Source organism: Lachnoclostridium sp. An181 (assembly GCF_002160325.1).
Classification (GTDB): Bacteria; Bacillota; Clostridia; order Lachnospirales; family Lachnospiraceae; genus An181.
This window is the reverse complement of sequence record NZ_NFKJ01000012.1, coordinates 57,672-100,699: the sequence shown is the minus strand read 5'-3', so window position 1 is coordinate 100,699 and position 43,028 is coordinate 57,672. Positions and strand designations below refer to the sequence as shown.

The following is a 43,028-nucleotide window of genomic DNA, read 5'->3' as shown; positions in this document are numbered from 1 at the left end:
TCTGCTGGACAAAGGCCAACTCTACTCTCCGGAAAAGAGTAGGTAATCCATATCGAATTCCTAACTTACGCCTTTTTTGAAAAATACGTCGTAGGTCTATTAAGGTTACTCTTTTGTATGAAAATCTTTTTAAAATAACTCTTGACTATTTACCAAATTGCTTTCCAAATGTCTTTATTTCAAAAAAGGAACTGTAAAATCTGTTTCAAATTTTACAGCTCCCGTCCTCCTTGTTATAAAAGTCCTACCAGATCAAGGCTTGGTTTCAATGTCTTTTCACCAGGTTTCCATTTTGCCGGGCACACTTCGTCGCCATGTTCTGCCACGAACTGGGATGCCTGGACTCTTCTGAAAATCTCATCCGCATTTCTCCCTACATTTCCGGCAGTCACTTCATAGGCCACAATCTCACCTTCTGGATTGACAATAAAATCTCCCCTCTCAGCAAGGCCGTCTTCCTCTATCATGACGTCAAAATCTCTGGCCAGCTTTCCTGTAGGATCTGCAAGCATAGCGTACTGAATTTTTTGGATTCTTTCCGATGCATCATGCCATGCTTTATGTACAAAATGGGTGTCGCAGGAAACAGAGTAGATATCGCAGCCTATCTTCTGGAAATTTTCATACTTATCTGCAAGATCTTCCAGTTCTGTCGGGCACACAAAGGTAAAGTCCGCAGGATAAAAGAAAAATAAACTCCATCTTCCTTTGATATCCTCCAGTGTCACCTCTTTAAAACCACCGTTTACATATGCCTGCACTTTAAAATCACTTACTTTTTTTCCAATCAATGACATAGATCTCCCTCCTTATTCTTTTCTGTTAAATGCCTGGAACCCAGGGTAGCATGCTCCCTCCCCAAGCTCTTCCTCGATTCTCAAAAGCTGATTATATTTTGCAACACGCTCACTTCTGCTTGGCGCCCCTGTCTTGATCTGGCATGTATTTAAGGCCACGGCCAAATCTGCAATCGTGGTATCCTCTGTCTCTCCTGAACGGTGGGAGGAAATGGCTGTGTATCCTGCTTTGTGCGCCATCTTGATCGCTTCCAACGTCTCGGATACAGAGCCAATCTGGTTCAGTTTGATGAGAATGGAGTTTCCGCATCCATTTGCAATCCCTTTTGAAAGACGCTCTGTGTTTGTCACAAACAGATCATCGCCCACAAGCTGCACCTTGTCTCCCAACTCTTGTGTCATCATCTTCCATCCTTCCCAGTCTTCTTCATCCAGCCCATCCTCGATAGAGTAGATCGGATATTTCTCGCAGAGTGCCTTCCAGTGCTGTACTAATTCTTCAGAAGTAAATTTCTTTTTGCATTTCGGAAGGACATATTCTCCTTTCTTCTGCCCTTTCCACTCGCTGGATGCCGCATCCATGGCAAGTACAAAGTCTTTTCCAGGTTCATATCCCGCTTTGCGTACTGCCTCCAAAATATACTCAATGGCCTCCTCATCGCTGTCCAGATCAGGTGCAAATCCACCTTCATCTCCCACGGATGTGGCAAGTCCTTTTTCCTTTAAAAGCGCCTGCAGTGCATGGAATACTTCCGTGCACCAACGAAGGCCTTCCTTAAAACTTGGCGCTCCTGCCGGCATGATCATGAACTCCTGCACATCCACAGTGTTTGCCGCATGTGCTCCGCCATTCAAAATATTCATCATTGGAACCGGAAGTTTGTTTCCGGAAATTCCTCCCAGAAACCGATAGAGAGGCACCTGAAGTGCCACAGACGCTGCCCTTGCACACGCGATGGAAACAGCAAGAATGGCATTTGCTCCAAGTTTGGACTTATCCTTTGTACCATCTGCCTTTATCATGGCATTGTCCACTGCATAGATGTCGGATGCATCCATTCCACAAAGGACATCATTGATTATCGTATTGATGTTTGCAACTGCTTTTTGCACGCCTTTTCCAAGGTATCTTTCTTTCTCTCCATCTCTTAGTTCCAGCGCCTCAAATTCACCTGTGGATGCTCCGCTTGGAGCTGTCCCTCTTGCCATTGTTCCGTCTGCAAGATAAACTTCTGCCTCCACAGTCGGATTCCCTCTGGAATCAATAATCTCCCTTCCGATCACTTTTTCGATTCTTAAATGTTTCATTTCTTTTACCATCCCTTTCTATTTTTTTCTCTGATCTTTATCAGCAATTTCCTGTTCTTTCGGAGGCCGTTATCAGAAAGCTCAAACTATGCTTTCTGATTTTTGGAGCCTCCATGATTCATTCACACTAGTTAGTTATTTCTAACTTGTATTTAAAATACCACTGTTTCACACCCAATGTCAACGATAATAATTATCGTTTTTATTTTATTAGCCAAAACTAACTTTTGCGCACTAAAAAGGATGCCGGATTTTTTGTATTCCGCGCATCCTTTGTTTTACTTTCAATGAGGCTTAAATCCTTCACCAAGCACTTCATTGGATTCCATGATAATAACAAAAGCCTTGTCATCGATCTCTTTGACTGCGTTTCGGATCGTAAACATCTGCTTATTGTTGCAGGCACATAAAACTACTTTCTTCTCGTCCTGGGAAAAACTTCCCTGAGCTTTCAGAAACGTGGCTCCTCTACCGGTGAGAGCATCGATCTGCTCGGCAACTCTTTCCGGATATTCTGTCACGATCAGCGTCAGTTTTCCGGAGTCCACACCGTACATAACTTTGTCCACCACAATAGACAAAAGATACGTCACAATGACTCCATAAATCAGACTGTCCACATTTTTGGATACTATCAAGGTACCTATCAAAACGATAATGAAATCTGTCGTAAATGTAATTTTCCCAAGGGAAATGTGCGGATTTTTAGCTTTGATAGAAAGCATGATAAAATCCGCTCCCCCTGTGGAGGAATCCCTCATGTAAATAAGCGCATATCCAAGCCCCGCAAGCACTCCTGTGCAAATGGCTGCCAAAAGCCGGTCCCCTTCATATACCGGAAACAGCGGTGCAATGTAGTCCATAATGACCGATGTGATGATGATGGTCCGAACTGAGCGCACAAAGAATCCACGACCTAAAATACGGAAACAGAAAATCGCGATCGGAATATTTAAAAGCATGGCAACAAGACCGATCTGTGTGCCAAACAACTGGTAAAAGATAAGTGCGATCCCATTTAAGCCAACCATCGGAAAATTGGCGAATGCAGCAAAATTGTATGTTCCCACAGCAATCAGGGTCCCTCCGATGATATCCATGATCACGTCAAGGATAAATTTTTTTGTCTTTTTCTTTATAGTCATCTTTTCTGCCATTCTATCTCTCCTTTCTATCAATTCCACACTTGAATGATTCCAGATTATTCTAAAATAAAAGCACAAAAAGAGCATTTACAATTATAGATAATATAATCACAAATGCTCTTTTCTATGAAAAGTATAACTATTTGGAACCTCCCTGTCAATATTTGTCTTTAGGAAGATTCCATAAATATCCTGTCACTGCCTGTCTCTTGTCTCCTGTGCACCCATGGCCTGCTCTGCCTGATCAAGAGAGCGGTATCCGTAAAAGAAGGTCATGAATGTAAGTTTCATTTCTGTAAGATTTTTTCCCTCTCTTTCGTATCCGGCGATCATATCCTTGTACCTCGACAATGTTTCATCCGAGTATGTCCCTAGTTCCCCGCGAAGATAGGTTTCCATGGATGTATCCCACGGTGTATCTTCCGCCGTGTGAATGGATCTGCCGCTTCCTCCAAGGTGCGGATATTTCATGGAAAACCTCTCAGCCCATGAGATTTCTGTACGGATGATCTCCTCCTCAAGCTCTCTCCTTTTCTCACTTCTTTTTGGGAGAATATCCTTCCATTTCTCGTATTCTTCCGGCGCAGTGCTCTCCATCATCCTTGCATACTTCTCTGTCAGAAGATTCCATCCTTGTTTTTTTGCCCGCACTAGGTCTTTGTAATAACTTTTGAGCCCATCTTGCCTCCATGTGTAAAACTGGCTCTTCCTCATAATCTCAAAAGTCTCCCAGTCATCCTGGCAAGAAGCTCTTCCTCCTTCATTTTGTACGTTTTGGAATTGTTCCCACTCTTCCTTGACAATGTCAAGCACAAGGGCCCTCTCCTCCACCTGCCTTTTGTGTGTCTCCAGAAAATTGTCAAATGATGTGCTAAGTTTCTGTCTTCTCATCTCCCCTGAAATCATTCCGCAGATTTCTTCTATTTTCGTTTCCATGCCCTCCATATCACAAGGAAGGCTTTGGATTCTTTCAAGCTTTTCTTTTATTTCTTTGAGCGTATGGAAATTTTTCATTCCCTTCATCTTCCACTTGTAGATTGGCGTGTACATACGATTGAGAAGATATGCTGTATCCACCGCTGCATCCAAAAATTGCGCCAGGCAAAAATACATGCCCCCAATGTCTTTTCTGCGCCTCATCCTCTCATAATTATACTGCCCTGCCTGTGCCATTCTTCCAAGAGATACAGACAATTTTTCAAGAAATATTTCCTCCGGATAAAAGGAAAATGCTTCCCTCTCCTTTGAAAATGTTCCGGATGGATCATCAAAAATTTCGCCGCTCATCACACAACTAAGCCCTTCCGGCTGCATCCCTCTCCATGCTTCCTTGTCTTTTTGACAAAGCTTGTCCCCGTTTTTGCCAAGCTTTGGAGCATTAGAAAAACCTGTCAGCTGTTTGAAAAAATCTTCTCTTTGGAAAACACCGATCCTTCTTTCCCCTGTTTTTTGTGTATTTCTTGCCGGGAATCCCAGGCATTCTTTTGGAAGGCTGTCATAATCTTTTTGTAGTTGTTTTCCAATCTCTTCAAAATCTTCTTTGGAAAGCCAGAGACAAAATCCGGCCCCATAATCATGATCCACAGACTGTAAATCGTCAAAGCCCATACATTCGGAGCCCTGACCTATCAGCCCGGCCGCAATACGAGGTTTATATTTTGCGTACTTTTCTTCCAACAGCGGTTTCCCGTATGTTTCATAGTACATTTTGGAAAGTGCAAGCCCTTTGATCCCACCTTTTTCCATTCGCTCTGTTCTGTTTAAAAGATCTTCTGCTGTCTGCAGATTTTTCTTGGTGATCCGGTAGTATTCATTTTCCCCGTAACACTCTTCGATTTCTCCCAGCGCCTTTTTATAAAAGGAAACAGCATCTTTGTAACACCCCTCGCGGAATCTTGATTCCGCAAGTCCGGCTAACGCTGAAGCATAATGTGAGTCTTTGCTGTCCGGATTTTTTTCAAACAGCTGCACAGCCTTCTCCATATGTGCTCTGCCCTCTTCGTCCTGTTTCATCTGAAAGCACAAATATCCAAGATTGGTGTGCGTGATCGCAATCTCCACATCCGGACTTCCAAGTGTCTTCATGATTTTCATGGCAGACTCAAGTTCTTGTTTCGCCAAGCCCATTCTTCCGGTTTCACTGTACAGAAGACTGATATTATTGTGCAGAGCCGCCATTCTATAGTCTTCACCTTTCAGTGTTTTCTCGTAGATTTCCTTTGTCTTTTCATAATAATCCAGGGCTTTCTCAAATTTTCCGGCTGCCCGGTATGCGGTGGCTGCATTCAAAAGCGTTGTCCCATAGTTTAAACTTCCTTCCAGCCCCATTTTCTTTGCAAGCGAAACCGCCTCTTCCGTACACAGCAGACACTCCTCGTATCTTCCGGCCGCCCGGTAATATCCCATCAGTTCATTTAGGATGACAAGAATAGCTGCATCGTTTCCAGCCTTTGCAGCGCTTTTCAACCCCTGTTTCAAATAATCTTCTGCTTCTTTTGCCCTTCTGTCAGCATACAGGCCATCCAGACCTTGCAAAAAATGTTCCAATACAAACATGCTTTTCACCTCCTAAACGATTCCTTCTTTAAATACCGCCATCATTTCTTTTGTCAGGCTGACTTCATCTCCCTCATCCGGGATATCCTCCCGCTCCATCCATTGTGCAAGCGCAAGCTCCTCCTCATCCAGACTGATCATGCCGTCTCCGTCCAGATCACAGAAAAATCCAAGCAGCAGCGTGTCTGTAAATCCCCATGGCTGGCTCTTATAGTAGCGGATATTCTTTACTTTCAGTCCCACTTCTTCCATCACTTCCCGTTTTACCGTCTCCTCAATAGTCTCCCCAATTTCAGCAAATCCTGCGATCAATGCGTATTTTTTGTACTCTCTTCCCGCATATTTTGACACCAGAATCCGGTTTCCGTCGATAATCCCCACAATGACAGCAGGACAGATTTTCGGATACTCCATAGTACCGCACACCGGACAATAAAGCATCCTCTCTTTTTTATCCATCTCCAGCCGATTTCCACACGCCCCGCAAAATTTCCTCGTACAATACCATCTGGAAAGCTGAATACCGGTCACTCCGGCAAATGCCAGATGCCTCGGTCTCAACGTGCGCAGTTTCTGTACATTTTCCCAGGAATACCCTTGTTTCTCAAAAGAAAGCTCTTCCTCTCCCAGAAAAAAAGCAGTGCTGTCCACAGTGAAAAGATAAACAAACTCTCTTTCCTGTTCTTTTTCATCCAGTTCTCGAAAGGACGGAAATATGACGGTTCCTTCCTCTTCTTTTATCAGAATTTTTCTACCCCTGGCGCAGATAAAAAGACTGTCCTCGGTCGGTATCTGGGGTCTGTATTCATTGTGCAGCCTGTGCGGCGCGATATCCTGTATCATGAAATTTCCTCTTTTCTTGTATAGCATTCCACTCCGATTATAGAACACCCACCTCTTTTCCGCAAGAAAAGCATTTCCTTTCTTCTCCATTTATCGTATAATAAATGCAGTTGATAACCAGACAGGAGGTACTTATGAAACTTGTATTTTTAGACGCAAAAACAATCGGAGAGGACATCGACTTGTCCCCATACGATCAGTTCGGGGAAGTTGTAAAGTATGATTTTTCTACAAGCGAGCAGGTCCCTGAACGTGTTGCTGATGCCGACGTGATCATTTTAAATAAGGTCGAGGTCAACGAAAAGACCATTGGAGGGGCCAAACATCTAAGGCTTGTCTGTGTCACAGCCACCGGAACCAATAATCTGGACAAGGAGTATCTGGACAAACGAAACATTGCCTGGAGAAATGTTGCCGGCTATTCAACGGAAAGTGTTGCACAACATACATTTGCCATGCTTTTCTATCTTCTTGAAAAACTGCGCTATTACGATGAATATGTAAAAAGCGGAAAATATGTAAACGATACAATTTTTACTCACTTTGCCGAACATTTCCACCAGTTAAGCGGAATGACTTGGGGAATCATCGGTCTTGGCAACATCGGGCGGAGAGTTGCCGACATCGCTACTCTTTTTGGCGCCAATGTTATCTATTATTCCGCATCCGGTGCACCAAAACAGGAGGGGTATGAACAAGTAGATTTTGACACTCTTCTGAAGACATCTGACATTATCTCCGTGCACGCACCGCTCAATGCACACACGAAAAATCTGCTGGACGCATCCGCCTTTTTAAGAATGAAAAAAAGCTGTATCTTTTTGAACCTTGGCAGAGGGCCGATCGTGGTGGAACAGGATCTGGCAGATGCGCTGAATGACGGACAGATCGCAGCGGCAGGGCTTGACGTTCTCTGCTCAGAGCCGATGAAAGAGGACAATCCTCTTTTACATATCCAGGACAGCCGGAAACTTTTTATCACCCCGCATATTGCGTGGGCAAGCGTGGAGGCAAGGACAAAGCTTATGCAGATCATCCACGGACAAATTTCTGAATTCTTTCATCTGTAGAGAACTGCCACAAAAGAAATTAAGAAAGGACAAAAGACATGTACCAACTATTCACTGATTTTATACCGGCCAATCAGATTATTCTGGTCGGGATCATTTTAACATTTCTCATCACATTCCTGGCGTTGAAATACCCATTTTCATTTCTTCCAAAAGACCAGGGACGCGATTTTGCGGTAAACGGAAAGCTTTCCAAAGGAAAACTGCGCGGCGTAGGCCTTACCTTTGTCAGTTGTTTTATCCTCGGAAGTGTCGCTTTTCTTCCTCTTGACCGGGAGTATATCATCTACATAATACTGCTCGTTGCGATAATGCTGAGCGGTTTTCTGGACGATACCTCCAGCACACCATGGAATGAATACAAAAAAGGCGCCATTGATCTTGTTTTGTCCATTGTGACCATGATCACGTTCGCTAACTTTAATTCCACAGCGATTCATCTTGGAAATATGGAAATCCTGATTCCAAAAGTAGTTTACATTATTCTTGGAATCATCCTTATCTGGGTATCCATCAATGTCACCAACTGCTCCGACGGTGTGGATGGACTGTGCGCCAGTCTTTGCATTGTATCCATGCTTTCCTACAGCGTAATCTTTCACGGGGAGCTCGGAAAATACAGCCAGGCAAATTTTCTCTTCATCGCTGTGCTGTTGGCTTATCTGTATTTTAACTCTTCTCCGAGCAGCATGCTCATGGGGGATGCCGGTTCCAGGGCTCTTGGATTTTACCTTGCCATCATTACCATGAAGAGCGGACATCCATTTATCTTTATTTTGCTGGCAGGTATTCTGATCATCGACGGCGGCCTTGGGCTGATCAAAGTCTCCCTGAAACGTTTCTTAAAGATTTCCATCTTAAAGAACACGCGCACACCGATCCATGACCATGTCAGAAAAAATCACGGATGGTCCGACGCGCAGGTTGTAATGCGTTTTGTCATTCTTCAGGTGATTTTGGGCATTCTTGCTTATATTATTATTTCAGCTTAACAAAAGCCGGGAATTCGAAAGCTCTCCTAATGATAGAACAATATATCCAAGAGTGCTCCCGGTAGAATAAAAAAATTGCGGTATGGGTTTCCAGTACCGCAATTTTTTCTAAATCTATTTACACACATCCACCCACGCTCTTGCATGGGAATATCTCTCCAATTCCCCACAGCTTAATTCTACCGCAGATCGATCACTCCCTGCTGCCGGAAATACGCTCTCAAAACGCCTCAACGATTCATCCAGATACACCTCCACGCCATCCGGATTTGCGAATGGGCATACCCCGCCATCCGGATGTCCTGTCATCTTTTCCACATTCTCAAAGGACACCATTCTTGCACGCATTCCAAAACTCTCTTTGAATTTTCGGTTGTCTATCTTTTTATCCCCGGCAACAACTACGATAAACGCTCCCTCCTTGTCCTCAGTATAAAAGGACAAGGTCTTCGCTATCCTTGCCGGATCAACGCCAACCGTTTCTGCTGCCAATTCCACCGTTGCACTGGAGTGTGTAAACATTAAAATTTCTCTGTTCCATCCTTGTTTTTGCAGATATATTTTTACATTTTCGACTGCCATACCACTTCCTCTTTCTTACTGGCGTTTTCTCTTTCCGATCACCACTGCTGCTCCTGCCGCACAAAGCAATGTACTCCATACCGCTGCTGTACTTTCATCTCCTGTCTTTGTGCTCTTTGTGGATTTGACCGATTTTACACTTACTTTGTTTTTGTTTCCTGTACCGGATGCCGTCTTTCCCGCTGTTCCTTTTGGTGCAGTTACCGCTGATTTTGTAATTGTTGCAGAAGGATCTTTGGTTGTCGGTGCCGGGTCAGAACCTTGGACCGGATCAGATGGCTCACCTGTTGTTTTTTGCGGTGTTTCCTGATTTTTTGTGTCATCGCCGCCCTGCACATCCGCCGGGTTCTTTGTATCATCGCCAGGCACTGCCGGCACTGCGTTTACCTTTGTCATATCCAGACGATAAAACTTGCTCATTGTATCATTCTTCATATGTGTTGTTCCAAATACATAGAAGTAATCCCCACTCACAACTCCATCTGCAAAATAGACTTTTTCATCGTCTAAATTTTTATCTGTCTCCATCCATTTTCCGTCTTTTACATTGTAAAGATAAGTATCGCTCGTATGCGCCTCATCGCTCATCATACCGGATACCACCATCTGTCCTGCGTAGACACCTGACGCTGCGGCAGGCATCTGGTTTTCATATACATTCGGATAAGAAACCCCTGCTGTCCACTTGGAACCATCAAAAATTTCCACACTGTTTTCCCACTGTCCATCCGCATTCTCTCCGCCGACAGCGATCAGTTTTCCATCCATTATCTCCACAGATGCGTTCACACGTGCATTGGCAAGCCGGGCAACCTCCACACAAGCTCCGGATAAAAGGTCTACACTGTAAACTTTGTTTGTTGGTGCGTATGTTCCATCAGAAGGATTTCTTTCACTTCCTCCAACCACATACAACTTATTTCCATCTGTGGCAATGCTGCTGTTTTGTATTGACTCTGAACGGGCAAATTCTGCCACCTTTACAAATTCTGTATTTTGTGCTGTATCATAAGAATATATCTCAAATCCGGTTCCTTTATTGGAATATATATAAAGGGTATCCCCGGATACAGTAAGTTTTACGTCAAGACCTAACGGAATCCAGGTGCTGATTTTATCCCACTCATTTTCATCCGTGTTATATACAAGGAGCACCACATATCTTTCGCCCTCTCTCATCTCATAGAGGTCTCCTCCTGTCACGTATATGTTCCCGGACACTGACTCTACACTGTACATCATTGACTCATCATCGTACAGGGAAACTCCAAGTTTCTCATAATCCGGAACCGGAAGTTCATCAAAGAGGGTTTCATTTTCCACGATCACTCCTTTATTTTCCAGCACAAACGTATCTCTTCCATACTGGGATGCATCGGATGCAGCTGTCACCACAAATTCGTGAGGTCCTTCCACAGTCCCCTTTGGCAGCTCTACTGTAATCTCTCTGTCACCCCAGGATACGATCGGAAGACTCTGTCCGTCCATGACAACCGTGCCCATACCATTTCCAAAGAAATAACCGGAAATCACTGCCTGACCGTCTTTCTGGCTCAGCTCATCCAGCACCGGATACGGCGACTCAATTGCTTTTTGCAGATTCAAATATCCACCGGATACACATAAATCCTTTAATTCTTCTGTCCTTGTGACACCTCCTGCAAGCCTTGCCCGGATTTCGGACATATCTGCGCTATTTCCATAGTAAGCCTTCAAAAGCGCATATGCACCTGTCACATTCGGGGCTGCCATGGAAGTTCCTGACATGATTCCGTATTTTTCTTTCTGCAGAATAGTTCCAGGTTTTGTTGAGAGTATCTTATCTCCAGGGGCAAACAATTCTGTATTGATCTTTCCATAATTGGAATAATCTGCCGCGTGGCCGTACTGGTCAGATGCATTGACAACAATCGTTCCCTCTGTGTTGCTGCCGTAAGGAGCATTTACATTAGCATCCATATCTGCCCCCGTATTTCCGCTGGCAAATACAGAAACGATTCCCTGCTTTGCTGCATAATCTACAATATCCTGGAAACTGCGGCTTAAATATGCTCCGCCCCAGGAATTGTTGGCTGCCACAAAATTCACACCTTTTTCTTTCTGCTCCAACATATATTCATAAGCTTTGATCGCCATTGATGTACTGCCCTGTCCTTCATTATCCAGTACCCTTAAAGCCGCGATCTTCACCTTCTGTGCAACGCCACTGACACCCATATTATTGTTTCCGCTGGCTCCGATAATGCCGGCGACATGAGTCCCATGCCCAAATACATCCATCGGGTCTGTGTCTCCGGATGAAGTAAGAGCGTCCCCGCTGAAATCGTATCCATGATTTCCATTCTCATCTGTCCACATATTGTCCTTTAAATCCGGATGATTGTAATCCACTCCGCTGTCCACTACAGCGACAACATATTCATCCGATCCTTCTGTCGCTCCCCACACATAAGGCACATTTGCAGCCCCCGGAGTCGTGCTTGTCTGTCTTTGCAGATTCCACTGTTGTGCAAAATAAGTATCGTTCGGCACTGCGTAGGATTGAATCGCATAGTCCGGCTCCACGTACTCTACTCCCGGACAATCTTCCAGCTCTTTTACAAGTTCCTCTGTAGACAGTTCGTCCGATTCCGCCACCATCATTTTTTCGGTTTCGTTCGCAGAAGATTTTGCTTTCGTGGAATTTGCATCTTCCTCTGATTCACTCATCGTCAAAAGTGTCTCCATCGTATAGGAGTCCTCTGATGATGTACTGTTCTTTTTGTCCTCCTCATCTTTTGCTCCTTCAAAATCAGGATTCACCTTTACGATCACTCGCCCTTCTATAGGCTCCAGTCCCTGCAATGTTGCTTGTGATTCCTGTGCCTCTACTTTTTCATCCTGTATGTATGCCGGAAACGCAGCTCCTACACATAGAATTGCCGCCAAAAGGATACTCACGCTTTTTCTTTTCATTATCTTCATCCCTTTCCTGTGGTTTATTCCGAAAATTTTTAAATATTTTAACATATTTTAGCATTTTAAACAAGCAACGCGAAGACATTTATAAAAAATTAAGGATATTGAACAGATGTCTTTCTATCCAATATCCCAAGTTTCATCATTCTGTCTCTCTAAGTCTTCCCCCCTCCAAAAAATTCCCGCGTCCCGAATCCATCCTGACACCTACTCCTGTGCCATACGGGCCAGTATCCTGGCATTTCCTGCAAAGGCATCTCCCTCAAGATTCAGACTGGCGGTCCATAGAAATAGGAGGCTGTAGCGCCTCCGTCGATCAGGAAATCTAATCCGTAATAAATGTTCCTTTGTCGCTCGTGAGCAGCTCCTCTGTCGGTGTGCAGGCAACTTTGTTTCCATAGCCTCCTGTCTCATAATAGTCGTATCTGATAACGCAACAAAAAGCGGATATTCAAAGTACACCTCCAAATATCCGCCTTTTCTATTCACTTTCTTTTTGAAACTTCTTTTTCCGCTGTTTCACACATTCAGTCAACAAATATTCGATCTGCCCGTTCACGGACCGAAATTCATCCTCCGCCCACTGGACCAGCTCATTGTACAGCGATGCAGAAAGCCTCAAAGGAACCTGTTTTTTTGCCTTTTCTTTTGCTTTTTTCTCTTCTTTTTCCACTGCACTACCACCTTCTTCCATATCCCGTATTAACCTGAATGTTTATTTTAATACAAAGAACCACTGTTTACAATAGGTTGTGCATCTTTGTTACCGCAGAGTACGACAAGAAGATTGCTTACCATGGCTGCCTTTCTCTCTTCATCGAGCTCCACAATCTCATTTTCATTTAATTGTTCAAGTGCCATCTCCACCATTCCCACAGCGCCTTCCACAATCTTCTGTCTTGCGTCAATGATCGCCGCTGCCTGCTGTCTCTGCAGCATAGCTGACGCAATCTCCGGCGCATAAGCAAGGTGTGTGATGCGCACTTCCATGATTTTGATTCCTGCATTTACCACTTTGCTCTGCAGTTCTGCGTTCATGATATCCGCAATTTCCTGGCTGCTGCCTCTCAGTGATTTTTCATCTCCACCCTCACTTGCGTCATACGGATACTGGCGCGCTGTATTCCGGATGATGGCATCACACTGAATGGAGAGATAATTCTTATAGTTCTCCACATTGATGACTGCCTTTGTCGGATTCTCCACTTTCCATATGACAACAGCGCCGATCTCCACCGGATTTCCAAGTTCATCGTTGACTTTCTGTTTTTCGTTGTTGAGTGTCATCGCTTTCATGGAAACTTTTTTGTTTATTGTAGATATGGAAATATTTGCTTTCCCCGATGCTGTCACTCCAAATCCTTTCACTGTTGGGTTGATGGCCGTGCAAAACGGATTAACCCAGAAAAATCCCGGTTTTTTCAGCGTGCCGTAATAGTTTCCAAAAAGAGCCAGCACAAGCGCCTCGTTCGGCTCCAAAATGCGAAGTCCGCAAAAACCAATGATCGCCACAATCACCAGGATAGTCCCGATTATTTCCAAAACCGTCAAAAGCCCCGCTGAAATCACACTTTCTCCACCAGAATAAATGACCGGCGCTGCGATCATGACCGCAATGCTGCCTACCAAAACGATCAGCCATAGGAAAAGCATGGCAAAACCATTTTTGGCGTGCAATACCTTTTCTTCCACTATCTGTCTTTCTTCCCTCATTACGAACACCCTCCTTGTTATTATAATGATATCAACTTGATATCATTATAATACCTCTTCCGATTTTCAGTGTCAATCCTTTTATATATTTTTGTCACATATTTTCCTTGCAGGAAAGTTTCGAAACTTCAAGCCGGATGATTTCCACCGCATCCACCATCTGATCTTCGAACTGCCAATCAGAACGCCCGGAATAATGACCCATGATCATCTGAAGGGCTTTTCTTTTTTTATCCCTTGTTTTCACAAGATCCACATCCCCCTGGCCGATCACACTCTGATACTTAAAAGTATATCCGCACGCCTTTACGGCACTCTGCACACTGTGTGCAGTATCCATCTCAAATCCTGCCTTTTTATTTTTTCGTATCAGCTCTATTTTCCGCCCTGCTTTTGCACTGTGAAAATAGAAAATGTGCTTTCCCCCTTCCATACAGTGCGCAAAATTCAGAGGGACCACATACGGCGCCTCACCGTCGCACAGCCCAAGTCTGCAGCAGTCACACGCCTCTATGATCTGTAAAATCTTCTTTTCATCTAAAATCTCTCTGTCTGTCCTTCTCATCTTTTTTCTCCTCTCCCTTCCTTTTTTGCGGAAATCAACAACATCATCGGACGCCTAAGCTCATCCTTCATACCGGGAAGTCCCATCATTTCTTTTGGCGGTTTTGGCTCCGCCAACTTTTGGATGGAAAAGCCATTTTCAAGCAACGCTCCAAGATATGTGGTCAAAGTCCTGTGGTATTTCATTACATGTTCCCCTAAAAACACAGCATCCCGTTTTCCCTCGTAAAAATAATTGTCCACAGGAAAATGAAGGATGCTGCCATCCTCCCCGTAGTACCAGTCCTGGGAACCATAAGCAGTGAACACCGGATGCTCCACAGAAAAGACAAACTCTCCCCCGTCGACGAGCCACTCGCCGATCTTTTCCACAAGCGCCCTAAAATCTTTCACATAATGAAAAGCCAGGGAGCTAAAAACAACATCAAAGCTGCCCGACGGAAACTCCAAATCCTCCATAGCTGCCATTTGATAGGAAATCCTGGTATCTTTTGTCATCTCCCTTGCTTTTTGCAGCATTTTCTCTGAAATATCCACGCCCAGCACCGCCTTTGCTTTGTTCCTGGCAGCATAAATGCAATGCCATCCGTATCCACACCCCAGATCAAGTACCCGTTTTCCCAAAAAATCAGGCATCATCTTTCTAAATTCACTCCACTCACCCGCTCCTGCAAGCCCTTTCTTTGAGCGCTCCATCTGTCCGTACTTTTCAAAAAAGACAGAATCATCATATTTATTTTCCTTCATTTTCTTTTCATCCTTTCTTTTGCACCTTTAGAAACTTTATTATTTCTTTATATCATTTATAATTTATAAAACAATGTATTGATGTCCAAAACCTTCTGCCCTATTTTTTGCCCGCCAAGCCCGCAAGCCCTGCCACAGTCCCAAGAGCAATAAACACATCCGCCAGGTTGAATGTCACTCTTCCTATTTTCTCATTTTTTGTGCCGATTGCCAGATAATCTGTCACCCGGCCTTTTTCTAATCTCTCATATGTATTTCCAAAAGCTCCCCCTGCCACAAGCGCCATCCCGGCCTTTTCCAGGTACCTCCCCCTTTTTCCAAGCAAAAAAAGGTAAGATACAAGCCCTGACAACGAAAGAACGAAAGAAATCTGTTTTATAATTTTAGGATACTTTTCCAGCCCGTTCATGGCAATGCCCTGATTGTACACTTTCCGAAGATAAAATCTCCCTCCCAAAACAGGGCGGTCCTTTTCATCCTCACCCACATGCTTTTCCACGTATTCTTTTATCTTTATATCAATAAGGAACAGTGCTGCCACTGTTCCCATGCCTTTCCATTTATTCATTTTTACTCTCCGGTTTCTTCTGGCTTTGCCTCTTCTTTTTCTTCACAATGAGTCTTTGCCTCTTCTTGGCCTTCTTCCTCTTTTTCTTCCCGGGCATTGGCATCATTCTGAAAATCAGACTCTTCAAAGTCATCCTCAAATTCTGCCTCCACATCTTCCACTTCCACATCCTCCACATCAATCGGCTCTTTTTCTACTTTTTCGCCGCAGACCGGACAGTAAGCCGCTCCTTTTGGAAGAGTAGCCTGGCAATTTTTACACATCCCCTCTCCTTTGATATGAGAAAGTTTCTTTTCATATGCTGCGATGACATGATTTCTTTTGCCGATTTCTTCACAGATGGCAACAAATTCACCGGAAATCTCGTCGCCGTTTTTGTATTTTTCAAACAGCATCTTTCCAAGATCCATGAAATCTCTTTCATTTCCCCTCTCCAGAGTGCGGATTTGGCTTTTGAGTTTCTGTACGCTCATCACTTCTTCCGTCTTCTTCCCAACTGACTCCGCAGTTTCTGACAGTGTGGAAGAAATTTTTCTTCCCCACTCATCCAGATTCAATTTGTCAAACCAATCTCTCATCTTCCGTCTCCTCCTTTTAAAACTCTACAACAAGCGGTTTTTATTTGATATCTTCTATACAGTGCCGGAATGCATCGGCAGCCCTGCCTGTCCGCGCAGCAGAATTTTCGGCCCTCCGGTTCCGTCAATATATTCTTTTGTGATCACAACCTCACCAATATTGTCGTCTTTTGGAATCTCATACATAATATCCAGCATAAATTCCTCTATAATGGAGCGCAGCGCTCTGGCGCCCGTCTTCTTTTCCATGGCCTTTCTCGCAATCTCATGCAGTGCCTCTTCCTCAAAATCCAGTTTCACCTCATCCAGGGCAAGGAGTTTTTGATACTGCTTGATGATCGCATTTTTCGGCTCTTTCAAAATCTGTACCATCATATCCTCATCCAGCCCTTTTAAGGTGAAGATGATCGGAAGTCTTCCAATAAATTCCGGAATCATACCAAAATTGCGCAGATCATCAACCGTCACTTTCCCGAGAATATTTTTATCGTTATCGTATTTATCCTTCAAGTCTGCAATGAAACCCATGGAAGAGTGTTTATTGAGTCTCTCTTTGATGATCTGATCCAAATCCGGAAAAGCTCCTCCGCAGATGAAAAGGATGTTTCTTGTGTTCACCGTAGTGAGAGGAACCATTGCATTTTTGCTGTTTGCCCCAACCGGAACTTCCACTTCACTTCCTTCCAGAAGTTTCAGCAAGCCCTGCTGTACGGATTCTCCGCTCACATCCCTCTGGCTTGTGTTTTTTTTCTTTGCGATCTTGTCAATCTCATCAATAAAAATGATTCCTTTTTCTGCCTTCTCAACATCATTTCCAGCTGCTGCAAGAAGTTTTGAGACAACACTCTCGATGTCATCTCCAATGTACCCGGCCTCTGTAAGCGATGTGGCGTCTGTAATTGCCAGCGGCACATCCAGAAGTCTCGCCAGTGTCCTTACAAGGTATGTTTTCCCGCTTCCTGTAGGTCCTATCATAAGCATATTGGATTTTTCAATTTCAATGTCATCCATCGTGTCCGTTGCAACCCGCTTGTAATGGTTGTAAACAGCCACTGCCATGGCCTTTTTCGCGTATTCCTGCCCTACAACGTAATCGTCCAGTTTTGCCTTGATCTTGTGCGGAGCCGGCAGATCCTTGATGGAAAATACTGCCTTCTTTTGCTCCTTTTCCTCTTTTTTCTTTACCTTCTGCTGATTTTTCCCGGAATTTGGCAAATCTGCCATATTAAAAACCTGGATGCCGGGCATGTTCATCAGATTACTGTAGTCCACCTGTCCGTTGTTCATCACGTCAAAACTCTTCTGCATGCAGTCCGGGCATACAAAAATTTTATTCGGAAGTTCTATCATCTTCCCTGTCACACTCTCAGGCCTGCGGCAGAGAAAACAATAATGCTCTGGTCCGCTTTTCTTCTCGTTCGCGTTTTCATCCGCAGATTTCTTGTCCGCCACATCTGCTGTTTCCTGGTTTTTCTTTTCTATGTCCGTGCTTTTATCTTCATCTACAATGATAGTTTCATTATCCAACATATCTGTCTCCTTCCTGTATATGCGTCTATTATAGAACAGTTTGTCTGCCCGAACAAGTTAAGTTTTTCTAAAATACCTATACTACTGCTCCCAGTATATCTCTTTTTCTTTCTCTGTCAATTTTTCTACAAATGTCCTTTTAAGTTCAAGAAGAACTCCCAGATCCCTCAAAATCTGCATCAAAAGCGCACGGTTCTCAAACTCCTCCCTTGTCTTTGGAAGCGGGCTTTCCCTGTATTTCTGCTTTAGATTGTCGAGATTTTCGGAAAGTTTCTCCACATTATTTTTTTCATGGTAACTCTCCCCTGTCTCTATGAGAAATCTTCCGATCTCCCCTGCCTGCTCCGGCAGCATTTCTATATTTTTGATATTTTGATACATCCACTGCAGCACCTTACACTGTTCCATCCGCATATCCATATAGCGCAGAAAATATGTATCTGCTTTTGTCAGGGTATTTTGTATCCGCAAGGTCGCCTCTCTTTCCATCTTGAAAAAATACTTGTCAAGCAGCAAAAAATCACGGTCAAGCAGCCTGCCCTTCTCTTCCTCCAAAAGATGGGCGCCCATATCTTTTAAAAGCCTGCCCATGTGGTCGTCGATCCTTTTTTGCGCTGCCCGGATCTTTGACAGATTTTCCGGCATAAAAAGATTCACTGTCACTCCGATCCCGGCCCCAATGATAAAGAGCAGACTCTCATTTTTTACGGAAGACAACGTGATCGTATCGGCCAGATAATGGGTGGCAAGCACTGCATTCATGGACACAGCGCCTTCCAGATCAAATCGCATGCAAACAAAAATAAAAGCAAAAAGAAAGAGCGCATATGTCCATATCTCATGGCCGAATCCCTGAAAAATGGCAATGCACAGGACAGTCATAAGCCCAAATGCCAGTACCCTCTTGGCCGCGAGAACAAATGTCTCTTTCTTTGTATTCTGTATCGTTAAAAGTGTGATGATTCCTGCGGAATAAGCATAAGAAAGCCCCAGTGCCTCTGCAATCGCCATTGCAGCAGGCACTGCGACAGTAAGTTTCAGCCATTTTAAGTAGGAAACTTTAACCCCTTTCATTTTACAAAAACTGCTCAAGCATGGAAACAGCCTCTTTTTTCTGAAGCGCGCCTACGTTTCGTTTTACCACTTCACCGTCTTTGATGATCACAACAGTCGGGATACTCATCACACGGTACTGTCTTGCAAGGTCAGGCTCTTCATCCACATTGATCTTTCCGACAATCGCCTTACCTTCCATTTCTTTTGCCAGTTCCTCCACAACCGGTAAAAACATCTGGCATGGTCCGCACCACTCAGCCCAAAAATCGATAAATACAGGAACCTTTGACTCTTTTACTACCTCATTGAAATTTGCACTTGTTATTTTTACTGCCATCATCTATTCCTCCTTTAAGAATTAGTATCTTTCATTGATGGGTTTAGTATACACATTCTGTTTTCTCTTTTCCGTGACAACATCACAATCAACGAATACTGTCTGCGGCAAGCTCTCTAAGAGCCTTCTCGTCCGTGATCTTAACTGCCCCTCTTGAAAGGGCGATCATCCGCTCTGACTGCAGATGCTTTAACATCCTGGTCACAACTTCCCTTGCTGTCCCAAGCTCCTTTGCAATCTGCTCATGGGTCACTTTCAATACCCTGGAATCCAGAAGGGACGCTTCTTCTACCAGAAAAGCGGCAATTCTGCTGTCCATACTTTTGTTCATCACCTGATCCATCAGCCACATGACATCAGAGAAGTGAGATGCCATCAGTTCATTTGTATAGTTGGCAACAGGGAGTGAGGTTTTTGCCATTTTCTTAAATACACTGGTCGGCAAAACCACAACCTTTGTGTCCTCTTTTGCCACAATATGGATCTCAAAATCAATATTCGGCATCATGCAGGTGGCGGCAAAAAGACACACATCCCTCTCTATCAGGCGGTACAACGTCATCTCCTTCCCCTCTTCGGAGATAATATAGCCTCTGAGCATTCCGCTTACGACCGCCAAAAGCCCCAGACAGTCTTTTCCTGTAAAAATATGTTCTCCCTTTTTGATCATTCGGGTGTACAAAGAATGCTCCAGTTCTTTTTGTTCCTCTTCTTTCAGCTGTCTCCAAAACGGAAAATATTCTCCTAATTTCATTTTTACTCTCCCTTCAGCATTTCCAGGAATGTCTCCTCCGAAATAATAGGAATTTCCAACTCTCTTGCCTTTTTGTTTTTGGAGGAGGAAGACTCTGTGTCATTGTTGATCAAGTAATTTGTCTTTTTGGTGACTGTCCCTGTCACTTTTCCTCCCTTTTTCTCAATCAGTTCTTTCAACTCATTCCGGTTGGCAAAATGCTCCAAGCTGCCCGTAACGACAAAATTGATTCCCTTCCATGTCTGTTCTTCTTCACTGATATCCTCTTTTTGTATCCTCAGCTCATTCAAGAGCCGTTCAAACTGTTCCACATGCTCCTTATCACCAAAATAGTCGGTGTAAGACTTTGCGATCACATCACCGATTCCTGCAATAGCATCCAGCTCTTCTCTTGTCACACGCACGAGCTTTTCTGCATCATATTCAAATTCCCTGCAGATGATTTTGGCATTTGCAAGACCGATGTTGGAAATGCCAAGACCATAAAGCACTTTGGGCAATGTCGTCACCCTTGCCTTTTCAATACTGTCTATTAAATTTTGATATGATTTTTCCCCAAATCCTTCCATTGACTTTATCTCATCTTCATGGAGCTCCAAATGGAAAATATCCGCAAATTCTTTGATAAATCCTTTGGAGATGAACTTCTCAAGTGTTGCCTCTGACAGCCCGTCAATGCCCAGGGCATCCCTGCTCACAAACAAGGTAAAGGACTTCACATGTTTTGCCTGGCACTGCGGGTTGGTGCAGTAGAGCGCCTTTGCATTTGCCACCCGGCGCACTTCTGTCTGTCCCTGACAGACCGGACAGACGTCCGGAACGGAAACCATGCCGCTGCGCGTCAGATTGTCTGCGATCTGCGGGATGATCATATTTGCTTTGTACACTTCGATCGTATCCCCGATGCCAAGCTCCAGCTCTTCCATAATGCTTAGATTGTGTACGCTTGCCCGGCTTACTGTGGTTCCTTCCAGCTCCACCGGTTCAAAGATAGCCACCGGGTTGATAAGCCCTGTCCTGGAAGGACTCCACTCAATCTCCTTTAAAACCGTCTGTCTGATTTCATCCGCCCATTTAAAGGCAAAGGAATCCCGTGGGAATTTAGCTGTTGTCCCCAATGACTCTCCATAGGCAATGTCCTCGTACACCAGCACAAGCCCATCTGATGGAATATCGTTTTTCTCAATCTTCTTCTCAAAGAAAGCAACTTTTTCTTCAATATCTGATGCATCTGTCAGATAATGCTCCACTACTTCAAATCCCTGTCTCTCCAACCAGGAAAACTGCTCCATTCTCGAATTTGCAAAATCAACGCCATCCGCCTTTACAAGGGAAAATGCGTAGAACCGTACATTCCTTTTCGCTGTGATCTCATTGTTGAGCTGACGCACGGATCCGCTGCAGAGATTTCTTGGATTTTTATACTTTGCATCCACATCCTCTATCTCTTCGTTGATCTTCTCAAAATCCCGGTACCCGATAACTGCCTCTCCGCGCAGGATGAGCTCCCCCTTATGCGCAATCTGCAGCGGGATATTGCAAAACACTTTGGCATTGTTGGTGATGACCTCGCCGATTTCTCCGTTTCCCCTTGTGACTGCTTTGTAAAGGCTGCCGTCGCGGTAGGTAAGAACAATCGTAAGACCGTCCAGTTTCCAGGAGATCACTGCCTTTTTTGCGCCCAGAAATTCTTTCAGTCTTGAGATTTCCTTTGTCTTATCCAGCGAGAGCATCGGCTTTTCATGGCGCTCTTTTGGAAGCTCACTTAAGACCTCATATCCCACCCGCACAGTCGGGCTGTTGGACAAGGTGATACCTGTCTCTTTTTCCAGCTTTTCCAGCTCCTCGTACAGCGCGTCATACTCATAGTTGCTCATGATCTCCGATGCATCCTGATAATATGCTTTGGCAGCTTTATTTAATGTCTCCACAAGTGTATGCATTCGTTGTCTTTTTGTTTCCATGTTACTCCCCTATTCTATTACAGTTTCATTGGACGAGTCTTTTATAAGGCGGTACAATTCTTTTGTCTCCTCTTTTGTCAGTTCTCTGTACGCCCCAACTTTTAAATTTCCAAGCCGGATATTCATGATCCTCGTCCGCTTTAATGTCTTCACTTCATATCCAAAATATTCGCACATGCGCCGGATTTGGCGATTTAACCCCTGCGTGAGCACGATCCTGAATTTATATTTGCCAATCTGCTCTGCTTTGCATTCCCTTGTGACGGTGTCAAGAATCGGCACCCCCCCTGCCATTCCCGCAAGAAAGCGCTCTGTGACAGGTCGATCCACTGTCACCTCGTATTCCTTTTCGTGTCTGTTTCCTGCGCGCATGATTTTGTTGATGATCTCTCCTTGATTCGTCATGAGCAGAAGGCCTTCCGAATCTTTGTCAAGCCGCCCAATGTAGGTGATCCTGGCTGGGTAATCCAAAAAGCGGATGATATTTTTCTTCTCCCGTTTCTCCTCTGTGCACACGATCCCCCTTGGCTTATTCACTGCCAGTATGACCGGACGTTCTGCATGGAGGATTTTCTTTCCCCGCACACAGATTGTCTGGGATGGATTTACTTTCATCCCCATATCCGCAGTTTTTCCATCCACACTGACCTGACCGCCCGCGATAAGCCGATCCGCCTCCCGCCTTGAACAAACCCCTGACTCGGCCAAAAACTTATTTAACCGGATGTTAGTATTGCTATCCTGCCGTTCTCTCACTTTTTTACTCCATTTCTATTTTTCTATGGAAAAATATGCTTTCAGATATCTTTCCAGACTCTCCTGATCCTTTCTTCCCATCAGCTCTCTTGCCGAATGCATGGCAAGCAGAGGCACTCCTAGATCCACTGTCCGCACCGGAAACATCGCAGATGCAATAGAACCAAGTGTCCCGCCTCCTGCCATATCCGAACGGTTGAGCGCTTTCTGGTATGGAATTCCTTCCTTTTTACATATCTGCTCCATCACTGCAATGGCATTTCCGTCGGTTGCATACGACTGAGAGCAGGCCTCCTTGATACACACTCCCCCATTTAACACCGGCTGATTTGTCGGATCGTACTTTTCTGTGTAGTTTGGATGGTATCCGTGCGCCACGTCCACGGACATCATAAGTCCTTCCTGAATGGCACTTTGAAACTCTTCTCTTGAAAAATGAAGTCCCCTGTACACTTTCTCCAGCACAATGGACAAAAGCGTGGAACCTGCTCCCTGTTTGGTCCTGCTGCCGATCTCCTCATGGTCAAACACAACCGCCAAGTTGATCCCGCTTTCCCTCCTTCCTTCTATGAGCGCTTTTGTAAGCGCATAGGAAGAGGTCAGATTATCCAGGCGTGGTGCGGAAATAAATTCTTTTTCCATCCCCACAAATGTACTTTCATCTTTATTATAAATATTCAGCTCAAAGCCAAGTATCTCTTCCTTCTCCACAGAAATTCTTTTTGCCAGCCAGTCAAGGAATCCTTCCTTTTCTTCCTGATGATCAGCCATTCCCGTAATCGGGAGCATATGGATCTGACGGTTTAATTTATTTCCTTCATTCATCTCCCGGTTCAAATGGATGGCGATATTCGGTATGATGAACACAGGCTCCTGTAAATCCACCAGCACTTCTTTTGGCAAAAACACGTTTTCTGACCGCAGCATGACACGCCCTGCAGCTGATAACGGGCGGTCCATCCAGCTTGCCAGATTCACTCCTCCATACGTCTCTGTATTCAACTTAAGATAGCCATTTTTCTTTATATCCGGATGCGGCTTTATCCGAAATCCCGGGAAGTCTCCGTGGGATGCCCCAATCCGAAAAGAATCCTTCTGATCCATCTTCTCTCCAACTGTAAAGGCAAAAATCGTGGTGCCATGGTGTATGACATAATAGGCTCCGCCTTTTTTTAAATTCCACTCATCTTTTAGCTGCAATCTCTCAAATCCCGCCAGTGTAAGGCGCTCCGCCACTGCTTTCACTGTATGGAACGGGGAGACTGCCTCCTGGATAAACGCAAACAGCTCATTTTCCATCCTTGTCTGACTCATGTTTTATTCTCTCCTTCTTTTCACATACGTTAATGATACTGTTTCATCTTTAAAAAGTCAACGCACCGGGTGCATTTGCATTTTGCTTCTGATATAATGAAAGATACTATCCATTTTGAAAGGAGGACCTTCATGGTTTCATTCAATATCATTGACGTAAAGGACTGTATGTCCCACCTGCTCATCAAAGATACGTTCGATTCTTTTTTGTTTATGGAAGCCGATATCACCACCTTCAACCGGTTTCACATAGATGGCTTGCTGCAGTTAGATTTTTTTGACACAGAACAGACAGCGACCCTTGACAATCGAAAATATTCCCTCTGGAAGGAGATAAAAGATTTTTGTTTTTCTATTGTAAAGGGAAAGAAGACTCCTCTTCACATGAAACTGATCTTTTCACTCTCCCCTGCAAACACACAAAAATTTCTGACACAGGCAAACCTTCCCTTTACCCCGGATATGGTAAAAGGTCTGTATCTTAATTTCCATTATGACGGCTCTGCCCTAAAATGTATCACCGGAACTTCCATGCACACCTTTACCATGGATAAGTCTCTGGAGCATGCGTGGGATGATATGGCAAAGCAGCTTTTTATCCGCAAAAAAATAGCTGTGGAGATGTGATTCCTCCACAGCCATTCATTTCTTTTATCTTTATCTGGAAAGAGATTTTCTTCCGATCACACATGCGATTGCCCGCAGCACAATAAGGACCACCCCTGTAGCCGCCAAAAGCGCACCCAGTTCCATACAGATCTTTACGTCCATATCTGCTGTTCTCCCAAGAAACCGATTGGTGATATCATCGCCAAACAGCCACACCCCTGCAGGAACCCCTGCTCCGATGACTGCTCCGGAGAGAATGCCGGAAATTCCTAGGTTATTCATAAAGCGGATCCTGTCTTTTCTTACAATGATGAGAAGAAGTCCAAGGAAAACCGTCAGTGCTGCACATCCTCCCACGACAGCAGTTGATGTCGCAATATCATAAAGTTTCAGCGCTGTCCTTACCTTGGGACTTGAAGATGATAAATTTTCCACTGCGTATTTGACCGCACTGTCTATCTGCTCCTCCTGCGCCTTCAGCACTTCTGTCACTTGCTGTTTCTGCTCCTCGGTCATAGTGATCCCAAGTTCTCCTGCTGCCTTGTCTATAAGCTCCTCATTCAGTCCTGCAAACAATTGCTCCGTTCCCTTAACTTGAAAGTTTTCCTGACCTTCTGCCACGGCTGTCAGATATTTGTCCACAAGTTTATCAACCGCCGGATTTTCGTCCACAAATTTTTCAACCGTTTCAAGCTGACTGGAGTTGACATCCGGGTATACTTCATAGATGACATCTGTCACCTTATCACTCAATGCTGTGTCAATAAACGTATCCTTGATCGTACTGCTGCTGACCGGTTTTATGCAGACAAGCCCTGCAAGTACTGTCAGTGAAAGAAAAAACAAAATGCTTATCAGTTTTCCCAACACTGAAAATCTTACTCTTTTTGTACTCAATCAAATCCCTTCTTTCTGTATTTATTCTCCCACTCTGTACTGGTAGCCAGGCTCAGTGTATTTCCCCCATCCAGTCAAATGGTTGCTCACATAAATAATACCACCGTCTTCCAAAAAACGCACGGTTAATTCGTGAGAAAATACACAATCCTCCCCGGATGTCTCATTAACGGATTCAATTGCCAGTGTATACGTGCCATCCTCGTTTTCTCTCATATCCACAATCTTTGGAATTGCTCCCGTCACTTCATTGCCGACATGATTTCCCACTCCGTAAGCTTGCCACAAATAGGTTCCGTCTCCCCTGTAATATCGGCTTTTTCTTAATTCTTCTGTGCTCACAGAAAGAAATCTTTGTATGACAGACTCAAACTCCTTTGCGGGCACTCCGTTTTGAAATTTTTCATTGTCCACGCTTGTTTTGTAGATCATCTGATAGAAAGTATCAAAAATCCCGATATAGTCAAGGTTGTCCATATCTTTCTGCTGCCATTGAGCAAGAAATAAATTATTTCCCTTATATCCCACTGGTCTTAAGTACTGATTTTCTATCTTCAAATACCGCTCATCCACAGGGCGAATCTGAATCATGGAAGTGGACTCGACCACCTCTGTCACTTTTGGCCACTCGGGCGCACAAAGCTCATAGGCAAACCATCCTTTGTCTGTGTACCTCCACTGTTCCACTTTTGTATAAGATGTCTCCCCAAAAACAATCTGCCCGTTATCCTCCTTACGCGCACTCATATACAAAAGAAACATTTCTTCTCCGTCAAAAGTAAATTGATTGCGGATGACTCTTCCATCGTCTTTGATCTGATATATCTGAATCTCCCCTTTTTGTGTGCTCTTGGCATTTTTTAAAAATTCATCCGCTTTTTCATAGTTCACCATATTGGCCGCCACTCCGGCCAAAATACCCGGCGCCCCGCTCTTTGTGGCTGTTTCCAATAATTTCCCCGGATCCTGCCCTCCTGATTCAATGATCTTCTTTAAATCCTGCTCTCCTTGCTTTTTCTCCTTTTCATCCACAGGAAGATCATAGCCTTTTTCCTGGCTTTGTCCCTGCCCATTTGTGGATACCTCCTCCTTTTCTTTTGTACTTGCGCATCCTATCAGACATACAGATGCCAAAACCATACACAGTAATTTTTTCATCTTCATCTATTGCTGACTCCCCTTATACTACAAATGTAGTTTTATGGTTTTATAATATTACAATTGTAGGAGTGTGTCAATCCGAAAGTTTTTTACTCTTTATCATTGATTGATGCATCGGCTCTGCACATCCTCGATAAACTCATCCCGCTTCTTCACTGCGATCATGATATCATCCCCTGAATCCGTATAAATATAGATCCTGTCCAGCGACATGGCCCAGGATGACAGCGGATTATGTGTTGGTTTCAATGTCCTGATATGCTTATAAGCAATTCTCTTCTTAAAAAATCCAAAATAAATCATCAGTTCCTGTTCTTTTAGCAACACATAATTTCTCCACATCATCGGCAGCATAATAAGGTCCACCAAAAGAATCGTAAACAGTATGACTGCCAGTTCTCCCATATTTACTCCTCTTTGGGAAACATCGTCCATCAAGCCTTTTAAGATCATCAGATGAATAAAAATCAGCAGGGCGTACATCCAAATGCCAACCTTTCCTTCATAGCGCACCGCATTGCCCTCGTCTGCGCTTTCCCTGCTCTCTTTTTTTTCCTTTTTTCCAAACTTTCTCCTGTGATAGGTATAGCCATATCCAAAAATTCCAATCACGCCGCCAAAAATAACAAACACCGTGTATCTTCCTACATTTCCAAAGTAGGTGCTGGAAAAAACAATCCAAAAGAAGAGCATGGACGTCCCCAGCGCTACCGTACAGCTTACATTTCTGTTTCTGGTATTGTCTTCTTTATCTTCGTACCTGGCTTTGCGCAATTCCCGTAGCGTTGCATGCATACTGACTGACAGAATGATCTGGATGATCGGAAGAATCATGATCTCAATTTTATTTCCGTATCTGTCGGGCTGTCCCCAGAAATTAAAATGCATTGGTATCTTAGAGGGCAGCTCTTTGTATACAGCTGCCAGATAGAAAAGGGTCATGCAGGTAAACCCCCACATAAAAGTCAGCGTCATTTTTTCTATAAGCCGATAACCGTTTTTTTCACCCATAAGACCTTCCCTCCTTTTTTTCATTCTATTCTCTGCGCAAAAGAAAAACAAGTAGGGAACCCCACAAAGTCAAAAAAGACAGAACCTTTTGGCTCTGCCTCTTTTTTTCTGCTTAATAATTATTTTGTCATCAGCATCATGATTTCATTGCTTCTTGCAATAAACTTTGTCATCTCTTCCGGATTTAACGGTTTATTGCTAAGCACCGCCAGATCATACAGCTGCTGGCAGATCAAGTCTGTGTGCTCTCCGTCTTTATGCTCCAGCACATACTGTACAAGCGGATGTTTCGCATTCAGAACAAGTGTCACGTCTGTGCCGAACATGGATGCATCCATACCGTACATATTGTACATCTTCATCATCTCCTGCATACGTCTGCTCTGCTCGGAAAGTGTCACCATTGCAGCTACATCCTCTGTTTTGAGTTTTTCCACTTTCACATCCAGCTTTTCATTGGAAAGAGCCTTGCGGAATACTTCTGTGAGCTCTTCTTTCTGTTTATTTAAAGTTTCCTCGTCTTCCCCTGAAACATCCTCTTTCAAATCTTCTGTCACATCCGCATCGATTCTTTGGAATTCCACTGGATTTCTCTGCTCCAACTGTGTGATGAACGGGGAGTCGATGTTGTGTGTGAGGATCACAGCATCCTTACCTTCTGCCTTGAACATGTTGATGTACTGGCTCTGCTGCTGTTCATCTGTCACGTAGAAGATTTTTGTCTTCTTCTCTTCTGCATTTTCTCCCTCTTCTTTTTTCTCCTCTTTCTCAAGTGTGCCGCCGTTTGCCTCCACGCAGTCTTTCAGCGTGAGGTATTTGTGCTCTAAGTTTTTAAAGAGAATGAAATCGCTCATCTTGTCGCAGAATTTTTCATCTTTGAGACATCCGAATTTGATGAACGGGCTGATATCATCCCAATATTTTTCATAGGATTCTCTGTCTGTCTTGCACATGCCGGAAAGCTTATCTGCCACTTTCTTTGTAATATACTCGGAAATCTTCTTCACAAATCCATCGTTCTGAAGTGCACTTCTGGATACATTGAGCGGAAGATCCGGACAATCGATCACACCTTTTAACAGCATCAAAAATTCCGGGATCACTTCTTTGATGTTGTCAGCAATAAATACCTGGTTATTGTACAGTTTGATCGTTCCTTCAATGGACTCATACTCCGTGTTGATCTTCGGGAAATACAAAATTCCTTTTAAGTTGAACGGGTAATCCATATTCAGGTGAATCCAGAACAATGGCTCCTTGTAATCCATAAACACTTTGCGGTAGAAGTCGATGTAATCTTCCTTGCTGCACTCATTTGGATGTTTTGCAAACAATGGTGTGGTGTCGTTGATGGCAACCGGACGTTTGTGGATCTTTACCTTCTCACATGCAGGTTCTGCTTCCACCATCTCTTTTTCACCGTTTTCGTTTTCTTTCTCCTCCATCTTTGCTTCCTGATGGATATGTTCCACCACTACGTCATCCTCGCGCAGCTCATCTTCCATAATGGTCTCGTATTCCTGCTCTGCATTTGCCTTGGAAAGGAAGATTTCTACCGGCATAAAGGAACAGTATTTTTCCAGTACTTCGCGCACGCGGTATTCATTGGAAAATTCTGTGCTGCTTTCATTGAGGTAAAGAGTGATCTCTGTACCAATTTCTGTCCTGTTTCCATCCTGCATCTCATACTCTGTACCGCCATCGCACTCCCAATGTACCGGGACGGCTCCCTCTTTGCAGGAAAGTGTATCGATGTGGACCTCATCCGCAACCATGAATGCAGAGTAAAATCCTAACCCAAAATGACCGATGATCTGGTCATCGTTTGTCTTATCCTTATATTTTTCCAAAAATTCAGTGGCACCGGAAAATGCAATTTGTGTGATATATTCCTCCACCTCATCCGCTGTCATACCGATACCATTGTCAATGAATTTCAATGTCTTTTCTTCCGGATTTACAATAACCTGTATTGCCGGTTTGTAATCCTGCGGCAGCTGATATTCTCCCATCATATCCAGCTTTTTCAGCTTTGTGATCGCATCGCATCCATTTGACACAAGCTCACGCACAAAGATATCGTGATCTGAATACATCCATTTTTTAATGATCGGAAAAATGTTTTCGCTGTGGATCGATAAACTTCCATGTTTTGTTCCCATATATAACAACTCCTTTATATGAAATGATCACCAATTTTTTATCCAAAGAATATCTTAATACGTGAAAAATAAAATGTCAACAGAAAATTAGCACTCTTCAAAAAAGAGTGCTAACAATCTGATCATTCAATACTTTTGAGCGATTCCACCATATCGATTTTCTTTAATTTATAATACATAACCCAGTTGACAAACAGGGCAAATGCAATGGTAAACAGAAAACTGTAGAGAAAACTTGGCAAATTAACATTTCTTCCGAACATCACTTCCTCAATCTCCACAGTCACGATCACATACTGGTGCAAAAGTTTTCCAAGTCCGCACCCGGCCACAGCCCCTATGAGTGTGAGCAGTACATTCTCTCTGTATACGTAGGCAGAAACTTCCCGATCATAAAAGCCGAGTACTTTCAGTGTGGCAAGCTCCCTCTTTCTTTCCGTGATATTGATATTGCTCAGGTTGTACAGTACCACGAATGCCAGCATCCCGGCGGAGATGATCAGGACTACGATGACGAGGTTCAGACTCCTAAGCATATCATCAAGCCGCTCTTCCAGAGAGTCTGTGTAACTTACATTCTGCACAGCATTGTACGTAAGAAGTTTCTCTCCTGTCTCCTCCAGCTTTTCTGTATCATTCTCCTGCATTTTTAACATCACACTGTTATAGACAGGCTCTTCACCGAACAATTCCCTGTAGAGCCCATCTGTCATGTAAAGATAATGGGACATATAATTTTCACAGACCTCTCCGATTTTAACCTGCACGGTTTTTCCATCTTTTTTGACTGTGATCGTATCTCCCTTTTCCACCCCAAGCATTTTTGCCATTTTTTCTGTCAGGATCGCGCCGCCATCTTTTGCCGTATCGGATAAAGAGTACGTATCATCTGTCCTTCGGTTCCCAAATTTCATAAATGGATCCAGATTTTGGCCCTCATCGATCACCTCAAGGTACAATGATTTTTCTTCCTTGCCTTTTTTTACATCCACCAGTTTCATTTCTGCCTCCAGATAGTCAGCCACATCCGGATTGTCCGAAAGATAGTCCAGTACTTCTTGCCTCTCCCCGGCATCCAAGTCCTCCTTTATATATGCTGTGGCGTCGTAAAACTGCAGTTCATCATACTGAATATTTCCAATATCATAAATCGAATCTTTCAGTCCAAATCCTACGATCATCAAAGCCATACAGCCTCCTGTGCCCAGCACAGTCATGAAGAACCGCTTTTTGTAGCGGAAAATGTTCCGGCATGTCGCCTTCCACGTAAAGCTCAAGTGCTTCCATATGAGACTGATACGCTCCAGAAGAATTCTCTTCCCTTGCTTTGGAGCAGGCGGCCTCATCAAAACTGCCGGCTGGGCTGCAAGCTCTCCAAAACAGGATAACCCGGTAGCCACACCCGTGCAGAGCAGGGCTGCCCCGGCAGCCTGGATTCCATAGGAAATATCATACGGTACAACAATATCCGGCACATAAGGATACATAATCTGATATGCGTACACAATGATGTACGGAAATATTTTTTCCCCTGCCAAAAAACCAAACACACTTCCTCCAAAGGTTGCCAATAGCGCGTATCCCAAATATTTTTTTGCGATCGACCACTTGGAATATCCAAGCGCTTTCAATGTTCCTATTTGTGTGCGCTCTTCCTCCACCATCCTTGTCATCGTCGTCAGGCTTATAAGCGCTGCCACAAGAAAAAACAAGATTGGAAACACCTGCCCGATAGCCCGCATTCTGTCTGCATTCTGTCCAAGTCCTTCATATTCGGGAAGTACTGTTCTGTCGTTCACATACCATTCTGTCCCGGAAAGGTCTGACAACTCTTCCTTTGCATCCGCTATCTTCTGTTCACCGTCCGCAATCTCTTTCATTGCCTCTTCTTCTGCTGTTGCATATTCCTTCTTTCCGTCCTCCAGTTTCTTTTCTTCTTCCAGGATCGTCTGTTCGGATTTTGACAGTGTACTTTGCTGCTCTTTTATTTCTTTCCTTGCCATATCAAGCTGTGTTTTTGCGCTGTCCAATGTCCCTTTGCTGCCATCCAGTTCTTCCACTGCTGACAAAAGCTGATCTTTTGCTTCCTGCATCCAAGCTGTCGTTTCAGCCTTTTTCTTTATATACTCCTGCTCTTTTGCCTTCAGTTCCCCGGATGCCTGTGCATAATTTTCTTCGTACTGTCTCCACGCCAGGGCAAGCTCTTTCTCAGCCTTTTCAACCTCCGGGAGAGATGCGGCTGCCTGCATGAGCAGATTTTTTGTCTCCTCCATTTTTTCCAAGGAGATATTCGCCAAAGACAATGACTCTTCCACCTTTTTCAGCTCTTCCTGAAGTCTTTCTTTTTCCTCCTGAGTCTGCGCTTTTGAAATTGCTTCCTCAAGCTCCCTGTAATTTTCTTTCAGACTGTCTATTTGTGAATTCAGTTCTTCTATCTTTTTTTGAACAAGCGGCAGCCCCTCTTTTGCCTTATCAATCTCTGCCCTTGCCTGTTCACATTTCTCCTGTTGCTCCTCAAGCTCAACCCTTGCAGCGTTAAACTCACTCTCCATTGTTTTGCGGGCAGCTACAAGTTGCTGCTCTGCAATATCAAACTGTTCATCTGCAGCCTTCTGTTTGGTTTCAATTTCTTTTAAACCTGTTTCTACTGTGTTCTTCCCCCGGATATACTCCTCATATCCCTGCTGCCACTGCGTTTCCTTTTCCTTAAGAGTATTCTCGCCGTCCAAAAGCTGTTTTTTGCCGTCTGCAATCTGTTCTTTGCCGTCATTTAATAACCTCTCTCCTTCTAAAAGCTCTTTCTTTGCATCGGAAAGTTTCTCTCCGGCCTGTTTTTTTCCGTCATCGAGCTCTTTTTGGGCCTTTAAGATTTCTTCATCCGCAGCGGATCGGATTTCCTCATCGCGAACCTGGCAGCGGTAGTCCTTTATTTTTTCCACCTCGTCAATGACTTTTTCCACTTTGGTTTCATATCCGTCCGTAAATGCAATCTCTTCTTTTGCACCTTCCACAAGAATACACGCCTCTGTATAGATATCCATATCAAAAGCGCTCTCATCCACAGCCAGGAAACCACTGACTTCTCCGGTTCCAATCGTACTGCTCCCTCTCCCAAAAGAAATGTACCTGGAAGAACTGCCCGATCCTACAATACGGAACTCGTCATACTTGAGTGTATCCTTTAAATCCTCATTTGTTCCGGACTCCAGTTTCAGCGTGTCTCCGATTTGATAAGATGTGGATTCCAAAAATGCAATGTCCACCAGACATTCATCCGCTGCTTTTGGCATTCTTCCTTCTTCCACTACAAACTGATTCATGGAGTCATTTCTGGAGAGTACATGAAGAACTTGCTGCCTTCCCTCCACAGCACAGAGTACATCCGTACTGTATCCTGCCTCAACTTTTTCCACTCCGTCAATCTCTCGCAATGCCTTTATATCTTCTTTTGTAATACCCATGGTGCTTTGCACCTGTATGTCCATCAGCGAATTTCTGTCAAAATAAGCGTCCCCGGAAAGGCGCAAATCAGGCTCCGCTACACGGATTCCGGAAAAGAATGCGACTCCAAGCGCCACAATAAAGAAGATAGAGATGAATCTGCCCGCACTTTTTCTGATTTCCATATAAAAATCTTTTCTGAGCACATTTTTCCTTTTTTTCATCGAAATTCACCTTTTCTCTCTGTTACCATTCTATCGTTTCCACCGGAACCGGAGATTCATTCTCCAAAATTTCCCACACTTTTCCATTCTTAATATGGATCACCCGGTCTGCCATAGGAGCAATAGCAGAATTATGGGTGATCAAGATCACTGTCATCCCTTTTTCACGGCACATATCCTGAAGAAGTTTCAAGATGGCTTTCCCTGTATTGTAGTCCAAAGCTCCTGTCGGCTCGTCACACAGTAAAAGTTTGGGGTTTTTTGCCAAAGCCCTCGCAATCGACACCCTCTGCTGCTCTCCCCCGGAGAGCTGAGCCGGAAAATTATCTTTTCTTTCTGCAAGACCTACCTCTTCCAACACGTTTTCCGCATCCAGAGGATTTTTACAAATCTGCATAGCAAGTTCTACATTTTCCAAAGCTGTAAGATTTGGAATGAGATTGTAAAACTGAAAGACAAACCCGATATCATCCCTGCGGTAAGCAGTCAGCTGTTTTGCACCATATGATGTAATGTCAACCCCATCGATCCAAACCTTTCCGCTCGTGGCCGTGTCCATTCCTCCAAGGATATTCAGCACTGTTGTCTTTCCTGCGCCGCTGGCCCCAACCACGACCGCAAATTCCCCTTTTTGGACCTCAAAGTCAATACCGTCCGCAGCAGCTATCTCGACCTCTCCCATGTGATATATTTTTTTTACATTCTCCAGTTTTACAAACGTATTCATCTATGCGCCTCCAAGGATAAAAAACTCATATTGTTTTCATAATTGTCATCTATTATAATAATAACATCTATTTTTATATAACAAAAGTATTTTAAGGAGAACCAATATGAAAAAAATACGTATGATCCCTGCTGTCAATGATGCGGAAATTTTGGGCGTCGCCGCTTTGGCAGAGGAAATCTGGCATGAACATTTTCCTCCTATCATCGGAGAGGAACAGGTGGATTACATGGTAGAAAAGTTTCAGTCTTTTGACGCGCTCAAAAGACAGATTGCGGATGGGTATGAATACTTTCTCATTTCCAGCGATTATATGATGGTAGGCTACACAGGTGTTACGGAAAAAGACGGCTCTTTATTTTTGAGCAAACTTTACCTTTTGAAGGATTCCAGAGGACAGCACCTTAGCACAGAAGTCTTCGGGCATCTTATAGATCTTGCCAAAGAGCGCAAGCTTGACAAAATCTGGCTGACATGCAACAAATACAACAGCCATTCCCTGGACGTATACAAACATCTTGGATTTGAAATCGTACGGGATGAAGTGACAGATATCGGAAATGGTTTTGTCATGGATGACTATATTCTGGAATATCCAATACACTACTAAAAAATTTCAGCGGTCAAAACATCTGATATATGTTTTGACCGCCGTTCTCTTTTTTATTACATCTTTGCCAGAAAGCAGATCAGCTCCATGCCGTCTTTTTCCTCAACAGACGCTGTAAGCTCTCCTTTTGTCTTTTCCATGAGCTGACGCACACGGAATAGCCCGAATCCTCTCTCCTTTGATTTTGTGGAATATCCTTTTTCAAAAAACTTTTCTACATCGCTTATCTTTACCTTCTCTACTTCATTTCTCACTTCCAAGAGCACTTGATCCTCCACAGAATCCAATGTGATCCACACTTCTTTTTTTCTCTCGTCGCATGCTTCATATGCATTGTCCACAAGGACGCCCGCCACTTCTATGATGTCCGGCTCCAGCGCCTGTGAAATGATTTCATAATTTTTGATTTCCAGATGTGTGGAAATCCAGGGAGCAGAATTGATGATTTTACTGTAGAGAAATCCTGCTAAAATCTTATCGCTGATCCGCAGAAGGGGAATGTACTGTTTCATTCCGTCTTTTCTCGTTTCTTTGATATATTCCGTCTGTTTTTCCACCAGCTCTTCATAGTTATCCACGGTCAAATGCATATTTACAAGTGCATGGATATGATTGTCATACTCATGTTGTCTGGCCCGGATTTCTTTGACCAGCCCCTCCAAAGGCTGTACGTACATCTGATACAGATTCACCGCATCTTTCTGCTTCTTGACCGCATCATGATTTACCTTCCACTGCGCAATGCTCCACAACACAAGTACGATAAAGAATAAGAAAATAACAAAAACCTCCGGGCTTATCTTTCCCATTGCTCCAAGCCTTCCAAAACAAACAGTACCCACAAGCACTGCTACAATGCAAAATCCTCGATATAAAATCTGCTTATTCTTATCTTTCATTCATTACTCTCCTGATCTGTGCCTTATACGTCACTCCGATCTCCACAGTCTCATCCCAGTACCGCATCTTTATGATCTGATTGACCACATCACAGTACTCCATGTACATTTTGTTTACAACATACATGCGGTGGCACTGCAAAAAGTCTTCTCCCTGGAGTTTTTCCAGAATCTGTTTCAGCGAAAGGTACAGCACATCCATTTTTTCCTTTTTCATATAGATGCAGACTCCACGCGGGATGGCCTTTATAAATACAATGCTGTCACAGAAAATCTTATAGTTGATCCCATCCTTTTTTACGAGAATACAGCTCCTCTCTTTTACATTTTCCAGCACCTTTTTGACTACCTCTTCCACGTCTTTTTTCTCAAACGGTTTTGTCAGGTACTGGTAACAGTGGAGTTTTCTGTATGCCTCCATCTCCAAAGATGCCACAGAAGTAACCATGACAATAGGCGTAAAAGAATATTCCTTCTTCTTCCGGATTTCTTCTGCAAAAGCAAAACCCAAAATATCATTTGTTTCTTCCCCGCCCAGGTTTACATCCAACAGGAACAGATCTATTTTTCCGCTTTTTTCCAGTAACGTTTTTGCAGCTCCAAAAGATTGAGCTTTCAAAATGCGGATACCAGGGGAACACTCCCCCAATATCCGCTCCAGCGCTTTTTGGCTCTGCTCTTCATCTTCTAAAATCAGAACCTGCATATCTATTTTTCTCCTGACACATCGTCATCCTTTGCAACTTCCGCAATGGATCTTACAAGCCCTGCCATCTCCTGAATCCTGGAAGGGATGATGATCTTCGTAGCTTTTCCGTCCGCTGCCTTTTCAAATGCCTCAAGACTCTTGATCGTGAGTACTGCATCGTCCGCACCCGCTTCTTTGATAAAACGAAGTCCGTCCGCTGTGGCCTGCTGTACTTTGAGAATCGCCTCAGCCTCACCTTCCGCCTCACGGATCATCTTTTCCTTTTCAGCCTCAGCCCTCAAGATAGCTGCACGTTTCTCAGCCTCAGCGTCAAGGATAATGGATTCTTTCTTACCTTCTGCAACAAGGATCGTTGATTTCTTCTCTCCTTCTGCGCGGAGGATCGCCTCTCTTCTTTCTCTTTCCGCCTTCATCTGTTTTTCCATTGCATCCCGGATAGCACTTGGCGGAATGATGTTTTTCAGTTCCACCCTGTTCACTTTAATTCCCCAAGGGTCTGTGGCCAGATCAAGCTCTGAGCGCATCTTTGTATTGATGGTCTCGCGTGATGTCAATGTCTGGTCAAGCTCCAGATCTCCGATAATATTACGTAAAGTCGTTGCCGTCAGGTTTTCAATTGCCACGATCGGATTTGCCACCCCATAACAGAACATCTTCGGATCCGTGATCTGATAAAAGATAACCGTGTCAATCTGCATGGTAACATTGTCTTTCGTGATCACCGGCTGCGGCGCAAAGTCCACGACCTGTTCTTTTAAATCAATCTTTCTTGCAACACGTTCAATGATCGGCAGTTTAAAGTGAAGTCCCACGCTCCACGTTGCCTGATAAGCGCCAAGTCTTTCGATGACCAGAGCCTGTGCCTGATGTACAATTTTTACACAGGATATCAAAATACATACAATGATCAAAACAATTATGATTCCCAGTATAGTTCCTATCATTTTTCCCATAACTTATTCCTCCTCATATTTTATTACGATCAGTTTCACTCCGGAAATATTGACAACTTTTGCCAGCTCTCCCTTTTCCAGCACCTCATTATCCTCCGTGGCCCGAACTGTCCACTCCTGTCCGTCTACAATACTTTTCCCTGTCTGAGAAAGATTATCCACCCTTTCGGTGATTCGGATCACTTTGCCGATCACACCTTCATAATTGGTCCTTGTGCGGTTTTGATTTAAATACTTCAATGCCCACGGCCTCGTAAAAATCAAAAGGATGCAGGAGACAACCAGAAATATCACGATCTGTCCGATAATCCCCACTCCGCAAAGGTTTGCAATAATCGCTGCAAGAGAGCCCCCGGCAAACCAAATCGTTGTAAGTCCCACTGTCAGCAGTTCGATCAAAACCAGGATAATAAGCAGTCCCAGCCAGACAAGGATCATTGTGCCCGGCGTCAATGTAAATGTTCCCATGTGCTCGCCTCCTTCCTGGAAGATATGATCATCATATGAAGTTTTGTTCCTGGATTCAACAGTTTCTGTCTGAATCCGTCAAAATTCTGCTTGAATATGTATTGTAGTCCACTTCATAGTAATCTTCGCAAGGCTCCAGGTAAATACCATCCCCTTCAAATAAAACCGTTGCGCCTTTTGGGAGGACCACATTTTTGCATCCATTCTCTTCATAAACCATATCTTCTGTCTGATGCGTTTCTTTTTCCATCCAGATATAATCTGACACCCCCTCCTTATATGTGATGGTTGCACTTCCCTCATCGCTTGTAATGCGAATGTTATAAATGCCTTCCTGAACTTCATCTGCTCCAACAGTGTACTCCCCGCTTACCGGGATTGTATCTTTGAGTGGATTTTCGGTAAATTCCTGTTTAAGAGGCTGGCCATTGAATGTCTTCAGTTTTAAGACAACCCCTTCGCCAATCTTAAATGTTGCTCCATTATACAGCCTCATGTCATCCTTTTCCACTACCTCATCTTCAAACACCACGTCTGTTCCAAACAGACTATAATCAAAGATCACATTTTCCTCGTCGTAAAGAGTCATGCTGCCTCTTCCATCGGCCAATTCTATCTGATATATCCCCTCCGGCACATGGACACCGACCTGATAAAACCCTGGCCCCAAAAACTCTTCAAATTCAGTTCCTTCCTCGGGAATCTCGCGCGTTACATACGCATATGTGTCTGTCTCTTCCGAAATTTCCTCATTTGTCGAAGAATTTATATGTAAAATATCCTCTTTTATCTCGGGCAAGTAGCTGACAAGACCACTGATGGCCGCAACAATGCAGATAAGAGTACTGACATACTTCATAAACCTCTCTTTAGGAGCAGGTTTTACCTTATTCTTCGTTCTTTTGAGAGAGCTCCCGGGCTTGTATACATAATTGTTGACATTTTTCTTTTTGATCTCTGCAACAGTATCCGACCTTCCTTTTTCTTCTTTGACATAGCCTTGTACACTGCTTTCCCTTTCATATCGCCGCTCCTTGTCATTGAAAGAATTGTCCAGCCCACAAAGCCGGCAACGGTTTCCGGCAAGTTTCCCGCCACACAGACTGCATCTTCCTTTTTTCATATGCCCCACCCCTCTCCTCTATGGTTATTCTATGTTAGCTGTTTCTATTTTATCATAATCTCCCCGTTTCTTCGACAATTTCCTTACTCCATTTTATCCAGAGCATAGAGAGCTGCTCCTGTTGCACCGACAATTTCCGGCTCCGGGCAAATGTAAAGCGGAGCGCCTATTTTTTCCTCCACTGCCTTCACGACACCCGGATTTTTAGCCACACCTCCAGTCATCATAAACTCCGGTTCCACGCCGACCCGTTTCAAAAGCGAGTAAGCTTTGTTCGCGATCGCCCTGCACACCCCGGCTGCAATGTCGGATTTTTCTTTATTGTTTGCGATCAGGGAAATCACTTCCGATTCCGCAAATACAGAACACATGCTGGTGATTTCAATATTCTCTTTTGATTCCAGGGCAACCGGACCCAGTTCATCCACGTCGATCTCCAGCGTCCTGGCGATCATCTCAAGAAACCTTCCTGTCCCTGCCGCGCATTTATCGTTCATGACAAAGTCTGAGACTTCACCTGTTTTGCTAAGCTTAATACCTTTGCTGTCCTGTCCTCCTATATCCAGTATCGTCCGTATTTTAGGATTGAAATAATGGGCGCCTCTTCCATGGCAGCTGATTTCCGTGACATTTTCATCTGCAAATGGAATGCTCACTCTTCCATATCCGGTGGATACGATCCTTGCAAGGTCTTCTTGCTTTAAACCGGCTTTTTGCAGTACATCCTTGAGTACTTTATTTGCACTTTCCCCTGATTTTGCTCCGGTTCTCACAACAGAAAATGCCAGGATCTTTCTGTCTTTGTCCATGATCACTGCGTTTGTGGACGTGGAACCACTGTCAATTCCCATCACATACATACGTTCTTTCTCTCCTGTCTTTTTTATTTTCGCCTTTTTATTTCCTGTAAGCGACTCTAAAAATGCTTGCAGCCTTGTCAATACCTGTCCGTAGCTTTGCCTTGTATAGTCCGTTTCCAACTGCAGCATTGGCTTTTTCACCACTTCTTTGAGCCATGCATACTCATAAGAATAGTTGTCGCAAAACTGCACCGTGTGATACACGATCCCATCCACACTGTCCATATAGCGCAGGATAAGTTCCTCCCTGTTCGCTGCCGTCTCCATCCTCATGCACGGAAACTGACTTAACAGTCCTCTTGTGTAACCTGTCAAAACTTCCCTCTCATCCACAAGAACTTTTCTTGCAAGTCCGGTGCAGGTTACATCAAACGCCACATTCGCCTTGTTTTTTTCAAGAATCTCTTTGATGCTCGCATTTGCCCTTGCACCTGCGATTCCAATGTTTGGCACGTCTTTTTTCACAGAAATCTCCTGGGTCTTTTTTTTCTTTTTCAAAAACTCCAAGAATGTTTCTTCACAAAAATGTTTGCCGCAAAAACTTTCATATGCTTTCACCATCTGGCGGATCCGTTTTTCATAGAGGACAATCCCTGCATCTTTTGTGATCCTCGGCGTGTCCAGCATATAGATAAATTTCTTTGGATATTCTTTTTTGAGTACATCATACAGTCTGCGGATACTGTCACAGCAAGTAGTCAGGATAATGCCTTCATAATCCTTTTGCAGCATCTCCTCCAGCACTCCTTTTGCAAAACTGCAGATATTGGGATGCATCTTCATGTCCGCATGATTAAAATTGGAAACCTCCGGTTCGATTCTTTCCATTTCTACTCCCATGGACTCAAAAATTTCCACGGGTGCATATTTACAAATATATCCTAACATGTCTCTCCTCCGCTCTCTATCATCTCCAGAAATGCTTCCAGCCTTGTCTTGATCTGCCCGTCATGGCTGTTTCGCTTGTCAATCCCATCTCCGTCCAAGATCAGCATCGGAAGTCCTTTCTTTTGCATCCGCTCTTTTAATATGATGCTGCCCCCTGATGCCTGTTTACATCCCCAATGACAGAAGTGTATGACAGCATCCGGACAAAGTCTGTCCGCCAGCTTTTCTATCATATCCGCCTTGTGCTCATAGGAGCCGTTGTACAGATTTCTGATGATCTTTTTCGCCAATGACTCAAATGGTTTTTCTGCGTCCAGCTCTTCCATAAAATCAAGAATGATATCGCTTGCCACAATCTGATATTTTTTGCTTGCATAAAAATATTTTTTCAGGCTCTCCTGATAGAACGGCATCAGATGGACCCACAAAATTTTCTTTCCTTCAAATTTCGGATAGGTTTTGATATCTTCCACCATAAATTTGATAAGCTCTAAAAATTCTTTTGTTCCAATGAGCAGGTGCATCCCCATCATCATATAGAGATGGCTGATAAGCTCTCCCGGATAATAATGCACTGCCTGCAGCTTAAAAAACTTCATCAGCTCTTTTCTCGTCTCATTTTCAATCCGGATCGTCTCTTTTAATCTTTCCTCCAAAAACCGTATTCCTGTTCTTTGCTCCAAAGCTTTTGCAAGTTCTTCAAGCTGAGAGGCAAGATATACAACAGAATCTCTATCATCTGAATACGGAACGTCCAGAAAGGTAAACGGAACACCGATCTTTTTTTCCAGATAGCGGAATGTATTTAAATTTCCATCGCAGGAAAGCGATGTTGTCACCGCATAGTCAGGACCTGGCACTACCTGGCTGTCCACAGCCCCCACAAAGGTTTTATGGTAGGAACAAAGCGTTGGCGCGATCCCCTCGTTTTGGGCATAATCAATAAAATAGTCTTCCAGATGAAAGCCTGTCAAATAACAGGACAGGCATTCAATGGAGAGAGTCTGCAGTCCAAAACACTGCATCAACTCACACGGCGCGAAAATATTTCCCCAAACATAGGGTTTCTTCTCTCCAAGTGTGTCTGCCACAAGAGACATCATCATGGCCTCCAGCTTTTGATACCCTTTGGAAATCCCCTTTTTGGGCGCCAGCTTTGTCTTCCATTTGTTTGCCCAAAAACCAAACACCATCTTCTTCCATCCCTTTTTTGGCTCCACTTTTGCCTCTTCTTTTACATAGTCTATATATTTATCCACTACGGACATATTATCACCCTCTTTTCCTGATGGATTAGTATAACACATTTTGCGGATAAAAATCAAAAAGCCCCTCCGGCAGACTGCCGGAAGAGCTCTTTACATCCCATCCATGGAACCCTTATTTCATTTTTTTCTTCTGTGCAAAACAGATCCCCGCTGCCATTGCCATTGCAAATATAAGCCATACTACAACTGTCTCATCCCCTGTTTTTACACTCTTTACATTGGAATTTGGGGCTGTGTCTGCTTTGCCCTGATCCACATTGGTATTGGCATTTGTATTTGTGCTTGTCTGCGTATTCCGGGTATCTTCAGCAGATGCCTGTTTCAGACCGGACAAAGCGTCCTGAAGGTTCGCCGTTGCTTTTGCAACCGTTTCCTCTGTGGCTGTCTCATCTTTATATACTGCCGTCGCTTCTGCCAGGGCTGTTCTCATCACTGCAAATCCTTCCGCCTCGTAATCGTCCTCCTTAAGAGACATCGCAGTGACGATCAGCTCATTCAATGCAGACTTGTCCGGTTTCAGCCTAAGCTCACTCATGGCCGAAAGCAATGTCTTCCATGCACCATTTACCTCATCCTGCATCGCATCACCATCACTCAACACAGTTTCAGCCAAAGTCAGGGCTGACCGGAATGCCTCTTTGCCTTCCTCCAGATAGCGGTCCAAATCCAGATTTGCCGCCATGTCATACACTTTCTGCAAATCTTCCTTGTTTCCCTGTTTAAAGGAAAGATACTGCATGCTTGTGATGATCTCCTTCCATGCCTCATCTATCATTTCCTGGGTCACAGATGCATCACCGCTCTTTGCTCTGTCCAAAATATCCTGTCCATTTTCCACGGCTTTCTGGAATCTGTCTACAACAGACTGCAGCACACCTTCTGTGTC

38 protein-coding genes (1 of these 38 only partly in view) are annotated in these 43,028 nt (G+C 44.0%); 4 read left to right on the top strand and 34 right to left on the bottom strand.

Annotated elements, in window-relative coordinates:
• Nucleotides 1-233 precede the first annotated feature (233 nt).
• The 5 genes from ahpC to nudC all read right to left on the bottom strand — a co-directional run bounded on the left by ahpC (nucleotide 234) and on the right by nudC (nucleotide 6,649).
• Nucleotides 234-797 carry an alkyl hydroperoxide reductase subunit C gene (gene ahpC, locus B5F18_RS08755; RefSeq protein WP_087157296.1) on the bottom strand — a complete coding sequence of 188 codons (564 nt, stop codon included), beginning with the start codon at nucleotides 795-797 and terminating at the stop codon, nucleotides 234-236.
• Between the two features lie 12 nt (nucleotides 798-809).
• Nucleotides 810-2,105, bottom strand: a complete 1,296-nt coding sequence (gene eno, locus B5F18_RS08750; RefSeq protein ID WP_087157295.1) for a phosphopyruvate hydratase — start codon at nucleotides 2,103-2,105, stop codon at nucleotides 810-812.
• Nucleotides 2,106-2,389: 284 nt separating this feature from the next.
• Nucleotides 2,390-3,262, bottom strand: a complete 873-nt coding sequence (locus B5F18_RS08745) for a YitT family protein (protein ID WP_242955829.1) — start codon at nucleotides 3,260-3,262, stop codon at nucleotides 2,390-2,392.
• Between the two features lie 183 nt (nucleotides 3,263-3,445).
• Complete coding sequence (locus B5F18_RS08740; protein ID WP_087157294.1) at nucleotides 3,446-5,806, bottom strand: DUF4125 family protein; 2,361 nt, start codon at nucleotides 5,804-5,806, stop codon at nucleotides 3,446-3,448.
• A gap of 12 nt (nucleotides 5,807-5,818) precedes the next feature.
• Nucleotides 5,819-6,649, bottom strand: coding sequence for an NAD(+) diphosphatase (gene nudC, locus B5F18_RS08735; RefSeq protein WP_087157293.1), 831 nt, complete (start codon nucleotides 6,647-6,649; stop codon nucleotides 5,819-5,821).
• Between the two features lie 134 nt (nucleotides 6,650-6,783).
• Between nudC and B5F18_RS08730 the strand changes: the two genes are divergently transcribed.
• A complete protein-coding gene (locus B5F18_RS08730) occupies nucleotides 6,784-7,719 on the top strand; it encodes a D-2-hydroxyacid dehydrogenase (protein WP_087157292.1) in 936 nt (311 codons plus the stop codon).
• Nucleotides 7,720-7,757: 38 nt separating this feature from the next.
• Nucleotides 7,758-8,711, top strand: coding sequence for a phospho-N-acetylmuramoyl-pentapeptide-transferase (locus B5F18_RS08725; protein WP_087157291.1), 954 nt, complete (start codon nucleotides 7,758-7,760; stop codon nucleotides 8,709-8,711).
• 114 nt (nucleotides 8,712-8,825) lie between these two features.
• Here B5F18_RS08725 and B5F18_RS08720 read toward each other — a convergent pair whose 3' ends face one another.
• The 15 genes from B5F18_RS08720 to B5F18_RS08645 form a co-directional block, all read right to left on the bottom strand.
• Complete coding sequence (locus B5F18_RS08720; RefSeq protein WP_087157290.1) at nucleotides 8,826-9,293, bottom strand: YbaK/EbsC family protein; 468 nt, start codon at nucleotides 9,291-9,293, stop codon at nucleotides 8,826-8,828.
• Nucleotides 9,294-9,308: 15 nt separating this feature from the next.
• On the bottom strand, nucleotides 9,309-12,248 hold the full coding sequence (locus tag B5F18_RS08715; protein ID WP_162607573.1) for a S8 family serine peptidase: 2,940 nt from the start codon (nucleotides 12,246-12,248) through the stop codon (nucleotides 9,309-9,311).
• A 484-nt stretch (nucleotides 12,249-12,732) separates the two neighbouring features.
• Nucleotides 12,733-12,945, bottom strand: coding sequence for a ribbon-helix-helix domain-containing protein (locus tag B5F18_RS08705; protein ID WP_087157287.1), 213 nt, complete (start codon nucleotides 12,943-12,945; stop codon nucleotides 12,733-12,735).
• A gap of 26 nt (nucleotides 12,946-12,971) precedes the next feature.
• Nucleotides 12,972-13,964 (bottom strand): SPFH domain-containing protein, encoded by a 993-nt coding sequence (locus B5F18_RS08700; RefSeq protein WP_087157286.1) that lies wholly within the window; start codon nucleotides 13,962-13,964, stop codon nucleotides 12,972-12,974.
• A 94-nt stretch (nucleotides 13,965-14,058) separates the two neighbouring features.
• The gene (locus tag B5F18_RS08695) at nucleotides 14,059-14,529 is read right to left on the bottom strand and encodes a pyridoxamine 5'-phosphate oxidase family protein (RefSeq protein ID WP_087157285.1); all 471 of its coding nucleotides are present in this window, start codon (nucleotides 14,527-14,529) and stop codon (nucleotides 14,059-14,061) included.
• Complete coding sequence (locus B5F18_RS08690; protein WP_087157284.1) at nucleotides 14,526-15,275, bottom strand: class I SAM-dependent methyltransferase; 750 nt, start codon at nucleotides 15,273-15,275, stop codon at nucleotides 14,526-14,528. Before B5F18_RS08690 ends, B5F18_RS08695 begins: the two co-directional genes overlap by 4 nt.
• A gap of 100 nt (nucleotides 15,276-15,375) precedes the next feature.
• A complete protein-coding gene (locus tag B5F18_RS08685) occupies nucleotides 15,376-15,843 on the bottom strand; it encodes a signal peptidase II (protein ID WP_087157283.1) in 468 nt (155 codons plus the stop codon).
• A gap of 2 nt (nucleotides 15,844-15,845) precedes the next feature.
• Entirely contained in the window at nucleotides 15,846-16,421 is a 576-nt protein-coding gene (locus B5F18_RS08680; protein WP_087157282.1) for a zinc ribbon domain-containing protein, read from the bottom strand.
• Nucleotides 16,422-16,475: 54 nt separating this feature from the next.
• Nucleotides 16,476-17,951 (bottom strand): ATP-dependent Clp protease ATP-binding subunit ClpX, encoded by a 1,476-nt coding sequence (clpX, locus tag B5F18_RS08675; protein ID WP_087157281.1) that lies wholly within the window; start codon nucleotides 17,949-17,951, stop codon nucleotides 16,476-16,478.
• An 81-nt stretch (nucleotides 17,952-18,032) separates the two neighbouring features.
• Nucleotides 18,033-19,025 carry an aromatic acid exporter family protein gene (locus tag B5F18_RS08670; protein WP_087157280.1) on the bottom strand — a complete coding sequence of 331 codons (993 nt, stop codon included), beginning with the start codon at nucleotides 19,023-19,025 and terminating at the stop codon, nucleotides 18,033-18,035.
• A 1-nt stretch (nucleotide 19,026) separates the two neighbouring features.
• On the bottom strand, nucleotides 19,027-19,344 hold the full coding sequence (gene trxA, locus B5F18_RS08665) for a thioredoxin (RefSeq protein ID WP_087157279.1): 318 nt from the start codon (nucleotides 19,342-19,344) through the stop codon (nucleotides 19,027-19,029).
• A gap of 88 nt (nucleotides 19,345-19,432) precedes the next feature.
• On the bottom strand, nucleotides 19,433-20,098 hold the full coding sequence (locus B5F18_RS08660) for a Crp/Fnr family transcriptional regulator (RefSeq protein WP_087157278.1): 666 nt from the start codon (nucleotides 20,096-20,098) through the stop codon (nucleotides 19,433-19,435).
• 2 nt (nucleotides 20,099-20,100) lie between these two features.
• Nucleotides 20,101-22,062: an NAD-dependent DNA ligase LigA gene (ligA, locus tag B5F18_RS08655; RefSeq protein ID WP_087157277.1), complete on the bottom strand. Its 1,962-nt coding sequence runs from the start codon at nucleotides 22,060-22,062 to the stop codon at nucleotides 20,101-20,103.
• 9 nt (nucleotides 22,063-22,071) lie between these two features.
• Nucleotides 22,072-22,818, bottom strand: a complete 747-nt coding sequence (gene rluF / locus B5F18_RS08650) for a 23S rRNA pseudouridine(2604) synthase RluF (RefSeq protein ID WP_087157276.1) — start codon at nucleotides 22,816-22,818, stop codon at nucleotides 22,072-22,074.
• A gap of 15 nt (nucleotides 22,819-22,833) precedes the next feature.
• Nucleotides 22,834-24,132, bottom strand: a complete 1,299-nt coding sequence (locus tag B5F18_RS08645) for a M18 family aminopeptidase (protein ID WP_087157275.1) — start codon at nucleotides 24,130-24,132, stop codon at nucleotides 22,834-22,836.
• A 132-nt stretch (nucleotides 24,133-24,264) separates the two neighbouring features.
• On the opposite strand from B5F18_RS08645, the gene B5F18_RS08640 reads away from it, so the two are divergent.
• On the top strand, nucleotides 24,265-24,759 hold the full coding sequence (locus B5F18_RS08640; RefSeq protein ID WP_087157274.1) for a DUF5721 family protein: 495 nt from the start codon (nucleotides 24,265-24,267) through the stop codon (nucleotides 24,757-24,759).
• Nucleotides 24,760-24,789: 30 nt separating this feature from the next.
• Here the strand turns inward: B5F18_RS08640 and B5F18_RS08635 are convergent, their stop codons facing one another.
• The 6 genes from B5F18_RS08635 to B5F18_RS08610 all read right to left on the bottom strand — a co-directional run bounded on the left by B5F18_RS08635 (nucleotide 24,790) and on the right by B5F18_RS08610 (nucleotide 34,364).
• Complete coding sequence (locus B5F18_RS08635; RefSeq protein ID WP_087157273.1) at nucleotides 24,790-25,638, bottom strand: hypothetical protein; 849 nt, start codon at nucleotides 25,636-25,638, stop codon at nucleotides 24,790-24,792.
• A 21-nt stretch (nucleotides 25,639-25,659) separates the two neighbouring features.
• Nucleotides 25,660-26,802: a DUF6070 family protein gene (locus tag B5F18_RS08630; protein ID WP_087157272.1), complete on the bottom strand. Its 1,143-nt coding sequence runs from the start codon at nucleotides 26,800-26,802 to the stop codon at nucleotides 25,660-25,662.
• A gap of 96 nt (nucleotides 26,803-26,898) precedes the next feature.
• The gene (locus tag B5F18_RS12420) at nucleotides 26,899-27,810 is read right to left on the bottom strand and encodes a PH domain-containing protein (protein WP_162607572.1); all 912 of its coding nucleotides are present in this window, start codon (nucleotides 27,808-27,810) and stop codon (nucleotides 26,899-26,901) included.
• Nucleotides 27,811-27,929: 119 nt separating this feature from the next.
• Entirely contained in the window at nucleotides 27,930-29,972 is a 2,043-nt protein-coding gene (gene htpG, locus B5F18_RS08620; RefSeq protein WP_087157271.1) for a molecular chaperone HtpG, read from the bottom strand.
• 122 nt (nucleotides 29,973-30,094) lie between these two features.
• On the bottom strand, nucleotides 30,095-33,637 hold the full coding sequence (locus B5F18_RS08615; protein WP_087157270.1) for an FtsX-like permease family protein: 3,543 nt from the start codon (nucleotides 33,635-33,637) through the stop codon (nucleotides 30,095-30,097).
• Between the two features lie 22 nt (nucleotides 33,638-33,659).
• On the bottom strand, nucleotides 33,660-34,364 hold the full coding sequence (locus tag B5F18_RS08610; RefSeq protein WP_087157269.1) for an ABC transporter ATP-binding protein: 705 nt from the start codon (nucleotides 34,362-34,364) through the stop codon (nucleotides 33,660-33,662).
• A gap of 106 nt (nucleotides 34,365-34,470) precedes the next feature.
• On the opposite strand from B5F18_RS08610, the gene B5F18_RS08605 reads away from it, so the two are divergent.
• Nucleotides 34,471-34,974 carry a GNAT family N-acetyltransferase gene (locus B5F18_RS08605; protein WP_087157268.1) on the top strand — a complete coding sequence of 168 codons (504 nt, stop codon included), beginning with the start codon at nucleotides 34,471-34,473 and terminating at the stop codon, nucleotides 34,972-34,974.
• 56 nt (nucleotides 34,975-35,030) lie between these two features.
• On the opposite strand, the gene B5F18_RS08600 is transcribed toward B5F18_RS08605, so the two are convergent.
• The 8 genes from B5F18_RS08600 to B5F18_RS08565 form a co-directional block, all read right to left on the bottom strand.
• Complete coding sequence (locus B5F18_RS08600) at nucleotides 35,031-35,873, bottom strand: sensor histidine kinase (protein WP_087157267.1); 843 nt, start codon at nucleotides 35,871-35,873, stop codon at nucleotides 35,031-35,033.
• Nucleotides 35,863-36,579, bottom strand: coding sequence for a LytR/AlgR family response regulator transcription factor (locus B5F18_RS08595; RefSeq protein WP_087157266.1), 717 nt, complete (start codon nucleotides 36,577-36,579; stop codon nucleotides 35,863-35,865). The genes B5F18_RS08600 and B5F18_RS08595 overlap by 11 nt, the downstream gene beginning before the upstream one ends.
• Before the next feature lie 2 nt (nucleotides 36,580-36,581).
• A complete protein-coding gene (locus B5F18_RS08590) occupies nucleotides 36,582-37,535 on the bottom strand; it encodes a stomatin-like protein (RefSeq protein WP_330394143.1) in 954 nt (317 codons plus the stop codon).
• 3 nt (nucleotides 37,536-37,538) lie between these two features.
• The gene (locus B5F18_RS08585; RefSeq protein ID WP_242955828.1) at nucleotides 37,539-38,003 is read right to left on the bottom strand and encodes an NfeD family protein; all 465 of its coding nucleotides are present in this window, start codon (nucleotides 38,001-38,003) and stop codon (nucleotides 37,539-37,541) included.
• A 55-nt stretch (nucleotides 38,004-38,058) separates the two neighbouring features.
• Nucleotides 38,059-39,126 carry a hypothetical protein gene (locus B5F18_RS08580; RefSeq protein WP_087157265.1) on the bottom strand — a complete coding sequence of 356 codons (1,068 nt, stop codon included), beginning with the start codon at nucleotides 39,124-39,126 and terminating at the stop codon, nucleotides 38,059-38,061.
• An 83-nt stretch (nucleotides 39,127-39,209) separates the two neighbouring features.
• Nucleotides 39,210-40,874 (bottom strand): acyl-CoA dehydratase activase, encoded by a 1,665-nt coding sequence (locus B5F18_RS08575; RefSeq protein ID WP_087157264.1) that lies wholly within the window; start codon nucleotides 40,872-40,874, stop codon nucleotides 39,210-39,212.
• The gene (locus B5F18_RS08570; RefSeq protein ID WP_087157263.1) at nucleotides 40,868-42,142 is read right to left on the bottom strand and encodes a 2-hydroxyacyl-CoA dehydratase subunit D; all 1,275 of its coding nucleotides are present in this window, start codon (nucleotides 42,140-42,142) and stop codon (nucleotides 40,868-40,870) included. The genes B5F18_RS08575 and B5F18_RS08570 overlap by 7 nt, the downstream gene beginning before the upstream one ends.
• A gap of 112 nt (nucleotides 42,143-42,254) precedes the next feature.
• Nucleotides 42,255-43,028 carry the final stretch of a beta-N-acetylglucosaminidase domain-containing protein gene (locus tag B5F18_RS08565; protein ID WP_087157262.1) on the bottom strand. Its footprint extends 3,093 nt past the window's final position, so the window shows 774 of its 3,867 coding nt (coding positions 3,094-3,867); its start codon lies off the right edge, out of view; its stop codon occupies nucleotides 42,255-42,257.

What these genes read in the sequence shown, in the direction of transcription:
- ahpC (WP_087157296.1), bottom strand. Translation starts at nt 797, where the DNA reads ATGTCATTGATTGGAAAAAAAGTAAGTGATTTTAAAGTGCAGGCATAT.
- eno (WP_087157295.1), bottom strand. Translation starts at nt 2,105, where the DNA reads ATGAAACATTTAAGAATCGAAAAAGTGATCGGAAGGGAGATTATTGAT.
- B5F18_RS08745 (WP_242955829.1), bottom strand. Translation starts at nt 3,262, where the DNA reads ATGGCAGAAAAGATGACTATAAAGAAAAAGACAAAAAAATTTATCCTT.
- B5F18_RS08740 (WP_087157294.1), bottom strand. Translation starts at nt 5,806, where the DNA reads ATGTTTGTATTGGAACATTTTTTGCAAGGTCTGGATGGCCTGTATGCT.
- nudC (WP_087157293.1), bottom strand. Translation starts at nt 6,649, where the DNA reads ATGATACAGGATATCGCGCCGCACAGGCTGCACAATGAATACAGACCC.
- B5F18_RS08730 (WP_087157292.1), top strand. Translation starts at nt 6,784, where the DNA reads ATGAAACTTGTATTTTTAGACGCAAAAACAATCGGAGAGGACATCGAC.
- B5F18_RS08725 (WP_087157291.1), top strand. Translation starts at nt 7,758, where the DNA reads ATGTACCAACTATTCACTGATTTTATACCGGCCAATCAGATTATTCTG.
- B5F18_RS08720 (WP_087157290.1), bottom strand. Translation starts at nt 9,293, where the DNA reads ATGGCAGTCGAAAATGTAAAAATATATCTGCAAAAACAAGGATGGAAC.
- B5F18_RS08715 (WP_162607573.1), bottom strand. Translation starts at nt 12,248, where the DNA reads ATGAAAAGAAAAAGCGTGAGTATCCTTTTGGCGGCAATTCTATGTGTA.
- B5F18_RS08705 (WP_087157287.1), bottom strand. Translation starts at nt 12,945, where the DNA reads ATGGAAGAAGGTGGTAGTGCAGTGGAAAAAGAAGAGAAAAAAGCAAAA.
- B5F18_RS08700 (WP_087157286.1), bottom strand. Translation starts at nt 13,964, where the DNA reads ATGAGGGAAGAAAGACAGATAGTGGAAGAAAAGGTATTGCACGCCAAA.
- B5F18_RS08695 (WP_087157285.1), bottom strand. Translation starts at nt 14,529, where the DNA reads ATGAGAAGGACAGACAGAGAGATTTTAGATGAAAAGAAGATTTTACAG.
- B5F18_RS08690 (WP_087157284.1), bottom strand. Translation starts at nt 15,275, where the DNA reads ATGAAGGAAAATAAATATGATGATTCTGTCTTTTTTGAAAAGTACGGA.
- B5F18_RS08685 (WP_087157283.1), bottom strand. Translation starts at nt 15,843, where the DNA reads ATGAATAAATGGAAAGGCATGGGAACAGTGGCAGCACTGTTCCTTATT.
- B5F18_RS08680 (WP_087157282.1), bottom strand. Translation starts at nt 16,421, where the DNA reads ATGAGAGATTGGTTTGACAAATTGAATCTGGATGAGTGGGGAAGAAAA.
- clpX (WP_087157281.1), bottom strand. Translation starts at nt 17,951, where the DNA reads ATGTTGGATAATGAAACTATCATTGTAGATGAAGATAAAAGCACGGAC.
- B5F18_RS08670 (WP_087157280.1), bottom strand. Translation starts at nt 19,025, where the DNA reads ATGAAAGGGGTTAAAGTTTCCTACTTAAAATGGCTGAAACTTACTGTC.
- trxA (WP_087157279.1), bottom strand. Translation starts at nt 19,344, where the DNA reads ATGGCAGTAAAAATAACAAGTGCAAATTTCAATGAGGTAGTAAAAGAG.
- B5F18_RS08660 (WP_087157278.1), bottom strand. Translation starts at nt 20,098, where the DNA reads ATGAAATTAGGAGAATATTTTCCGTTTTGGAGACAGCTGAAAGAAGAG.
- ligA (WP_087157277.1), bottom strand. Translation starts at nt 22,062, where the DNA reads ATGGAAACAAAAAGACAACGAATGCATACACTTGTGGAGACATTAAAT.
- B5F18_RS08645 (WP_087157275.1), bottom strand. Translation starts at nt 24,132, where the DNA reads ATGAGTCAGACAAGGATGGAAAATGAGCTGTTTGCGTTTATCCAGGAG.
- B5F18_RS08640 (WP_087157274.1), top strand. Translation starts at nt 24,265, where the DNA reads ATGGTTTCATTCAATATCATTGACGTAAAGGACTGTATGTCCCACCTG.
- B5F18_RS08630 (WP_087157272.1), bottom strand. Translation starts at nt 26,802, where the DNA reads ATGAAGATGAAAAAATTACTGTGTATGGTTTTGGCATCTGTATGTCTG.
- B5F18_RS12420 (WP_162607572.1), bottom strand. Translation starts at nt 27,810, where the DNA reads ATGGGTGAAAAAAACGGTTATCGGCTTATAGAAAAAATGACGCTGACT.
- htpG (WP_087157271.1), bottom strand. Translation starts at nt 29,972, where the DNA reads ATGGGAACAAAACATGGAAGTTTATCGATCCACAGCGAAAACATTTTT.
- B5F18_RS08615 (WP_087157270.1), bottom strand. Translation starts at nt 33,637, where the DNA reads ATGAAAAAAAGGAAAAATGTGCTCAGAAAAGATTTTTATATGGAAATC.
- B5F18_RS08610 (WP_087157269.1), bottom strand. Translation starts at nt 34,364, where the DNA reads ATGAATACGTTTGTAAAACTGGAGAATGTAAAAAAAATATATCACATG.
- B5F18_RS08605 (WP_087157268.1), top strand. Translation starts at nt 34,471, where the DNA reads ATGAAAAAAATACGTATGATCCCTGCTGTCAATGATGCGGAAATTTTG.
- B5F18_RS08600 (WP_087157267.1), bottom strand. Translation starts at nt 35,873, where the DNA reads ATGAAAGATAAGAATAAGCAGATTTTATATCGAGGATTTTGCATTGTA.
- B5F18_RS08595 (WP_087157266.1), bottom strand. Translation starts at nt 36,579, where the DNA reads ATGCAGGTTCTGATTTTAGAAGATGAAGAGCAGAGCCAAAAAGCGCTG.
- B5F18_RS08590 (WP_330394143.1), bottom strand. Translation starts at nt 37,535, where the DNA reads ATGGGAAAAATGATAGGAACTATACTGGGAATCATAATTGTTTTGATC.
- B5F18_RS08585 (WP_242955828.1), bottom strand. Translation starts at nt 38,003, where the DNA reads ATGGGAACATTTACATTGACGCCGGGCACAATGATCCTTGTCTGGCTG.
- B5F18_RS08580 (WP_087157265.1), bottom strand. Translation starts at nt 39,126, where the DNA reads ATGAAAAAAGGAAGATGCAGTCTGTGTGGCGGGAAACTTGCCGGAAAC.
- B5F18_RS08575 (WP_087157264.1), bottom strand. Translation starts at nt 40,874, where the DNA reads ATGTTAGGATATATTTGTAAATATGCACCCGTGGAAATTTTTGAGTCC.
- B5F18_RS08570 (WP_087157263.1), bottom strand. Translation starts at nt 42,142, where the DNA reads ATGTCCGTAGTGGATAAATATATAGACTATGTAAAAGAAGAGGCAAAA.